This is a genomic window from Kitasatospora sp. NPDC003701, from assembly GCF_053587085.1.
This window is the reverse complement of the sequence record NZ_JBSFNM010000012.1, coordinates 1-55,772: the sequence shown is the minus strand read 5'-3', so window position 1 is coordinate 55,772 and position 55,772 is coordinate 1. Positions and strand designations below refer to the sequence as shown.

The following is a 55,772-nucleotide window of genomic DNA, read 5'->3' as shown; positions in this document are numbered from 1 at the left end:
TGGCCGGACGGCGGCCCGGGGTGCTCACCGGCCGTCAGGCGGCGGCCGGCGGGTTGGCCGGGGAGTACTCGGGGTCGCTCCAGGTGAGCGGGGTGGCGTCGGCCAGTTCGAGGACGCCGGTGACGGTGAGTTCGACCACCCGCTCGGCCCCCGGCAGGCCGGCCGCCGACCGTTCGGACCAGTCGGTCCGGGCCTCGCCGGTGATCAGCAGCGCCCCGCCGGTCTCGTAGTCCGGCAGCAGCAGACCGGCGCGCGGGTCGAGCTCCAGGTTGCCCAGCGTCATGAACATGCTGTTGCCGGCGTACTCGGGCCAGCGCAGCCGGTCCGGGCCGACGGCCCGCAGGAAGCCGGGGTTGCCGCCCCGGTGCGAGGCGTCCACCCGGCCGTCCGGGCCGGCGGTGGCGATGAAGAAGGTGTCGGCGGTGGCCGCGGCCAGCTGCTGGGCGGTGGAGAGGACCGGGCCGGCGGCCACCAGGCGCGGGGCGCCGGCGGCCGGCCGCTCCAGCGGGCTGCGGCGCTGGATGTACTTCGGGCAGTTGGCGTAGACCTGGTCGGCGGTGATCACCAGGCCGCCCCGGCCGTCCGGCGCGCAGCGGCCGTTGAGCCGCATCCGGCGCCGGCCGGCCGGGTCCAGGGCGATGGTGCCGACCTCGGCCGGACCGGCCAGGGCGGCGGCCAGCGGGTCCTCGGCGGCGGGCCGGGCCGCCACCGTGAGGGTCCTCTCGTCGGGTGCCCGCAGGAAGCCGGGCCCGCCGGTGAGCTGGGTCGCCCAGAGCCGGCCGTCGGCGTCGGCGGCGCCGAGCACCAGCACCCGTCGCTCGGCCAGGAAGCGGGCGGCCACGGCCGGGATGGTGCGGCCGATCGCGCGGCCGGAGTGGTCGGCCCGCTCGACCCGGCCGGCCCGGGCCTGCACCGCGCGCTCGCCCGGGTGGTACGGCGTGCTGCTGTTGTCCGTCATGGCGGCCACCTCGGCCGGGCCTAGAAGAACCCGCAGGTGGGGGCCGCCCCGCTGGGGGCGGTGGCGCCGGTCGCGTCCACGCCCTGCGGGGTGTAGATCTCCAGCCGGATGCCGTCGGGGTCGGTGAAGAAGATCCCGCCGGAGGCCGCGCCCTCGCGGTGCGGGACGACGCCGTCGTGGGCGAAGTCCGCGCCCAGCTCGCGCAGCAGCCGCTCGGCGGCGTGGACCTCGTCGAGGCTGTCGACCTGGAAGGAGAGGTGGTGCAGGCCGGGCGCGGCGGTGGCGAAGGTGCCCGCGCTCTGCTGCCAGAGGGTGATCACCAGCCGGCCGTCGCGGCCCAGGAAGGCGAAGCGGTGCTCGGGGTCGGTGCCCTCGGTCACCACCTCCAGGCCGAGGACGCTGCGGTAGAAGGCGGTCGAGCGGTCGAGGTCGGTGACGTTCAGGCCGACGTGGCCGGTCTGCAGGGTGCTGGTGGCGGTGCTGGACATGGCTGATCACTCCCGTGGCCCGGGGCGCCCGGAGGCGCCCGCTCCCTAACCTGTACAAGGGACGGTAGTGGTTAGCCTGATGTCCCGTCAACCAATACCGGCCTCCGTAGCGGTTAGGTAGGTCTCGGTGAGCCGGTCCTGGAACGCCTCGGCGGTGAACAGGTAGTCCTGGCTGCCGGCCGACTCCAGCGCGTACGCCGCCAGCACGCAGCCCAGCCGGGCCGAGGCGTCGTCCGGCAGGCCGTCGGCCCGGCCCGCCAGGAAGCCCGCCCGGAACGCGCCGCCCGCACCCGCGCCGTCCGGCAGCCGGGAGATCGGGGCGGCCGGGACGGCGAGCGAGGGCTCGTCCGGGTAGTCGATCCAGACGCCCTCCGGGCCGAGGGTGGTGACCCAGCTGCCGACCCGGTGCAGCACCTCCTCGGCGGTCCACCCGGTGTGCTCCAGCAGCAGGCCGCGCTCCCGGCGGTTGGTGACGAGGCAGTCCGCCCCGGTCAGCACGGCCTCGGCGCCGGCCGCGCCGAGCTCCGCCGTCCGGCCGGCCACGTCCACCAGGTAGGGCAGGCCCAGCCGCCGGCACTCGGCGGCGCGGGCGGCCATCACCTCCGCCCCGGCGGGGCCGAGGAAGACCAGCCCGACGCCCGCGGCCCAGCCCGGCGGGCCCGGGCTGACGTCCTCGGCCAGCGCCCCGGGGTGGAAGGAGGTGATCCGGTTGCGGTCGGCGTCGGTGGTGCTGGTGTAGCGGGCGGTGGCCAGCTCGGCCGAGACCCGCACCAGGGAGGTGTCCACCCCGGCCTCCTCCAGCCGTTCCCGGTAGTCGCCGAAGTCCCGGCCGGCCGCGCCCAGCAGCAACGGCCGGCGGCCGAGGCGGCCGAGCCCGTACGCGACGTTGGCGGCCACGCCGCCGTAGCGCACCTCCAGGTCGTCGACCAGGAAGGAGAGCGAGAGGTGCTTGAGCTGGGCGGGCAGCAACTGGTGGGTGAAGCGGCCGGGGAAGGTCATCAGATTGTCGATGACGATCGGGCCGGTGACCGCGATTCGCATGGGATACCTGCCTCACCGTGGAGGGTCTGGGGTGCGTTCGGAGTGGAGGGGGCCGCGGACGGCGGGACCTACAGGGCCCAGAGGACCCAGCCGAGGAGCAGGAGGTTGGCGGTGCCCTGGGCGACGGCGCTGGCCAGGGCCGAGCCCGTCCAGGCGCGGCAGATGCCGAGGGCGAGGCCCATGGTGAAGACGGACGGCAGCACCCCGCAGATCACCCGGGTGTCGAACGGGTTGAGGCCGTAGTCGCCGAGGTGGACCAGGGCCCAGGCGGCCGAGGTGGCGGCGATCGCCGCCACCGGGCCCCGGACGCGCTCCACCGCGTGGTACAGGACGCCCCGGTAGCAGACCTCCTCGACCAGCGGCACCAGGACGCCCATGCAGAGCACCATGGCCAGGCCCGCCACCACCGGGGCGCCCGGCGCCAGCTGCCGGAACAGCTCCGGGATCAGCGACGTCCAGTTGCCCTCGCCCCGGCCGAAGGCGGCCCGGGTGGCGAAGACGGTGTCGGCGTAGGCGAGCACCACCAGGGCGGTGCCGGCCGCGGCGGGCCCGAACCGGAAGCGGCGCAGCCCGGCGGCGGCGCGGTCCGGGCGGTCCAGCACGGCCAGGACCAGCGCGCTCAGGCCGACCGACAGGACCATCAGCGGGATCGCGAACGCCCCGGCGATCCGGACCGAGGCCAGGACCGCGAACAGCAGGGCGGCCGAGGCGAGCGGTGCGGCGCGGTGGCGGTCGCGCAGGCGGTGGACGGTGCGAGCCCGTCCGGTGGTGGCGGGCTCGGGGGACGCGGGCGCCACCACCGGACGGTTCGCGGTCATCGGGGGCCCACCTCCGCCGCCGCGGGGGCGCGGCGCAGCGAGGGCAGCCACCAGTTGTAGCGGCGGAACAGCAGCAGGGTGGCCGGGACGAAGAGCATCCGGATCAGGGTGGCGTCCAGCAGGACGGCGAGGCCGAGGCCGGCGCCGTACTCCTGGAGCATCACCGTGGAGGAGAGCACCATCGTGCCGAGGCTGCCCGCCATCACCAGACCGGCCGCGTTGATCACCCGGCCGGTGTCGACCACCGCGCCGATGGTGGCGCTCTCCTGGTCGGCCCCGCCGCGCACCAGGTCGCGGACCCGGGTGACCAGGAAGATCTCGTAGTCCATGCCGAGCCCCATCATCAGGACGGTGAGGAAGATCGGCAGGTCGTCGATGATCGCCCGGTCGAGCCAGAAGTGGAAGATCAGCACGGTGATGCCGATCGCCCAGACGTTGCTCATCATGATCGTGAGGATCAGCCGGACCGGGATCAGCAGCGAGCGCAGGGCCACCACCAGCATCACGAAGACGCCGATCGAGACGAGCCCGATCATCTGCCAGAAACTGGAGTTGAGCGCGTTGCCGTACTGGCGGTCGACCTGGGTGGCGCCGCCGACCTGGAGCGCTCCGACGTCCTTCGCTGCCCCGGTGACGTCCTGGATGCGGTCGACGGTCCCGACCGCGGCCTCGGAGTAGGGCGGGTCGGCGAGCTCGACCACGATCCGCAGGGCGCCGTCGTCGGCCAGGTAGTCCCGTCGCACGTCGGAGGTCAGGGCGTCGACCTGGTCGGCGGGCAGCGGGGTGCCGAACGGCCTGGTCACCGCGGAGACCCGGGCGACGCCGGGGACGGCGGCCAGCCGGTCGGTGAGCGCCGTCACCGCGCTGCGGCCGGGGTCGGTGAGCCGGTGGGTGGCCGGGTCGACCACGCCGGCGGCCGGCCGGGCGACCACCAGGGTGGGCAGCACCGTCGCGTCGCCCCACTTCTCGGCGACCAGCTCGAAGCCCGCCCGGGAGTCGGTGGCCGGGCTGAGCGCCACCGGGTCGGCGGTCGAGCGGTGCTGTGCGGTGATCACCGCGAACGGCACCGTGATCACGGCGAACACCAGCACGATCGCCACCTTGCGGCGCCGGGCCAGGTCGGCGGCCCTGGCCAGGTGCCGGCCCAGGGCGCTCTCGTGCTCCAGGTCGCTCAGCGGGCGCCAGCCGAGGGCGAAGAAGCGGTCGCCGAGCAGCACCAGCAGCGCGGGCGTCAGGGTGAGCGCGGCGAGGAGCACGATCGGGATGCCGATCAGCCCGCCGTAGCCGAGCGGCGGGATCCAGTCCACCGGGGAGAGCAGGGTGGCCCCGAAGGCGAGCACCACGGCGATCGCGGCGAGCAGCATGGACTCGCCCGCGTGCGCGGTGGCGTGCACCGCCGCCTCCTTGGGCGGACGGCCGGCCAGCCGCTCCTGCCGGTAGCGGGAGGAGAGCAGCATGCTGTAGTCGACGCCCGCGCCCAGCATCACGAAGTTCATGATCGTGATGGTGAACTGGGTGAGCGTCACGCCGTGGCCGAGCGCGAACAGCGCGGCCTGGCTGACCGTCATGGCCAGCCCGATCGCGGCCACCGTCAGCACGGCGGGCACCACGGCGCGGAAGAACAGCAGCAGCACCACGAAGATGATCGCGTAGGCGACCGTCTCCATCAGCGCGTTGTCGTCCTCGGCCTTCTTGTAGGTGTCCTTGATCAGGGCGAGCTCGCCGGTGACGTGGGCGTCGACGTCCGGGCCGGCGCCCACGGTGCGCAGCGAGCCCTCGATCGCGGACCGCAGCCAGTCCACGTCCGGGTCGTGCCCGGCCTGCTTGGCGAAGCTGACCGTGACCAGGGCGGCCCGGCCGTCCTTGGCGAGCAGGCGGTCCACGGCGTCGGCGGGCACCGGCACCGGGAAGGAGCGCCAGTCGGTGGCGGCCGCGAAGCCCGCGGCGAGACCGGGCAGCGCCGCGTCGTCGGCGGCCACCGCCCGGTGCGCCAGGTCGGCGAGCCCGGCCGGGACCTGGCCGGCCGCCACCGCCGCGTCCACCGCCTGCCCGCGTGCCTGCGGGGAGGTGCCGGCCTGTGCGGCGGTGAGATCGCGGTCCACCTGGGCGCGCAGCTGCCGCAGGTACTCGGCGGTGGAGTCCCGGTACAGGGTGTACGCCGAGACGGACTGCCGGACTTCTCCGGTGCGCTCCTTCTCGGCGATGCGGCCGTCCAACTCGGCCAGCAGTTTGCGCAGTTGCTCGCCCCGGACGTCCGGGGCGCCGATCGCGACGATCGACTCGCGCTGCGAGCGGTCGGGGAAGGACTGCTCGACGAGCTGGTCGGCCCGGGCACTGCTGGTGCCCGGGACGACCTTGGACGCGCCCTGTTTGGTCAGGACGTCGTTCAACTGCGAGGCGAACGGGAAGCAGACCGCGATGATCACGGCCCAGACCGCGAGCACGGTCTTCGGCCGGGCGGTGAGCACCCCGGCGAGGCGCAGCAGGCGGCCCTGCACCGCGCCGTGGGTGGTCTCCGGTGCCGCGGGTGTGACGGTCGCGGTCATGCGGTGCCGACTCCCTCGCGGTGGCGCCCGCCCGGGCCGGTGCCGGCGGAGGGGGTGCTGGGGCTGGTGCCGGTGACCACGGCGAAGGTGTGCCGCAGCTCCAACGTGCCGTTGCGGGCGACGTGTTCGGCCAGCCCGGCGCGGATCAGCTCCAGCGCGTGGTCCTCCCGGCGGTGGTCGACGGCGTCCTTGAAGCCGGCCGCCGCGCCGGAGCGCTGCACCCACTCCAGGGCGGCCTCCGGGGTGTCGGCGGGCAGCACCTGGTGGCCGTCGCGCTGGACGTCGACGGTCAGGCCGGCCTTGGCGAACCAACGGGCCACCGTGGCGGCGTCCTTCGGCAGGTTCACCCGGATCATGCCGGTGAGCAGCGACGGATCCGCGGCGAAGACCTTCTCCAGCTGGGTGATCAGGGTCTTGAGCGCGTCGCCGCGGGTCTCGATCACCACCACCCGGCCGCCGGGCCGCAGCACCCGCTTGACCTGCTCCAGCAGCTTGACCGGCTTGCTGTAGCAGATCGCCCAGCCGACCACGACGAGGTCCGCGGAGGCGGTCGGCCGGCTGCGCAGGAAGTCCTCCATGTCCCCCTCCTGGAGGGAGACTTCGAGCTCCGGCGCGCGCAGGGTGTCGGGCAGGATCTTGGCCTGGGCCACCGCCAGCATGCCGGGGGACTTGTCCACCGCGTGCACCGAACCGCGGCCCTCCAGGCGGCGGACGATCTCGTGGGTCAGGTGCCCGGTGCCGCAGGCGAGTTCGAGGACGTCGTCGCCCGGGCGGATCTCCACCTCGTTGAGTGCGGCGAGCGAGTGCACGCCCATCACCGGGCTGAAGTAGCTGTCGTAGCTGGAACTCGCGGCGTCGTAGTCGGGTGTGGTGTCGGCGTGGGTGCGGCTCAGGGTGAGACGCAGGGCACGCGCGGCGAGTCCGAGGCGACTCATGGCTGGCTCCTTCTGATGAGGTCGGATTCCGGGGGCTGCGCGGCCGGTGCCGCGCAGGCGACGAGCAGGAGGCCGGCCAGGCCGGCCAGGGTGCCGAGGACGGCCGCGGCCACCGAGGGGGCGGTCGCCCCGGCCGCGGTGCCCGCGACCAGGGCGAACACCGCCGCGGCCAGGACCGGCGCCCGGGGGGCGGTGGTGCGGGCCGGGGCGACGGCCACCGCGGCGGTGAGCGCCGCGAGGGCGGTGACCACGGCCGCGAGGACGGGGTTCGCGGCGGTGGCCGAGGCGGGCAGGGCGGCGCCGAGCAGCAGCAGCCCGGCGGCCGGGGCCCGGTGGGGCGGGCCCGGCAGCAGGGCGGTGGCGGTGCGGCGGTGCGTCAGGGCGGCCGCCAGCGTGAGGACGGCTCCGGCCGCGGCGGCCGCGCACCAGGGCCAGTCGGGCGCGCCGCCGCCGGCGGGGGGCAGGCCCGCGCCGAGGACGGCGCCGGCCGCGCCGCCGGCCAGTGCGGCGACCGTCGCGGGGCCCGGTGGGACGGGCGGTGCGGGGTCGGTCGCCGGGCCGGCCGGTGCGCCCGTCGTGGGGTCCGGCGTCCGGTTCACGGCCGGGCGGCGGACGAGTCGGCGAGCTCGGCGAGCTCGGCCATCTCGTCGGTGGCGTCCGGCTCGTCGTCGCGCAGGAACATCTCCGTCTCGCTGCTCAGCGCGTCCAGGACCCGGTTCAGGTGCTCGGTGGTGTGGGTGGCCATCAGGCTGAGCCGCAGCCGGGGCGAGGCGGCCGGCGGCACCACCGGGTTGGTGTAGACGCCGTTGTCGATGAGCCGGCGCCAGAGCAGCAGGGTGTCGATGACGCCCCGGGTGCGCAGCGGGATCACCGGGGTGCTGCTCTCGCCCGGGCTGATGCCGAGGGAGACCAGGCCGGCCCGCAGGTAGTCGGCGTTCTGCTGGGCCCGCTCGGGGCGCCAGGGCTCCTCGCGCAGGATGCGCAGCGCGGTCAGGGCGGCGGCCATGCTGGCCGGGGTCGCGGAGGCGCTGAAGATCAGGCTGCGGGCGTGGTGCTTGATGTAGTGGATGACGTCGTCGTCGCCGAGGACGGCTCCGCCCAGCGAGGCCAGGGACTTGCTGAAGGTGACCGTGATGAGGTCGACCCGGTCGGTGAGGCCGAAGTAGGAGCAGGTGCCCCGGCCCTGGTCGAGGACGCCGAGGCCGTGCGCGTCGTCGACGATCAGGCGGGCCCCGTGGCGCTCGCAGACCTCGACGATCTCCGGCAGCGCGCAGAGGTCGCCCTCCATCGAGTAGACGCCGTCGACCACGACCAGCTTGCCGGCCTGGGCCGGGACGGCGGCCAGGCTGCGGTCCAGCGCACGGGCGTCGTTGTGCCGGAAGCGGCGGTGCTTGGCGCCGCTCAGCACGCAGCCGTCGACGATGGAGGCGTGGGCGTCGCGGTCGGCGAAGACGACGTCGCCGCGGCCGGCCAGGGCGCTGATCGTGCCGAGGTTGGCCTGGTAGCCGGTGGAGATCACGGCCGCCGCGGGTTTGCCGTAGAAGTCGGCGAGTTCGCCCTCCAACTGATCGTGCAGGTCCAGGTTCCCGTTGAGGAAACGGGAGCCGGTGCAGGACGGGCCGTACCGGTCGAGCGCGTCGGCGGCGGCCTTTCTGACCCGAGGGTCGGAGGTCAGGCCCAGATAGTTGTTGGAGCCGCACATCACCAGCTCACGGTCACCCAGGGTGACCGTGGTGCCTTCGTGACCGGTGAGCGGGAGGAAGTAGGGATAGATCCCCGCCGCCATGGCATCCCGGGCAGCGCGATAGTCGGATACTTTGGAGAAAATGTCCACCAGATTCCCTCGAATTCGATGATCGGCGTATTCGACGCATCGGTTCACGCGAATTTTGACCCTGGTTTGAACGGAATAACCGCCGCTGTTGTCATGGCCGGGGCGGCCGAATCGGCCGGGGCCGTGCGGAAGCCCGCCCCGGAGCGGTGCGCGTCGTTGCGCGGGGTGCCCCAGGAACGGTCGGAGCGGCGACCGGGCATGGCGGATGGGCCGACGTTGTGGTTGACGTGGGCGCAACCACCCGACACCGAAGTCTTGTTGACCAGCTGTCAGCTAGCGCCTCTGGGCTGCCGGCCTGCGCGGACATCGTCGAATCCGTATGTCTCGCATGATCCCCCGTTGATGTCGAACAGCGTTCCCCCTGGCGCGGTGAAAACCCCGGCGCCGCTTCTTCGATCATCGTGCACATGAATCTTGAGGTGGCCGGTCGGCGAGCCCTGGGATCTCGCCGGTTTTCGGCCGAGGAAACGTAAGCACGCCTCATTCGAAACTGTCAACACCCTTCCCTTTCGGGTATCTCGGATTTACCGGCGGAGCGCTCCGGTTCTGCTAGGGTGGGCGCCGACCGTCTGGACGGTCTGTAACACGGAGAGAGGTACGACCGGTGCGTGATCACCTGCTCGACGCTGTCGAGCGGCTGCTGGTGCGGGGAGGTCTGGACGCCGTGCGTCTGGACGCGGTGGCCGTGGAGGCCGGGGTCAGCAAGGGAGGGCTGCTGCACCACTTCCCCAGCAAGCGGGCGCTCGTCCAGGGAGTCGTCGAGCGGCTGGCGGACCGGTTCGAGGCCGTACTGCCCGGGCCCGGGGCGCCTCCCGGGGCCTTCGCGCTCGCCTGGTTGGAGGCGAGCATCCCCGAGGAGTCACCGGCCGGGGACACCAGCGGAGCCGACCAGGTGCCGGTCGCCCTGCTCGCCGCGGCCGGCGGCCCGGAACTGCTCGACGTGCTGCGGGCCCGCTACGAGCGCTGGCAGCAGCGTCTCACCGAGGACGGTCTGGACCCGGCCGTGGCCACGCTCGTGCGGATGGCCGTGGACGGCTGGTGGTCGGCCCGACTGCTCGACCTCAGCCCGCCGCACGACGGGCTGCACCGTGAGTTGCGCAATCTGCTGGTCGAACTCGTCGGCGGCAGAAGCTAGGTCATCCGAAACGAGACGGGGGACGGACATGACGGCGTACCTGCTGGTGGGAGCGGCCATCGCGGCCGAGGTGACGGCGACGCTGGCCCTGCGGGCCTCGCACGGGCTGACCAGGCTGGCGCCCAGCGCGGTGGTCGCGGTGGGGTACGTCGCCGCGTTCGTGCTGCTGGCCCAGGCGCTGAAGTCGCTGAACGTGGGCCCGGTCTACGCGGTCTGGTCGGGGCTCGGCACGGTCGGGGCGCTGGTCGGCGGCGCGGTCGTGTTCGGCGAACCGGTCAAACCGGCCTCGCTGATCGGGGCCGCGCTGGTGGTCGGCGGGGTCGCGGTGATGTACCTCGGCGGGGGGCTCAGCCACGAGTGACGGTATGACCGAGGAGAGAGCATGAGCGACACCGCCGCCGCGCCCAGCAGGGTCCTGCGCTTCACCAAGGCGTCCATGGTGGTCACCGACGTCGGCTTCCTGGCCTACTGGGCGGTCACCCTGCTGGCGCTGATCCCGGCCGAGTACGCGTACAAGGACTACCGGAACCCGGTGCTCAGCGACTGGAACTACTCGTTCGTCCTGCTGGACGTGCTGGCCAGCGTCACCGGGCTCGCGGCGCTGCGGCTCGGCCGGTGCGGGGCGGCCGGGGCGCAGGCGCTGATGCTGGTCTCGCTCGTGCTGACCAGTACGGCGGGGCTCCAGGCGGTGGCGTTCTGGACGCTGCGCGGCGACTTCTCCCCGGGCTGGTGGCTGCCGAACCTGTTCCTGCTGCTGTTCCCGATCCCGGGGATGGTCGCCCTGGTGCGGGCGTCGCCGGCGCGGGCCTGAGCCGCCGCCCCGGCATCGCCGGGCGGCGCCGCCGGTGACCGTCGGCCGGGCGGTGCTCCCGACCCGCTACTCCCACTCCCAGCGGATGCCGACGTGGCCCGGCTGCTGGTCGGGGGCGAGCACGTGGGCGCTGGCGGAGGCGCCGATCCACAGCTGCTCGCGGCGGCGGTCGACGTCCTCGCCCGGGGCGCGGTCGTAGCGCTCGCAGTGGACGGGCACGGTCGCCGGGTCGAAGTGCACCTGGAGCACGTACTCGCGCACCGGGATGGCGAAGCGGCGGCTGTACTCCATGGTCGGGCCGCCGGGCGGGATCTCCACCTCGTACTCGAAGACCGTGCTGTCCCCCTGCCCGAGCGGGCGGTCCAGCATCAGCTCGCCGACCACCAGGCCGGCCTTCGGCCTGCGGCGGACCCGGCCGAGCCGGCCGTGCCGGACCGAGGTGATCTCGGGGCAGCCGGTGGCCTCCTCGTCGGCCTTGTGCACCACCAGGCAGCGGCCGACGCCGCCGACGGTGGCGCGGACCACCTGGCGCATCCGCAGCAGGTTGCCGCGGCGCTCGGCGTCGACGTAGTAGGAGTCGTGGATGCTCAGCCGCTCCAGCTCGCCGACCGGCGGCGCGTCCAGCTCGGCGAAGACGTCGGCGATCTCCTGCTCCCCCGGCCAGACGTCCTCCAGCCGCAGGTGCGCGGTGTTGGCGGCGGCGGCCCAGCGGCCCCGCGGGCGCGGCGGGCCGAGCAGTGCGGAGAGCGTGGAGTGCGGCAGGCCGAGCAGTTCCTCCAGCAGGTGGACGGCGCGCAGCGAGCTGGCCCGTTCGGGCTGGCTGCGGCCGCGCCGCCAGTAACTCAGCGTCGTCACGCTGACCCTGACGCCGCGTTGGGCGAGTGCGGCGCGGATCCGGTCGAGGCTCAGGCCGCTGGCCTCGATCGCCAGGTGCAGGGTGTCGGCGAAGCCCCCGGCGGGGGCGGGCCGGCCGGTGCCGGAGGTGGCGGTCGCGGTGGTGGCGGCAGTGGCGGTGGTGGCGGTGGTGGCGGTGGTGGCGGTCGTGGTGGTGACGGGGGGCACGGGGGCGGGTGCGGGCGCGCCGGGGCGCGGTCCGACCAGCCGGAGCCGGGCGTCCTGGGGGTGTTGTGAGCCCATGCGGTTACCTTCCCCAGCAAGCGGGTTCGGCGCGGCAGGTCCGGCGCCGAGGCGCGCCGTGAACGGCTTCACCGAGCTGTGGGGAACCCTATGCACGGTCGAGAGGCTACGTCATCAGTCGTGCGTATGACAGTGGTCACGAGCGGTCGACCACAGGGTTATCGATCTTGAAACAGAACGGAAACACACCGTCGGAGCGGTCCTTGTGCGGACCGCCCCGGCGGTGTGGGGCCGCAGCGGTGATCAGGAGACGCTGAGCGCGGCGTCGTCGATCACGAAGCTGGTCTTGAGCGAGGCGTCCTCGGTGCCGGTGAACTTCACCGTGACCGTCTGGCCGGCGAAGGCCGAGAGGTCGTAGGACTTCTGGACGTAGCCGGTGGCCGCGTTGGCGTTGGACAGGGTGGCCAGCGTGGTCGAGCCGGCCTGGACGGTCAGCTTGTCGTACGCGGTGCTGCCGGACTCGGCGGTGTCGATGTGCACCCAGAAGGAGAGCGTGGCCTTGCAGCCGGCCGGGATCGAGACGGTCTGCGCCAGGCTGTCGCTGTGGGCGCTGCCGTAGCCGTCCAGCCAGGCCTTCCAGGAGCCGGCGTGGGCGGCCTCGCCGGAGGTGTTGTCGACGACGCCGGTGGACGCCGTCCACGGGGCGGCGGTGCCGGTCTCGAAGCCGCCGTTGCCGATGAGCTGGGCCGCGGTGCAGCCGCCGGTGGGCGGCGTGGTGGTGCCGCCGAGCAGCGCCGCGTTCAGGGTGTCGGCGATCGGGCTGCCCCAGCCGGTGACCTGGTCGTAGCCGGCCTTGGTGGAGAAGTCCTGGTTCTTGCCGGTGGTCACGTCGTGGAACGTGGTGCCGTAGCTGCTGCTGTTGGCCACGGCGTACAGCCGCGGGGAGGCCTCGCCGAGGACGGGCTGCCCGGCCGCCTTGGCCTTCTGGTTGAACTGGGCCGCGTAGCCGGACCAGAGCGGGGCGGCCGCGCTGGTGCCGCCGTAGACCTGCCAGCCGCCGGCGGTGTAGATGGCGAAGCCGCTGGCCGGGTCGGCGTTGGAGGAGACGTCCGGGACGGTGCGCATGGTGCCGCTCACACCGGTGCCGGTCTGCCAGCTCGGCTTGGCGAAGACGGTGGAGACGCCGCCGCCGGCGGTGCTCCAGGCGCTCTCGGAGGAGTAGGCGCTGCCGGAGACCTTGAGGTTGGTGCCGCCGACGCCGGTCTGGTGCGGGCTGGACGCGGGGAAGTCGACCGCCTTGACGCCGGAGCCGCTGGTGGAGCGGGTGCAGTCGCGCGAGCCGTCGTCGCCGGAGGCCGAGAAGATCGAGATGCCCTGCGCGGCGGCCTGCTTGAACGAGTTGTCGACCGCCGTCATGGAGGAGGCGGTGGTGTCCGGCTCGCAGGAGCCCCAGGAGATGGAGATGACCGAGACCCGGTTGTCCGCGACGATCTTGGCGGCCATGTCGATCTCGCCCTGGTCGCTGTTGGGGGCCTCGTAGACCAGCTGGGTCGCCTTGGGGGCGACGCCGCGCACGATCTCGCTGTCCAGCTCGACCTCGCCCTGGCCCTCGCCGGGGGAGGAGTCGTAGTTCGCGCCGTCCACCGACACGGTGGAGACGGCCGGGCCGGTGAGCCCGTACTGGGTGTCGTAGGTCTTCAGGTTGTTGGCGCTGTAGCCGTCGAACTCCCAGAGCGCGACGCTGACCCCGGTGCCGTCGGCGCCGGTCTTGTTCAGGTTGTACGCGCCGTCGTACTGGCTCGGGCCGAAGCCGCTGGGGGCGGCCAGGGTCCCGGCGGGGGCGGCGGGCGTGGACGGCTTGACGTTGCGGGTGGTCCGGACGGTGTGGTTGTTCAGACCGGATATGCCCTGCACCACGTCGGCGAGAGCGGCCGGGACGGAGGCGGCCGCGTCGTTCGCGAAGAAGGTGCGCTGCTGCTGCGGGTCCAGGTAGGCGCTCTCGTGGGTGCCGAAGGCCTTGGCGATCTGCTCGGCGGTGCCGTGGGCGTCGACCACCTGGCGGTTGTCGCTGACCCCGGAGACGGTCAGGCCCTGGGCGGTCAGGAAGGCGCGGACCTGGTCGACGGCGGCCTGGGTCGGGCCGAACCGCTCGGTGAACTGCTGCGGCGTCAGGTGCGTGCCGAACTCCGGGGTGCCGGGGGTGGCGATCGCGGTGAGGAAGCGGTCCAACTCGGCGGTGTCGCGCAGCTTCAGGCTGACCGCGACGGAGAGCTGCTGGTCGGCGGGGACGTCGCCCTTCTTCTCGGAGCGGGCCACCGCGGGGGTCACGGTGTTCGGCAGCGAGACGCGGGCCGCGGCGGCGTTGGGGGCCGGGGCGGCCTGCGCGGCGGTCACGCCGAGCGAGACCGCGGACAGCGGCAGGACGGCAAGGGCCGCGGCAAGGGCAAGGGAGCGAGGGCGCACGGAATCCTCCTCTGGCCGGCATGTGGGGGCCGGCAGGGGCCAGGGCGTCTCTGGGGTGAAACGCTGGCTAGAACATGTCAGAGGGGTTCCGGGAATTGGCTTATGGTCAAGCAATTCGTTGCTAAAAAACAGTCAACTGTGGAGAACGGAATGGAGACGCCTCCATACAGTTAACGGGCGGAATTCATACTCCGGTCCGCACCGATTCGGCGGCGGCGGGGCGACGTAGAATCGGGTACCGGGCGAGACCGAGGGAGTATCCGATGACGGACCGGACGGCAGACCCGCGGGACCCGCGCCCGCTGATCGGCGAGCCGCTCGCGCTCGACCTGCTGAACACGCGGTGGGCGGGCACCCCGGTCAACGACCTGCTGGACGAGCCGGACGGCTTTCGGACCTGGCTCTCCTCCGCCGGGCTGGCGGACCGCTGCCGGGCCGGTGAGGCGGGCCTGGTGGCGCTGCGGCAGGCCCGGGAGGCGCTCGCCGAGGCCGTCCGCGGCCTGGACGAGCGGGGCGAGGTGGGGGCGTCGGCGGCGGCCGGGCTGAACGAGGTGCTGCGGCACGGGCGGCTGCGGCGCGAACTCGGCGCGGCGGGGCCGGCCGAGCACGTCGAGGTGGACGGGCCGCAGTGGCTGGCCGCCTGGCTGGCGGTGGACGATTTCCTCGACCTGCTCGGCCGGGGCGCGCACCGGATCAAGAAGTGTGCCCACGAGGCCTGCATTCTGCACTTCTTCGACACATCGCAGAACGGGCGTCGGCGGTGGTGCTCGATGGCGGTCTGCGGGAACCGCGCGAAAGCGGCGCGGCACTACGAGAAGGCACGCGCCTAGGGAATTGTGCGGGGCGGACGCGGGGGCGCGGGGCGGTGGTCCGCCGCCCCGCGCCCCCGCCGGACGCTCAGCCCTCGGCGGGGGCGCCGAGCCACTGGGCCAGCGCGGCGCGGATCTCGCCCTGGCCCGGGTCGACGGCCGCCCACGCGGCGTAGCCGTCGGGGCGCACCAGCAGGACGGTGTCGCGCAGCTTGCCGTGCGGGTCGGCCGGGGCGACGGTCAGCAGCCGGTCCGCCCACGGCTCGGCGGCGGGCAGCTGGTCATTGCTGACCAGCACGAACGTGCCCGCGCGCAGTGCCTCGTAGAGCCGCTCGGGGGCGGCCGGCTCGCCCTCCCGGACCTGCTCCAGGCCGGTCAGCCGCAGGTCGGGCACCCGCCGGCCGGCCAGCGGGTGGGCGTCCCTGGGCGCGGCGTACCGGATGCCGATGCCGGAGACCGTCCGGGCGCCGCGCTCGGCGACCACGTCGAGGTGGTCGGCCAGGGTGGTGAGGGCGCCGCGCAGGGCCCGGGTGGGCGCGGACTGGGCCAGGGCGAGGCGGATCAGCGCGCCGGAGGTGCGCAGCACCGCCTTGCCGACGGGGTGCCGCTCGGTCTGGTAGGTGTCCAGCAGGGCGTCGGTGGCCCGGCCGCGGACGGCGGCGGCGAGCTTCCAGGAGAGGTTGGCGGCGTCCTGGAGGCCGGTGTTCATGCCCTGGCCGCCGGCCGGGGAGTGGCAGTGGGCCGCGTCGCCGGCCAGGAAGACCCGGCCGGAGCGGTAGTTGGGCACCTGCCGCTCGTCGCTGTGGAAGGTGGAGCTCCACCGGGCGTCGTGCAGGCCGTAGTCCTCGCCGAGCGCGTTGCGGGTCATCTCGGCGATCCGGTCGAGCGGGGGCGGGGTGCCGTCCGCGTGCTGTTCGGCGCCGTCCCAGGCGATGACCCGGTACCAGCCGTCGCCGAACGGCGCGAGGAAGGCGAAGCCGCCCTCGGCGGCGCCGACGGCGATCACCTCGTCGGGGGCGCGGTCCAGCCGGACGTCGGCCAGCACGACGGAGTTGACCACCGACTCGCCGGGGAAGGGGATGCCGAGCAGGTCGCGGACGGTGGAGTGGACGCCGTCGGTGCCGACCACGTAGCCGGCCCGGTGGGTCTCGGTGGCGCCGTCCGCGGGGGCCTCGCCACCGCGGTCGCGGGGGAGGGTCTCGACGGTGACGCCCTCGGCGTCCTGCCGCAGCCCGACGACCTCGGTGCCGCGCAGGATGGTCGCGCCGGCCTTCAGCGCGCGCTCCTGGAGCAGGCGTTCGGTGTGGTACTGCGGGGTGATCAGGACGAACGGGAAGCGGCTCGGGAGGCTGCCGAGGTCGACCCGGAGCCGGTCGAAGAGCCGCAGCGAGGTGAGCGGGCGGCCGGTGGCGATCAGGTCGTCGGCCAGGCCCCGGGCGTCCAGCAGCTCCAGGCTGCGGGCGTGCACGGCGAAGGCCCGGGTGAGGTTGGACTCGGTCCCGCGCTTCTCCAGGACGGTGACCCGGACCCCGGCGGTGGCCAGGTCCCCGGCCAGCAGCAGGCCGGTCGGTCCGGCCCCGACGATCAGGACGTCGGTGACGGTCTGCTTCGCGGTCATGTGTCAGCTCCCGGTGGTCGGACGGAGGTTGGACGCCGATCTGGGCGTTCTCCCGGTCTCCATCATCGCTGGCGCGGGGCGGGGCTGTGAATCTCCGCGGAACGGTACCGGGCCCCGGCGCGGCGGCGCCGGGGCCCGGTACCCGATCGGCTCAGCTGTGGCGGCGGATCTCCACGGTGCGGAACCGGTTGGCGACGAAGGCGCCGTCGCAGTAGGCGGCGTTGGCGGCCGGGTTGGCGCCGGTGCCGTGCAGGTCGGAGAAGGCGGCCGTCTGGTTGGCGTACACCCCGCCGGTGAGGTTGAGCGAGAGCGAGACGCCGGAGTCGAGCGAGGCCTCGACCAGGGCGGCCTCGACCTCGGGCGAGGTGGTGTAGCCGGCGGCGGTCATCGCGCCCTGGGTCCGGACGGTGTCGCGCAGCAGCTCCACCGCGGCGGCGGTGTTCTCCACCGCGACGGCGAAGGAGACCGGGCCGAAGCACTCGCTGCGGAAGACCGCCCGGTCGTCCGGCTTGTCGGCGTCCAGCTTGACCAGCGCGGGGGTGCGGACGGTGGCGGCGGGGAACTCGGGCGAGGTCACCACGCGCGGGGCGAGGGCGAGTTCGCCGTACTCGCCGCCGGCCGCGGCGACCGTGCGCTGGAGCACGCCGGGGTTGACCACGGCGCCGAGCACGGCCGCGGCGCGGGCGTCGTCGGAGAGCAGGCCGTCGATGGCGCCGGCGAGGTCGGTCACCACCTCGTCGTAGGACTTGGCGCCCTGGTCGGTGTCGATGCCGGTGCGCGGGATCAGCAGGTTCTGCGGGGTGGTGCACATCTGGCCGCTGTAGAGGGAGAGCGAGAAGGCCAGGTTGTTCAGCATGCCCCGGTAGTCGTCGGTGGAGTCGACGACCACGGTGTTCACACCGGCCTTCTCGGTGTAGACCTCGGCCTGCCGCGCGTGCTCCTCCAGCCAGTCGCCGAAGGCGGTGGAGCCGGTGTAGTCGATCAGCTTCACCTCGGGGCGGACGGCGAGCGTCTGGGCGACGGTGCCGCCCTCGTGCTCGGCGGCCAGGCAGACCAGGTTGGGGTCGAAGCCGGCCTCGGTCAGCACTTCGCGGGCGATCCGCACGGTCAGCGCGAGCGGCAGGACGGCGCGCGGGTGCGGCTTGACCAGGACGGGGTTGCCGGTGGCCAGCGAGGCGAACAGGCCGGGGTAGCCGTTCCAGGTGGGGAAGGTGTTGCAGCCGATCAGCAGCGCGAGGCCGCGCGGGACGACGGTGAACTCCTTGGTCATCACCAGCGGGTCGCGCTTGCCCTGCGGCTTGCTCCAGCCGGCGCTGCTGGGCAGCCGGGTCTGCTCGGCGTAGGCGTAGGTGACCGCCTCCAGGCCGCGGTCCTGGGCGTGCGGGCCGCCGGCCTGGAAGGCCATGCCGTAGGCCTGGCCGGTGGTGTGCATCACCGCGTTCGCGAACTCGTGCGAGCGGGCGTTGATCCGGGCCAGGATCTCCAGGCAGACGGCGGCCCGGGTGAGCGGGGCGGCGGCGGCCCAGCCGGGCCGGGCCGCGGTCAGCGCGGCGATCAGCGCGTCCGGCTCGGCGTGCGGGTAGCCGATGCCCAGCTCGACGCCGTAGGGGGAGGCCTCGCCGCCGATCAGGTCGCCGTCGGCCGGGTGGCCGTCGAGGGCGAACGGCCGGTTCAGCAGCGCCTCGAAGGCGGCCTTGCCGTCAGCGGCGCCGCTCTCGCCGTAGGCCTTCGGGAACTCGGGGTAGGGCGACCAGTAGTCGCGCGACGCGGCGGCGGCGAGCGCGGCGTCCAGGGTGGCCTGGTGGCGTGCGACCAGCTCGGCGACGAGGGGGTGGGTGACCGCTGCGGACATGGTGTGCGCTCCTCAGAGGGGAGGACGGGACACGTCACAGAGTAACCGAACGATCGGTCGGCTCAAGAGGGTGTGCGGGTCCGATCCGGTAAACGCGCGGGGGCGCGTCCGAAACGGACGCGCCCCCGGGGTCGGGCAGGGTGCCGGTGGCCGGTACCGGCCTACGGGATGCCGAGCTCGAATATCACGTACCCGCCGTACCAGCCGGAGGCGACGGCGCCGGTGCCGAGCACCGCCGCCAGCACCGGCCAGCTCAGCTTGCGCATCGCCACCGCGAGGGCGATCAGCAGCGGGAAGGCCGGGAGCAGGTAGCGCGAGGTGTTGCCGAAGATGCCCAGGCTGCCGAGCACCGAGACGATGGTGGCCAGCGTGTAGGCGGTCAGCACCAGCGGCGGGCGCAGCCGGATCAGCAGCACGATCAGCACCGGCAGCGTCAGCACGATCAGGGTGGCCAGCAGGTCGGTCACCGGCCAGGCGAACGGGTAGTCCGAGCGGCCCAGCAGCACGCCGCGGATCGCCTTGAAGGTGCCCTGGCCGAAGTCGAAGTAGTGCAGCCAGGCGTCGTGCTGGAGCTTGAAGTAGCCGCCCCAGTCGTCCACCCGCCAGCCCACCCAGCCGACGTAGCCGAGCAGGCCGAGCGGGGCCAGCAGCATCGCGGCCACCGGGCGGAGGACGCCGCTCTCGCGCCGGTACAGCTCGACCAGTGCGGCCAGGCCGACGGCGCCGATCAGCGCCGCGGAGGTCGGCCGGTTGAGGCCGGCGACCAGCGTGATCACGCCGGCGGCGATCCACTGCTTGGTCATCACGCAGTAGCAGGCCCAGGCGGCGAGCGCGACGAAGAGCGAGTCGGAGTAGAGCGCCCACTCGGCGCCGGAGCCCGGGGCGATCGCCCAGAGGCCGGCCGCGATCACGCCCGCGCGCGGGCCGGCCAGCCGGTCCACCACCGCGTGGATCCCGGCGGCGGCGAACAGCGAGGCGACCACCGAGACCAGCATCCCGGCGCCGTACAGGCCGAGCCCGGTGCCGTCCGAGACCAGCCGCATCAGACCCGGGTAGAGCGGGAAGAAGGCCGCCGAGTTCTGCTCGATGGTGAAGCCGGGGGTGCCGCCGGGGATCGGGACCAGCGCCGGGTGGTAGCCGAACTGCGCGATCTGCTGGTACCACCAGCCGTCCCAGCTGGCCAGCACGTCCCAGGGGTTCGCGCCGCCGCCGAACCGGGGGTGCTTCTTGACGTAGTCGCCCGAGTAGGCGAGCAGCTTCATGAAGACGGTGAAGCCGAGCAGCTTGAGCACCGCGTAGCACCAGACGGCCGGCCCGAACCGGAGGACCAGGGCGCGGGCGCGCTCGCGGGGGCCGGTCTCCGCCGAGGCTCCCGGCTCCTCGCTGCGCTGCTCGGGCACATCGGAGGCGACTGCCGGTATTGCGCTCATCAGACTGGACCCCACCCTGCTGGCCTTGGACGCTGGTCCGCAGATTCTAGGCCGTCGGCCGCGCTGTTGGTGCGGACCAACGGACCCGGGCGCATCCGGCGGAGCGGGTGCGGGGATACTCGGAGGATGGCCGATCACACCACGCGTACCGCGTACACCGTGGAGTCGCTGCTCGCGGTGACCGTCGACGTCTTCAACGAGCGCGGCTACGACGGCACGTCGATGGAGGACCTGTCCCGGGCGGCCGGGATCTCCAAGTCCTCGATCTACCACCACGTGCGCGGCAAGGAGGAGCTGCTCCGGCTGGCCGTCGGGCGGGCCCTGGACGGGCTGTTCGGCATCCTCGCCGAACCGGCCGCGGTGGAGGGCCCGGCGGTGGAGCGGCTGGAGCACGTGGTGCGGCGCACCGCCGAGGTGCTGCTGGCCGAGCTGCCGTACGTCACCCTGCTGCTGCGGGTGCGCGGCAACACGGCCACCGAGCAGTGGGCGCTGGAGCGCCGCCGGGACTTCGACCACCAGGTGGCCGAGCTGCTGCGGGCGGCCGTCGCGGACGGCTCGCTGCGGGCGGACGTCGAGCCCCGGCTGGCCACCCGGCTGCTCTTCGGCATGATCAACTCGATCGTGGAGTGGTACCGGCCGGGCCTCAAGGCGGCCGACGGCGTCGCGGACGCGGTGGTCCACCTGGCCTTCGACGGCCTCCGGGCGCGGTAGGCGCCGGAGCGGCGGGGGCGCGGGACACCGCGCCAAAGGGACGCGGACCCGTCCCGAAAGGGCACCCCGGACGGGTGCGCCCCGCCGACCCGGCGGGCGGGATCACAGCGGCGGCACCTGGTCGGTCTCCTCGAAGACCAGCATGGTGCGGGTGCCGAGCACCTGCGGGATGGACTGGATGCTGCCCAGCACCAGCTCGCGCAGGGCGTGGTTGTCGGCGGTGTGCACCAGCAGCAGGACGTCGAAGTCTCCGCCCACCAGAGCGATGTGCGCGACCCCGGGCAGCTCCAGCAGTTGCTCGCGCACCGTCCGCCAGGAGTTCTGCACGATTTTCAGGGTGACATAGGCGGATGCGCCCTGACCTGCTCTTTCGTGGTCGACCCGGGCGGTGAAGCCGCGAATGACGCCGTCCTCGACCATCCTGGAGATCCGGGCGTACGCATTCGCCCTGGACACGTGGACCCGCTCGGCCACCGAGCGGATCGAGGCGCGACCGTCCTGCTGCAGCAGCCGCAGGATCGCCCGGTCGACACGGTCGAGTCTGGACGTCTGTTCAGTCGACATGACCCCCCACCCCCAAGGATTGGACGCACTGCCATCAGTCGACCGCCACCCGGGCCGATTGTCCAGCACCTTGTCACGCTTCTGGTCAAGATGAACAGACGACCGAACAATCGGTAGGGAGCCCCCGCCACCCCTGGAGGTGCCCGAGATGACCGTTCTCGACCACAGACACCACACGGCGGTGCCCGGCTGGCTGCCCGGGGCGACCGCCCCGCGCAGTGACCCGGCCCCGCTGCTTCCGGACGCCTCACCGGTCCGCGTGCTCGGCACTCCCGAGCTGGAGAAGTACGACCCCGCGCTGCTGCGCGAGCTGTACCGCCGCCTGGTGGTCGGCCGCCGCTACAACCAGCAGGCCACCACCCTGACCAAGCAGGGCCGGCTGGCCGTCTACCCGGCGTCCACCGGCCAGGAGGCCTGCCAGGTCGCCGCCGCGCTGGCGCTCGGCGAGCGGGACTGGCTCTTCCCGAGCTACCGCGACACCCTCGCGGTGGTCTCCCGCGGCGTCGACCCGCTGGAGGCGCTGACCCTGCTGCGCGGCAACGCCCACACCGGCTACGACCCGGTGGCCGCCCGGACGGCGCCGCTGTGCACCCCGCTGGCCACCCAGGCCCCGCACGCCGTCGGACTGGCGCACGCCGCCCGGCTCGGCGGCGATCCGGTGGTCGCGCTGGCGCTGCTCGGCGACGGCGGCACCAGCGAGGGCGACTTCCACGAGGCACTGAACTTCGCCGCCGTGCTGAACGCCCCGGTGGTCTTCCTGGTGCAGAACAACGGGTACGCGATCTCCGTCCCGCTCACCGCGCAGTCCGCCGCGCCGACGCTCGCCCACAAGGCGGTCGGCTACGGGATACCGGGCCGGCTGGTGGACGGCAACGACGCGCCCGCCGTGCACAGCGTGCTGGCCGAGGCGGTCGAGCGGGCCCGGGCCGGCGGCGGCCCGACCCTGGTCGAGGCGCTCACCTACCGCGTCGAGGCGCACACCAACGCCGACGACGCCACCCGCTACCGGGACGACGCCGAGGTGACCGCCTGGCGCGAGCACGACCCGATCCTGCTGATGGAGCGCGAGCTGCGCCGGCTCGGCCTGCTGGACGACGCCCTGGTGCAGGAGTCGGCCGACGAGGCGGAGGCGCTGGCGGCTCGGATGCGGGCCGAGTTCCACGCCGACGCCGCGCTCGACCCGATGGCCCTGTTCGCCCATGTGTACGCCGAGCCCACTCCGCAACTGCGGGAGCAGGCCGCCCAGTTGTCCGCCGAGCTGGCCGCCGAGGCCGAGGTGCAGCACCCATGAGCAACACCGCCCGTCCCGCGCCCGCCCCCACCCCCGGCCGGACCGCCGTGCGGCCCTCCCCGGCCGGCCCGCGCACCGCGACCTTGGCGCAGGCGCTCAACTCCGCGCTGCGGGACACCCTGCGCGAGGACCCGTCCGTGCACGTGCTCGGCGAGGACGTCGGCGCGCTCGGCGGCGTCTTCCGGATCACCGACGGCCTGACCGCCGAGTTCGGCGCCGACCGCTGCCTGGACACCCCGCTGGCCGAGGCCGGCATCCTCGGCACCGCGATCGGCATGGCGATGTACGGGCTGCGCCCGGTGGTCGAGATGCAGTTCGACGCCTTCGCCTACCCGGCGCTGGAGCAGCTCTTCTCGCACGTCGCCAAGATGCGCAACCGCACGGCCGGCCGGCTGCCGCTGCCGATCACCGTCCGCATCCCGTACGGCGGCGGCATCGGCGGGGTGGAGCACCACAGCGACGCCTCCGAGGCCTACTACGCCAGTACCCCCGGCCTGCACGTGGTCACCCCGGCCACGGTGGCCGACGCCTACGGGCTGCTGCGGGCCTCGATCGCCTCGGACGACCCGGTGGTCTTCCTGGAGCCCAAGCGGCTCTACTGGGGCAAGGCGGAGTTCGACCCGGCGGCGCCGGTCGAGCCGATCGGGCGGGCCGTCCTGCGGCGGACCGGGACGTCGGCGGTGCTGATCACCTACGGTCCCTCGCTGCCGGTCTGCCTGGAGGCGGCCGAGGCGGCCAAGGCCGAGGGCTGGGACCTCGCGGTGCTGGACCTGCGCACCCTGGTGCCGTTCGACGACGAGACGGTCTGCCGGGTGGTGCGCTCGCTCGGCCGGGCCGTGGTGGTGCACGAGGCGACCGGCTTCGGCGGCACCGGCGCGGAGATCGCCGCCCGGGTGACCGAGCGGTGCTTCCACCACCTGGCCGCACCGGTGCTGCGGGTCACCGGCTTCGACATCCCGTACCCGCCGCCGATGCTGGAGCACCACCACCTCCCCGGGGTGGACCGGATCCTGGACGCGGTCGCCCGGCTGCAGTGGGAGGCCTGAGGATGATGCCCGTCGTACGCGAGTTCACCCTGCCCGACCTCGGTGAGGGGCTCACCGGGGCGGAGGTGGTGCGCTGGATGGTCGAGGTCGGCGAGGTGATCGCCGTCGACCAGCCGGTGGTGGAGGTGGAGACCGCCAAGGCCGTGGTGGAGGTGCCCTGCCCGTACGGCGGGGTGGTCACCGCCCGGTACGGCGAGCCGGGTGAGGAGGTGGCGGTCGGCGCGGCGCTGGTGACGGTCGCGGTGTCGCCGGTCGAGGGGGCGCCGTCCCCGGTCGCCGAGGTGGAGCGCCCGCTGGTCGGGTACGGGGTCGCGGAGCCGGACCGGGGCGGCCGGCGCCGCCGGGTCGGGGCTCCGGCCGGCGCGGCGGCTGCTCCGGCGGTGGCCGCTCCGGTCGCGGTGGCCGCTCCGGTGGCGCCCGTTGCAGTGGTGGCCGCGGTCGCTCCGGTGGTGGTGCCGGTGATCTCGCCGCTGGTCCGTCGGTCGGCCCGGGAGCACGGGATCGATCTGGCGACACTGACCGGCAGCGGGCCGGACGGCCTGATCATGCGTGCGGACGTCGAACGGGCGGTCGCGGCGCTGGCCTCGGGCCGGGCCCCGGCCCAGGCGCCGGTGCACAACGGGACGCGGGTGCCGGCGGGGGTGTCGCTCGGGGCGTCGGCCGGGGCGTCGGCCGGGGCCGAGCTGGTTCCGCTGCGCGGCCTGCGCAAGGCGGTGGCCGAGAAGCTCACCCGCAGCCACCGCGAGATCCCGGCGGCGACCTGCTGGGTCGACGCCGATGCCACCGAACTGATGGCACTGCGGCGTCAGTTGAACGCCACACCCGGTCCGAAGGTGAGCGTGCTGGCACTGCTCGCCCGGATCTGCACGGTGGCGCTGGCCCGCTACCCCGAGCTCAACTCCAGTGTCACCGAGGACGGTTCGGGGATCCTGCGGCACTCCGCGGTGCACCTGGGCTTCGCCGCCCAGGGCGAGCGCGGCCTGGTCGTCCCGGTGGTGCGCGACGCCCAGCGGCTGAGTACCGAGCAACTCGGCGCCGAGCTGGGGCGGTTGACCGAGTCGGCCCGGACGGGTGCGCTCACTCCGGCCGAACTCACGGGTGGGACGTTCACCCTGAACAACTACGGGGTGTTCGGCGTGGACGGCTCCACCCCGATCCTCAACCACCCCGAGGCGGCGATGCTCGGCGTGGGCCGGATCGTCGCCAAACCCTGGGTTCACCAGGGCGAGTTGGCGGTGCGCGAGGTGACCCAGCTGTCGTTCACCTTCGACCACCGGGTCTGCGACGGCGGTACGGCGGGCGGGTTCCTGCGGTTCGTCGCGGACTGCGTCGAGCAACCGGGCATGCTGCTGCGGCAGTTGTGACCGGCCTGTCCGGGCGGTCGCCTTGGGTGGCTGCCCGGACACCCAGGGCGACCGCAGATCGAGCGAGAGTAGCGCGTACCGGGGGCGGGTGTCCGGGCTTCGCGCGATTTGTCGGATGAGCACTTCGGGCGTGCCACGCTGCCTAGGCGTCAGCAGGAACAAGCCAGGTGGTGGCACAGGCCGGCCGGAGGCGAAACGATTCTCTTGGGTACTCGAAACGTTGCGGTGAAGTCCCGCAGAACTCTCCTGGTCCGCACCGGACACGGCTCGGCGCGGGCCGCGGCCGTTCCGGGCATGCCGGACGGCTTGTCGGACACCGGCCCGGACGCCGGTCCGGACGCCGCGCCGGCCGTGGGGGCGGACACCCCGGTGGCCCTCCCCCCGATGCCGCTGGACCCGCCGGACCTCCCGCCGGCGTCCGCCGCGCCGCCGCGGCCGGCGATCCCGGACCGGCCGGCCGAGCCGCCCGCGATCCCGGCGCCGTCGACGCCCACCGGACAGCCCGTGCCCGCGATCGAGCCGCTGTTCACCCGGGCCCCCGGCCTCAACTGGACCGGCTCGGGCGACCTCGCCCGGCCACCGGCCCTCGCCGGGCCCGGCCCGGCCCCCGTACCGGTGTCCGCACCGCCGTCCCGGCCGCTGACCGGCCCGCTGCCCGAATCGCCGACCGGCCCGCTGCCCGCCTCCGCTTCCGCGCCTGCCGCGCCTGCCGCGCCCGTCGAGGTCACCGCGCCCGTCGAGGTCACCGCGCCCGTCGCGGTCGCCGAGGCCGAACAGCCGCCCACCGCCCGGGACATCGAGCTGATCCGGGCCAGCCTGGCCGTGGTCGAGCCGGTCGCCGACCGGGCCACCGCGCACTTCTACGCACTGATCTTCCTGCACCACCCCGAGGTCCGCGCCCTCTTCCCGGCCGCCATGGACGTCCAGCGCGACCGGCTCTTCCGCGCCCTGCTGATGGCCGCCCGCAACGCCGGCGACCCGGACGGCCTGCGCACCTACCTGAGCGCGCTCGGCTGCGGCCACCGCCGGTACGGCACCCTGACCGGCCACTACGGCCCGGTGGGGGAATGCCTGGTGGCGGCGCTGGCCCGGTACGCGGGCAACCGCTGGGACGCCGAGACCGAGCTCGCCTGGCGCCGCGTCTACCGGCTGGTCTCCACGATCATGATCGAGGCCGCCGAGGGGGACGCCCGCACCTCGCCGCCCTGGTGGCAGGCCGAGGTGGTCGGCCACGAGCTGCGCACCCCCGACGTCGCGGTGCTCACCCTCCGCCCCGACCAGGCCTACCCGTTCCGCGCGGGGCAGTACACCAGCCTGGAGACGCCCTGGTGGCCGCGGGTCTGGCGGTACTTCTCGTTCGCCTCCGCGCCCCGGCCGGACGGCCTGCTGACCCTCCACGTCAAGGCCGTCCAGGCGGGCTGGGTGAGCAATGCGCTGGTGCACCGGGCCGCGCCGGGGGACGTGCTGCGGCTGGGCCCGGCCGCGGGCACGATGACCGTCGACCACGCGGCCGGCGCGGACCTGCTCTGCCTCGGCGGCGGCACCGGGATCGCCCCGATCAAGGCGCTGGTCGAGGAGGTGGCCGACCACGGTGCGGCGGGCCGTTCGGTCGAGGTCTTCTACGGTGCCCGGCAGGCCGCCGAGCTGTACGAGCTGGAGGCGCTGCGCGCGCTCGCGGAGCGCCACCGCTGGCTCTCGGTGCGCCCGGTGCTCTCCGGGCCGGGGCCGCACGCCGGTGGTCCGGCCGCCGCCGGCGGTCTGCTCACCGGCGGTCTTCTCACCGGTGACCTGCTCACCGGTGAACTGCCGGAGGTGGTCGGCCGGTTCGGGCCGTGGGCGGGCCGGGAGGCGTATCTCGGCGGGCCGGCCGCGATGGTGCGGCGCGGGGTCGGCGTCCTGCTGCGGGCCGGGGTCGCGCCGGAGCGGATCCGGCACGACCTGGTCGGCGATCTGGCGGCGGGCTGAGGGGCCGGATCCTCGGCCCGCCCGGGCCGACCGGGGCTCCGTCAGCCGAGGTCGGGCGCGAGCAGTGCGCGGACGCCCTCGATGTTGGCCGCCAGGTACGCCCGCAGGCTTGGCGGGACGACGTTCACCGAGGTGACGCCCTCGCGGGTGAAGGGCACCCGGACCACCTCGTACTCGCCGTTCGGCTCGTCCACCTCGGGCCCGTGCCGGCGGTCGAGGTCCATCGAGGCGAGCCGGCAGACGAAGAAGTGCTGCACCTTGACCCCGTGCGGGTGGAGCAGCGTGCCGTCGTCGTGGTGGGTGTGGCTGAGGGTGTCGACGAAGGCGGGGACGACGTCCACCACCTTGCCGCCCAGCTCCTCGTCGACCTCGCGGTGCAGGGCGTCCGTGACGGTGCGGTCGTTGCTCTCGACCCCGCCGCCCGGGGTGATCCAGTACGGGTGCGGGGAGCCGGGCCGGGTGCGTTTGATCAGCACGATCGAGGCCGGTCCGTGTGGATCGGCCGGGTCGAGCTCCAGCAGGATCGCCCGTGCGGTCCGTTTGACGACGGGTCGGGGCGGGGTGCGCATGACCACCTCCGGGGCTGGAGCGTTGTGCGGGAGTCTCCCGCAGGCCGGCGGGGCCGAAACTCGTGCCCGCTCGGGTGCGTCCGTTCGGGGAGTGCTCACAGTGCCGATAGATCTTGGATCATAAAGATGAACCTTGAACGGATCTTGAAAGTATCGATCAGAATTCTATTCTTACCTTCGATTCGAAGGAATTTATCGATCGAACCGTATGAGAGTGATTGCAGCGGCGCTGTGCCTGTGCTGCAATGAGCGACTATCGGGCAAATCGGAGTACTTCACTCCGCATGCCCTCCTGTGCAACGACTCGGGCTGGGGGCTGGGTGTGGTCATGGATCAGATCGCAGGGCGCACGACACCGGCGCGCAAGGACCGGCAGCCCACCCTGATCGCCTCCGTCCAGCGGGCGCTGCGGCTGCTGGAGGCCGTCGGTGGTCATCTGCAGGGGGCGACCGCCAAGCAGCTCGCCCGCACCGCCGGCCTGCCGCTCGGCACCACGTACCACCTGCTGCGCACCCTGACCCACGAGGGCTACCTGCGGCGGGCCGACGGCAGGTTCTTCTACGGGGAGTCGGTGGACGGCATAGGCCGGGCCGACGACCGGCAGTCCGAACGGCACGGCCTGCGGGCCCGGATGGAACAGTTGAGGGACGAACTCGGCGCCGCGGTCTACTTCGCGCGCTACCAGGACGGCGAGGTGACGGTGGTGGACACCGCCGCCGGGGCCGGGCAGCCGGCCGTCGAGCCGTGGGCCGACTTCCGCGTCACCGCGCACGCCCATGCCATCGGCCAGTGCCTGCTGGCCCAACTGCCCGACGAGGCCCGGCGCGACCACCTCGCCCGCCACCCGCCGGTCGGGCTCACCCCGTCCACCCTCACCGAGGGGTCGACCGTGCTGCGCCGGCTCGCCGCGCTGCGGCCGACCATGCCCGTGCTGGAGCACCAGGAGTACGCGCTCGGCACCGTCTGCGCCGCCGTCCCCATCACCGTCGGCTCGGTGGTCGCGACGATGGCCATCTCCCTCCCGGTCGAGCAGGCCGGGCGGCTGGCCGCCGCCGCCGGGCAACTGCGCCGCAGCGTCGGCGCGATGACCGCCTCGTTCGTCCGCTGACACTCCTTGTGCCCCAGGGGCAACAGCTCATTCCCCTCGTTCACCATTTGAAAAAGCACACCTTGTCCACTACGTCCCCAAACATGGACGATGAGGATCGAACAGGGATTGGTTGCGCAAAACCGCCTCAATCGGTCGCACAACCGACACAGCCGCACTCCCTCCCATGTCAGCGAACTGCATTGTCCGGCCACCTGCGGACCCACAGCACGCACGGCCGGGCATAACGAGAGGTACTGGCGCCATGCAGCACAGCACAGTCCAGGGTCACCTGGTGATGAACCTCGTGGTCTCCACCGAGCTCTCCTTCCGCATCGTGGTCGACCTGGAGTACGACCCCGCCGACCCGTACGCGATCCGCTTCACCTTCCACCTGCCCGGGGACGCCCCGGTCACCTGGGTCTTCGCCCGGGAACTGCTGCTCGACGGGATCAGCCGGCCGGCGGGCGAGGGCGACGTGCACGTCCACCCGGTCGGCGGGGAGCTCTCGGAGGTCTGCATCGTGCTGCACTCCCCCGACGGGGACGCCCTGTTGCGCGCCTCCGCGCCGCCGCTGATCGCCTTCCTGGCCCGCACCGACCGGCTGGTGCCGATGGGCCAGGAGCTCACCGGCGGGGAGATCGACGCCCAGCTCGCCGACATCCTCAGAGGCTGTGAGAGGTGACCGGTCGCCCGGCCGCCACGGCAGAAGGGGCCCGCCCCCGGTGCGGAAACCGGGCGCGGGCCCCTTTCGCGTCGTGCTGCGCGTCGGGCCGCGGGGAGCGGGCCTGCTCAGTCGTCGTCGCCGAGCGCCAGGTTGAGCCCCCAGGAGACCAGGCTGATGATCAGTGCGCCGAACAGCGCCGCCCAGAAGCCGTCGACGGTGAAGCTCAGGTCGAGCTTGTCCGAGGCCCAGGAGGTCAGCCAGAGCATCAGGGCGTTGATGACGAAGGTGATCAGCCCCAGGGTGAGGATGAACAGCGGCAGCGAGAACAGCTTGACCACGGGCTTGATCAGCCAGTTCACCACCCCGAAGATCAGCGCCACGGCGATCACCGTCAGGGTCTTGTGCTGCCAGTCGTCACCGGTCAGCGTGATGCCGGTGACGATCCAGGCGGCCACCCAGATGGCGGCCGCGTTGATAAGTGTCTTGATGACGAAACCCTTCATGGGGCCAGCGTCGCAGGCCGGACGGGGTGGGGGAAGCTCCGTCCGACATGTTTGGTGTTGAATGCCCCTGGGCCCGGACCAGGACGAGGAGGGGTGCCCCGGTGAAGCTGTTCCGGCTGGACGAACTGGACGCCGAACGTGCCGCCAACGACGGCGCCTATCTGCGCTTCCTGCGCGAGCCGCGGATGTCCGCCGGGCTCTACGCGCTCTCCCCCGGCGACACCGACCCGCAGACCGCGCACGCCCAGGACGAGATCTACCAGGTGGTCAGCGGCCGGGCCGAGTTGACCGTCGGCGACGAGACCACGACGGTGGCCCGCGGCACCGTCGTCTACGTCCCGGCCGGGGTGCCGCACCGGTTCCACCACATCACCGAGGAGCTGCGGGTCCTGGTGGTGTTCTCCCCGCCGGAGGACTGACGGCGGGGGCCCGGGCCGGTCCGGTTAGGGTCGGGGCATGAGCCTGAGCCTGACGGAAGAACTCTGGGCGGCGATCGAGCCGATCTACGCCGAGATCCTCGACCACCCCTTCATCGGCGGCCTCACCGACGGCACCCTGCCGCGCGAGGCGTTCCGCCACTTCGTCGTCCAGGACTCGCACTACCTGCGCGACTACGCCCGCGCGCTCGCCGTCTGCGCCGCCAAGGCGCCCGGCGAGGAGGACGTGCGGGCCTTCGCGGACGACGCGGTCGGTGCGCTGGCGGCCGAGCAGGGCATGCACGCGGAGTTCATGACGGCCTTCGGCGCCAGCGCCGAACAGGCCGCCGCCGAGCCGGTCCTGCCGACCACCCGGGCCTACACCAGCTACCTGCTGGCCACGGTGTACGGCGGCTCCTTCGCGGAGGCGGTCGGCGCGGTGCTGCCCTGCTACTGGATCTACGCCCGGGTCGGCGACCAGCTGCTCGCCAAGGGCTCCCCCGACCCGCTGTACGCCAAGTGGATCGCCACCTACGGCGACGAGGCGTTCCAGTCCGTGGTGCGTCGCGTCCTCGCACTGGCCGACCGGCTCGGCGAGGAGATCTCCCCGGCCGAACGCCGCCGGGTGGTGGAGCACTTCACCACCACCTCGCGGTACGAGTGGATGTTCTGGGACGCCGCCTGGCGCGGCGAGACCTGGCCGGTCTGACGCCGGTCCCGGGCCCGGTCCCGCGCCCGGCCGGGCGATTTCCCGCACGTCGCCGGGGCCGTTTCGAGCCGCTCCCCCCGGGGATGTCCCCGGGCCCGGGGTAGGGGTGATCTCCGGGTTCTCTCCGGGCCGTTGGCTCTCGTTCCGGCCCGTGAGTCACCGTACGATCGAAGTATCGAAAGCAAGCGGGATGCGGCACCGGACGGCAGCCGGCCCGAGGGGAGAGAAGGAACGGACATGGCTGAGTTCTGGAAGTCGCTGCCCTCGTGGGTGCGCAACATCGTCGTTCCGGTGCTGGTGCTGATCCTGGCCTGGAACATCATCGGATTCGTCTTCGGCGTGGTGGGCGCGCTGCTGAGCCTGGTCATCAAGCTGCTGGTGGTGGTCGGCATCGCCGCGGCCGTGGTGATCCTGGTGAAGAAGGCCGCCAAGAGCTGAGCCGCCGGCCGGCCCCGGACGCCCGTACCCCCTCGGGGGGTGCGGGCGTCAGTCGTTCGCGGGCGCGGCGGCGGGCCGGTCGGGCACCAGGACGGTGTCGAGGTCCCAGCGCGGCCGCCAGTGCCGGGCACGGGCGCGGCCGAGGTCGAGGGTGATGCCGGTGGCGAGCTGGTCGACCGCGTACGGGGTCAGACCGGGGACGCGGCCGGTGCGGGCGGCCAGCCGGGCGAGCGGCACGGGCACGTGGTGGATCCGGGCCCGCACCCCGTGGGCGGCGAGGACCCGGCGGACGGCGTCGTCGCGCCGGTAGGGCCGGTCGTCGGCGATGTTGTACGCGCCGGGCGGCCAGGCGCGGCCGCTCAGGCCCAGGGCGGCCAGGCAGGCGTCGGCGAGGTTCTGGACGGCGGTCAGGCTGATCCGGACGTCACCGCCGGGGAGCAGCAGCAGGCCGTGCCGCACCCGGGCCAGCAGCTGCGGGGCGAGGTGCGGGTCGCCCGGCCCGTAGACGGCGCGCGGGCGCAGCACCACGGCGCCCGCCTCCAGCGCGAGCCGTTCGCCGGCGGCTTTGGTGCGCCCGTAGGCGTTGAGGTGGCCGCCCTCGGTGGGGTGCTGTTCCGGGACGGCGGAGCGGTCGAGCCGGGGGTCGTAGACGCTGGCGCTGCTCACCTGGACCACCGGGCGCCCGGCGGCGGCGCGCAGCAGCCGTTCGGTGCCGGTGACGTTGACGGCGTACTGCTGGGCCTCGCCGGCGGAGCCCCGGGGGAGGTCGGCGACGGCGGCGGCGCAGTGCACCACCAGGTCGACGCCGGTCAGGTCGGGGTCGCCGGTGGTGGCGTCCCAGGGGACGTGGCGGCCGACCGGGCCCGGGGAGCGGCCGAGGCAGAGCACGTCGAGGCCCAGCGCGGCGGCGGCGCGGGCGACGTGCGAGCCGCAGAAGCCGCCCGCGCCGGTGACGGCTATCCGCATCGGGACTCCCTGACGTGCCGGTCGGCCCCGGCGGGCCGCAGGGTGAGTTCCGCGTAGCCGGGGAGCGCGGAGCGGCGGTCGACCCGGGCCCGGGCGACCACCGGGCGGTACGGGGCCAGCGCGAGCAGCACGTCCGTGAGCAGCGCCCTGGCCAGCCCGGCGCCCGGGCAGGCGTGCGGGCCGGCGCCGAAGACGGCCTGGGCGGCGGCCGGGCCGGGGGCGGGGCCGCTGTGGTGGGCCCGGGCGGCGTGCCGGGCGACCAGCACCAGGCGGTCGCCGGTCCGGACCGGGCAGCCGGCCAGGGTGGCGTCGGCGGCGGCGACCCGGGGGAGCAGCGGCGAGGGGGCGGTCAGCCGGAGGAGTTCGACGGCGAGCCCGGGCGCGGTGGAGGCGTCGACGCCGGGCCAGAGGCCGGCGTCGGAGCACCAGGCGGCGGCCCGGGGCAGGGCGGCGACGGTGGTGGTGACGGCGGCGACGGTGAGCATGGCGTCGAGCGGGTCCGGCAGCAGCGCGGTGAGGCCGGCCGTGGCGGCCACGGCGTCGGCCCGCCGGCGGCCGGGGAGGCGCGGGCCGGGCAGGTGGTCCCGGGCGGCGGCCGCGGCGGCGTCGGTACAGGCCCGGGCGAGGGCGTGCGGGCAGGCGGCGGAGCCGGTCAGCGCGGCGGCCGTCACGCCGGCCAACTCCTGCGCGAGGCCGACGAGTTCGAGCGAGCCGGTGGCCAGGGCCGGGACGCGCTCGGCGAGCACGGCCCGCCAGTGCGGGCGGATCCGGTCGAGCGTGGCGGTGCTCAGGTCGGCCGCCACCGCGCGGCGGGCCGCCCGGTGTTCGGCGCCCTCCTGGTCGAACAGCAGCCCCCGGCCGGTGAGCCGGGCGGCGGCGCCGCCGGTGGTGCCGGGCGCGGTGCGGTCGAGCGGGACGCGGGTGAGCGCCTCGCGGTAGGCCTCGGTGCCGTGGACGAGGACGGTGCGGCCGAGCCGGACGACCGGGCGGCGGCGGGTGGCGCAGAGCAGGGCGAACAGGACGGGGTGGCTGCGCAGATAGACCCGGCGGTCCCGGCGGCGCGCGGCCCGGTCGGTCGCGGCCAGGGCGGTCGCGGGCAGGGCGGTCGCGGGCAGGGCGTCCGCGGCGGGCGCCGGGCGGGTCGGCTCGCCGGTCATGCGGACAGCTCCCGGGCGCAGTGGGCGGCGGCCGCCGCCCGGTCGGGCTTGCGGGAGCGCCCGGCCAGCGGGACCTCACCGAACAGCACGGCGTCCGGGCGGGCGCCGCCCATCCGGTCGAGCGGGGCCCGCAGGGCGGCGCGCAGCCGCCGCGGATCGGCGCCGGGACGCGGCTGGACGAGGGCGACCAGCCGTTCGTCGCCCGGCGCGTCGGGGGCCGGAACGCCGACCAGGACGGCGAGTTCGACGTCCGGCAGGTGCAGGGCGGGCTCGTACAGGCCGGGGTAGATGTTCTCGGCGCGGCGCAGCACCATGTCCTTGAGCCGCCCGGCGAGCACGATCCGGCCGTCCGGGGCGAGGACGGCCCGGTCGCCGGTGCGGACCCAGGGGTCGGGCTCCTCGCCGAGGTAGCGGTGCCGGGCGCCCGGGCCGGTGAGCAGCAGTTCGCCCTCCGGGGTGAGGCCGGCGCGCACCCCGGGCAGCGGTGCGCCGACCAGGTCGCCGGGGCCGGTGTGGGCGCTCTTCGCGGCCTCCTCGACGGCGGCGGCCGGGAACAGCTCGGTGAGCGCGTAGACGCCCCAGGCCTGGTCGGCGCCGGCCTGCTTGACCCGCCGCAGCAGGCCGGCGTCGGCGGGGGCGGAGCCGGTCCAGACCCGGCCGTGGAAGCGGGCCCCGGCACCGAGCGCGGCACGCAGCGCCGGCGGGGTGAGGTAGGTCTGGGCCGGTGCCAGCCGGGCGAGTTGGCCCGCCAGCGCGCGTGGGCCGCGGGCCGGCAGGGCGACGGCGGCGCCGGCCGCGAGGGCGGGGACCAGGACGAAGAAGGTGCCGCCGAGCACGGTGCTGCCGGGGCGGGGGTCGACCAGTTCGGTGACGGTGCGCAGGCCGGCCGCCAGGCCCTCGCGGGTGTGCACGACGGCGCGCGGGCGGGCGGTGGTGCCGGAGGTGAAGACGATCACGGCATCGCCGTCGGGGCCGCCGCCGCGCGGCGCGGGCACCGCGGCACCGGCGGCCGCGAGCCGCGGGGCGCAGCCGGGCAGCCGGCGGCCGAGGGTGGCGACCGGGCCGAGCGCGTCCAGTCGGGGCAGGGCGAGGTCGGCGCGGCGGGCCAGCGGGCCCGCCCAGCCGGCCACCGCCTGGGCGGCGGCGTCGGCGAGGACGAGGTCCGGCCGGGCCAGTGCGAGGCGGGCGGCGAGGACGTCGGGCCCTGCGGTCGGGTCGAGGACGGCGGCCCGCAGGCCGAGCCGGTGGGCGGCGAGCAGTACGGCGAGCGCCCGGGGCCCGGGGCGGACGGCGACACCGAGGGTGGCGCCGGCGCCGAGGCCGCGGGCGTGCAGGGCGGCGGCGTAGCGGTCGGCGAGGTCGGCGAGTTCGCCGCGGCGGATCCGGACCCGGGTGGCGCCGGTGCGGCCCCGGCCGAGGACGGCGGGCCGGTCGGGGTGGACGGTGCGCAGGGCGTGGGCGAGCCGGTCGAGCACGGGGCCCTCCTCAACGGGGCGTCGGTCGGTGGGGTCGGATCGGCGGGAGCGGTCGTCGGTGGGGTCGGATCGGCGGGAGTGGTCGTCGGTGGGGTCGGACCGGCGGGAGCGCCGTCGAAAGGGTCGGACCGGTGGCCGGGGCCGGCTCAGCGGACGTCGACCGAGCGCCGGCCCGCGCCGCGCTCCAGGTACCAGCGGGCGGTGCCGACCACGCCGTAGGCGCGGATCCGCCGGGTGGAGTTCTGGACCACCATGTCGCGGCGGTGGACGATCGCGGTGCTGTGGCGGCGCACCCGGTTGATGAACATCCGGTCGGTGGGCGAGGGCCTGCGCGGCATGCCGCCGACGGCCCGGTACAGCTCGGCGGTGATCGCCATGTTGTTGCCGGCGTGCATCCGGTAGGGCGTGCGGTAGCCGTGCCGGCGGTGGTGCGCGGGCCGGATCCGTCCGAAGAACGCGCCGAGCGCGACCAGCACCAGGAACACCGCGCGCCCGGCCGGCCCGTGCTCGTCCCGGCGGGCGGTGACCCGGCCGCAGACCAGTCCGCCGGAGGCGAGCATCCCGGCCCGGGCGGCGGCCGTCCAGCCGGGTTCGGGCAGGCAGTCGGCGTCGGTGCGGGCGAGCAGGGTGGCGCCCCGCGCGATGGCGTGGCGGAAGCCGGTGTCGATCGCCGAGCCGACGCCCTTCTCCGGTTCGACCAGCACCTCGACCGGGAACGGCGCCCGGGCGGCGAAGGCCCGGACCTTCGCCACGGTGGCGTCGGTGGAGCCGTTGTCGGCGACCAGCAGCGTGAACGCGCGGTCCCGTTGGGCGGCCAGGGCGGTCAGGGTGTCCTCGATCCGGGCCTCCTCCTGGTAGGCCGGGACGACCACCCACAGGTCCGTACCGGGGCTCACGACGCCTCCCACACCATCGTCATCAGGCTCACGCCGCCGCCGAGGCCGATCAGCAGCACCTTGTCGCCCGGGGACAACTCGGGCTTTATTCGGTCGAGTTGGATGCCCAGTGTGGCACTGGCGACATTGCCGAGCTCCGGCACGGTGAGCACCAGCTTGTCCGCGGGCACACCGGTGAGCTCCACGAAGCGCTCCAGGTAGGGGACGGTCACCTGGTGCACCAGCACCCGGGCGTAGTCGTCCCAGCCGAGGCCGGTGCGGGCCGCGACCCTGGTCAGGATGGAGCCGCCGATCTTCTCGAAGACGCCGCGCAACTCCTTCCCGCCGCCCCGGAAGTAGCTGTACTCGTCGCCGCGCGGGTGGCGCGAGCCGCCGCCGGGGATGCCGCCGGCCGCCCAGTGCTCGGAGGCGGTCTCGGTCTCGATGTCGAGGATGCCGCCGCGCTCGACCGCCTCGACCACCACGGCCGCGCCGGCGTCGCCGAAGGTGTACCCGGCGAAGCCGTCCCGGAAGTCGGCCGGACCGGCCGGGTCGCGGCGCATCGCCCGGCTGGGCGTCTCGCCGGTGACCACCAGGGCGCGCCGGGCGCGGCCGGCCAGGATCATCGCGCGGGCCAGGTCGATCCCGTTGAGGAAGCTGTTGCAGGCGTTGCCGACGTCCAGGGCGTGGGCGCGCGAACCGAGTTCGGCCTGGACGAGGTGGGCGGTGGCGGGTTCGCAGACGTCCCGGGTGGCGGAGGCGTACAGCAGCAGGTCGAGGTCGAGCGGGTCCAGGCCGCGGGCCGCCAGGGCGCGCCGGGCGGCGCCGACGGCCAGGGTGGAGGCGTACTCGCCCTCGGCCGCGAAGTGCCGGGTGACGATGCCGGTCGCCTTCTCGAACATCCGCTCCGGAAGCCGGAGTCGACCGCCGGCGGTGACCTCGTCCTGGAGCTGCTGGGAGGTCAGTCGGTGGGCGGGGAGGTGGGCTCCGACGGCGGTGATGCCGATCCGCGCGGTGGCTGCAGGGTGCATGCCCCCATGCTCCGGCGGGCGTGGCCGCGCCCACCTGAGTACGGGTACTCAGGTGGGCGCGGCGCGGTACCCAACGTGGGGTCAGTCCTTGATCGGGATCGACTGGACGGGCACCGGGGCGGCGGGAGCGGCGGGGCCGGCCGGGGCCGCGGACGGCTCCGGGGCGTTCATGGTGGTGAGCAGCTGGCGGGCCAGGCCGAGGCCGGTGCCGCCCATGGCGAGCGCCTTGGCGAACATCTCGCCCATGCCCTCGGCGCCGTTCAGCAGCACCATGTGCTCGACGTTGCCGAAGGCCTCCGCGCCGGCCCGGACGATCTCGGGCCAGTTCTCGGCGAGCTGCTGCGCGACCACGGCCTCCTGGTTCTCGGCCAGGGCGGCGGCGCGCGCCTTGATCGCCTCCGCCTCGGCCAGACCGAGCGCGCGGGCCGCCTCGGCGGTGGCCAGACCCTTGGCCTCGGCGGCCGCGGCCTCGGCCTGGCCGGTCGCCTTGGTCGCCTCGGCGGCGGCCAGACCGCGCGCCCGGGTGGCCTCGGCCTCGGCGATGGCGGCGATCTTGACCCGGTTGGCCTCGGCGGCCGCCTTGAGCTCGGTCTCCTGGGCCTGCGCCTGGGCCGCCGAGATGCGGGCGTCGCGGTCGGCCTCGGCCCTGGTCCTGGTCTCGTACGCCCGGGCGTCGGCGGGCTTGCGGACGTCGGCCTGGAGCTGCTGCTCCTTGCGGTGTGCCTCCAGCTCGGCGACCTTGGTCTCCTGGACCACGACCTCCTGCCGGGAGGCGGCCTGGGCCAGCGGTCCGGCCTGCATCGCCCGGGCGGTCGCCGTCTCCAGCTCGGCCTGGTAACCGGCTTGCTGGATGCCGGAGTTGCGGGTCGCCTCGGCCTTGCGCGCGAAGGCCTCCTGCTCGGCCTCGGTGGCCCGGCGGTCGGCCTCGGCCTGGGCGATGCGGGCGTCCCGCATGACGGCGGCCGCGTGCGGAGCGGCGAGGTTCTGGATGTAGCCGGTCGGGTCGATGATCTCCTGGATCTGCAGCGAGTCGATGATCAGACCCAGCTTCTCCATCTCGGAGCCCGAGGCGGCGCGGGTCTCCCCGGTCAGCCGCTCGCGGTCGCGGATCATGTCCTCGACCGTCAAGCTGCCGACGATGGACCGCAGATGACCGGCGAAGACGTTGTGGACCCGGTGGCCCATCATCTGCTGCTGGTCGAGGAAGCGCCGGGCGGCGTTGGCGATCGACACCGTGTCGTCGCCCACCTTGAAGATCACAACTCCCTTGACGTGCACCGGAATGCCCTGGGACGTCACGCATTCGACGTCCAGGTCGGCCTCGTTGAGGTCGAGGGAGAGCTTGCGCACCACCTGGACACCGGGCGTCACCAGCGTCCCCCGCCCGGTGACGATGCGGAATCCCATGCTCTCGCCGACGCCCTCGGAGCGGTGCTTGGAACCCGAGATGATCAGTGCCTCGTTCGGCTCGGCGACCCGCCACATGAGCTTGAACAGCACGATCAGAATGATGATGAAGGCCACTGCGGCCCCCGCTACGCCGATCAGCATCGGCTGATTCCCCCTTCAGCGCACACCGGCGTTCCGTGGCTGCGCTCTGGTGTGCAGGAAGGCGCGGAACACGGTGGCAGCGGAGATTCTCCGCTCACCGTGATCTCTTGGAAAGGGGAATTCGTTCTGAATCCGTCCCAGGGGCGTCAGGATTCGGTCAGAGCAGCGCCACGTAGACGGTGCGCGGAGGCTGGTACTCGACCACGACCACCTGGGTGCCGACCGCCATGCTCTCGCCCGGCACGGCCGGGTGGGCGAGGAAGGCCTCGGTGGTGTGGCGTTCGCGGACGTGCACGAGCACCTCACCGACCAGTCCGGTGCCGATCTTTCCGGTGACGCGCCCTGTGCTTCCGACCATCGGTCCAGTCTGTCACCGTTCCCCGCGGGTGGACCCCCTCTGGACCAGCGGCGATCCGCTCGCTACGGTGTTGGACGTCATGCGCAGGCAACACCGCCTGCGGACACGGGAGCTCGGAGCACCGGGCTGAGAGGGCGCTGACCGGAACGTCGCTGGACGTGCCGACCGCTGCGTCGACCGCAGGAACCTGACCGGGTAATGCCGGCGTAGGGAGTAGAGGGTCTGATGACCACGTTCGATGCACAGCCGCAGTCTGCCCGGAACCATGACACCGGAAGCACGGGCACCGGCTACCCGACCCCGGCCTGGCGCAAGGCCTACCACGAGGGGTCCCGCCCCGACCTGCGCGTCCCGTACCGCGAGGTCGTCCTCACCAACGGCCGGACCGTCCCGCTCTACGACACCTCCGGCCCGTACACCGACCCCGCCTACGAGGCCGACGTGCGGCGCGGCCTGCCGCCGCTGCGCGACGCGTGGATCCGCCAGCGCGGCGACGTCGAGGAGTACGACGGCCGCGAGGCCCGCCCGGAGGACGACGGGATCAAGCACACCTCGCCGCGCGGCGGGAACCTGCGCAACCTCGACGCCGTCTTCCCCGGTCGCCCGCGCCGCCCGCTGCGCGGCCGGTCCGGCGCCTCCGTCACCCAACTCGCCTACGCCAGGCGCGGTGTGGTGACCCCGGAGATGGAGTTCGTGGCCCTGCGCGAGGGCCTGGAGCCGGAGTACGTCCGCGCCGAGGTGGCGCGCGGCCGCGCCGTCATCCCGGTCAACGTGAACCACCCCGAGGTGGAGCCGTCGATCATCGGCACCAACTTCCTGGTGAAGATCAACGCCAACATCGGCAACTCCGCCGTCACCTCCTCGATCGAGGAGGAGGTGGAGAAGATGACCTGGGCCACCCGCTGGGGCGCCGACACCGTCATGGACCTCTCCACCGGCCGCAACATCCACACCACCCGCGAGTGGATCCTGCGCAACTCCCCGGTGCCGATCGGGACGGTGCCGCTCTACCAGGCACTGGAGAAGGTCGACGGCCGGGCCGAGGAACTCAGCTGGGACGTCTACCGCGACACCATCATCGAGCAGTGCGAGCAGGGCGTCGACTACATGACCGTGCACGCCGGCGTGCTGCTGCGGTACGTGCCGCTGACGGCCCGGCGCAAGACCGGCATCGTCTCGCGCGGCGGCTCGATCATGGCCGCCTGGTGCCTGGCGCACCACCGGGAGAACTTCCTCTACACCAACTTCGAGGAGCTCTGCGAGATCCTCGCGAGCTACGACGTCACCTTCTCGCTCGGCGACGGCCTGCGCCCGGGCTCGATCGCCGACGCCAACGACGAGGCGCAGTTCGCCGAGCTGCAGACGCTCGGTGAACTCGGCCGGATCGCGCGCGAGCGCGACGTCCAGGTGATGATCGAGGGCCCGGGCCACGTCCCGATGAACAAGATCCGGGAGAACATGGATCTCCAGAAGGAGATCTGCGACGAGGCGCCGTTCTACACCCTCGGCCCGCTCACCACGGACGTCGCCCCCGGCTACGACCACATCACCTCGGGCATCGGCGCCGCGATGATCGCCTGGTGGGGGACGGCGATGCTCTGCTACGTCACCCCCAAGGAGCACCTGGGCCTGCCCAACCGGGACGACGTGAAGACCGGCGTCATCACCTACAAGATCGCCGCCCATGCCGCGGACCTCGCCAAGGGCCACCCCGGCGCCCAGGCCTGGGACGACGCGCTCTCCGACGCCCGCTTCGAGTTCCGCTGGGAGGACCAGTTCAACCTGGCCCTCGACCCGGAGACGGCCCGTGAGTTCCACGACGAGACGCTGCCCGCCGAGCCCGCCAAGACGGCCCACTTCTGCTCGATGTGCGGCCCGAAGTTCTGCTCGATGAAGATCTCCCAGCAGATCCGCGCCGAGCACGGCGGGGGCTCCTCCGCCGTGGCCTCCGACTACGACGCCGAGGCCCTGGCCGGCATGCGGGCCAAGTCCGAGGAGTTCGCGGAGCAGGGCAACCGGGTCTACCTGCCGCTGGCTGACTGACCCTCCACCGACTGCACCGGCCCGCGTCCCGTGGGGGGAGTCGCGGGCCGGTGCGTTCTCGACGTCGTCGGACGTCGTCGGACGTCCCTGGATCATGATCGGCGCCGGTCGGTCGGCGGCCGTCGCCGAGAGATCCGCCCGGGCCGTCCGGGGGTTGTCGGGGTCAGTGCCGTCGGCGGGCTGCGGCTCGTCCGCTTCGCCTCACCAGGACGACGAGTGCACCGCCCAGGGTGAGGGCGGCCGTCGAGCCGACCAGGAGGCCGATCGATCCGCCCGAGCCGGTGGCGGCGAGTGCCGGCCCCGACTCGTTCGGGTGCTGCACGGGAGCGCCCTGGCCGGGAGCGCCCGGGGCGTTGCCGCCCTGGGCATGGCCACCCGGTGCGTTGCCGACCTGACCGTTGCCGACCTGTACGGGGCCGCCCGGCACGTTGCCGTGATGGCCATGGTCGTTCCCGTGATCACCTTGCTCATGACCGCCGTGACCCTGGCCACCGTGCCCCGGGCCGCCGTGGCCGCCCGGAGACTGGGACGGCCCTGCGGGGCCCGCGGGTCCAGCCGGCCCTGCGGGTCCTGCCGGTCCTGCGGGACCTGCGGGTCCGGGTGTGCCGTTCGCTCCGGGTGAGCCGTTCGCACCGGGCGAACCATTGGCACCGGGTGAGCCGTTGGCGCCGGGTGTGCCGTTCGCTCCGGGTGTGCCGTTCGCTCCGGGTGAGCCGTTCGCACCGGGCGAACCATTGGCACCGGGTGAGCCGTTGGCGCCGGGTGTGCCGTTGGCGCCGGGTGTGCCGTTCGCTCCGGGTGAGCCGTTCGCACCGGGCGAACCATTGGCACCGGGTGAGCCGTTGGCGCCGGGTGTGCCGTTCGCACCGGGCGAACCATTGGCACCGGGGGCACCCGGAGCGCCGGGCGCGCCGGGTACGCCGGGAGCGCCGTTGGGGCCGGGCGCACCCGGAGCACCGGGGGTCCCGGGAGCGCCGTCGGGGCCGGGGGCACCCGGAGCGCCGGGAGCACCGGGGGCACCCGGAGCGCCGGGGGCTCCAGGGGCGCCGTTGGGGCCGGCGGCACCCGGGGAGCCGGGCGCGCCGGGTACGCCGGGAGCGCCGTTGGGGCCGGGCGCACCCGGAGCACCGGGGGCTCCAGGGGCGCCGTCGGGGCCGGGGGCACCCGGAGCACCCGGGGAGCCGGCCACGCCGGAAGCACCGTTGGGCCCGGGCACACCCGGGGCACCCGGGGAGCCGGCCGGGCCGGGGGCACCGTTGGGGCCGGGCGCACCGGGGGAGCCGGCCGGACCGGCGGGACCGCTCGGACCCGCGGGCCCGCTCGGACCGGCCGGACCGCTCGGTCCGGGCGGGCCGACGGTGCAGGCCGCCCTGGTGATGGTGTTCTGGTCCAGCGTGACCGCGCCCGTGCGCGCCAGGGCCCGGCCTTCGATGACCGCGGCGTGGTTCACGGTGATGGACGCCAGGGCGAGGATGTTGCCCTTGAAGAAGGAGCTGACGTCGATGGTGGCGGAGCTGCCCACCTGCCAGAACACGTTGCAGGGCTGCGCCCCGTTGACCAGGCTGACGACGCTCGACGGGGCCGTGATCAGGGTCGAGGCGATCTGGAAGATGAAGACGGCGCTGGGGTCGCCCAGGGCGTCGAGGGTGACGGTCCCGGTGAGGTTGAGCGAGGACGTGGCCTTGTAGACGCCGGGTGTCAGCGTCAGTCCGCCGAGGTCGCCCGGCGAGGTGAGGCTGGCCGTGGGGGCCCGGCCCGCGGCGTCGTTGTAGGCGATGACCAGGTCGGACTGGGCCTGTGCGGCCTGGGCGTCGTTGACGTGCTGGACGCCGTTCACGATGCCGGGCGGAAAGCCCGTCACGCTGGTGCCCGGGCTGAGGCCCAGGTCTCCGTTGATCACGCTGGGATTGGTGTTGGTGACGGTCGTGGCGCCCAGGACCGCGTAGCTGGTGTCGGTCCCCAGCGTCACCGGTGCGGTGGCGGCGTGCGCGGGGCTCGCGACCAGACCGGCTGTCGCCAGCAACGTGAGTCCGGAGAGCAGGACGAGCGCGCCCGTGAGGCGGGAGCGTCTGCGCCCGCTGTCGGGTGGGGCGGGCGGAATGGCATCGACTGCCATGGGTCAGGACCCTTCTTGTCGTCGTTGAGCTCCGTCACTCGGAAAGAGGAATTCCGGAGCACCGATGGTGAGTTCTGGTCGGCCCACAAGCCCTCGTACGTGCGCCGGGGCGCCACGGGCGTCACCCCGGGAGGGCCGCAGAGCGACAGTTCGCCAGGGATGGTGATGCACCGTCACCAACTCAGTACACCGTGCAACAACAACATAAGAAGGAAAGAATAATAAAGATGCAAAAGGGTGACGCGCTGGCGCCGTCGGAGTATCTCTTCCGCTGCTCCGGCGCGTCGTTTGTCTACGTACTCAACGCCGCGTACAGAGCATCCGGCTTGATCTCCGGTCGGCTCCTCCGGATCCGGCTACGCTCACGGAGTCCGACGTCGTTCCCGGTGGGGCCGGTGGACCCGAACGCCGTTGTAATCCTCCCCGGAGTGCCTTCCACGCCTTAGCAGTACCGTTTTTCCTCTTGGCTGCGTCCAGGGTGGTGAAATGACGTATCGCTCGGAGGATGGAGTCGTTGGCCCGCGTATGAACGACCCAATGAATCGGCAGGGTGGGCTGCTCGCGGCGACCGAGGGCGACGCCGGCACCGTGGCCGACCGGTGCCGTCTCTCCGGCGGCCTGCTCCGAGTCACGCTCGGGGAACTGCGCGAGGAACTCGGATACCGCAGGCTCGGCAAGTACGTGCTCGACGAAGTGGCCGAGAGCCTGGCGGCGGAGGGGCTCGGCTGGTTCCCGGCCTCACGGCTGTCGCCGAGGGAGAACGGTGAACCGCGCAAGGAGCACGAGGTGTGGGTGTTCCTCAGGGACGGCGGTCTGCGGTGCCAGGTCATCGACGCCATCCAGGCTCCCGACGGTTTCGACGTCCCCACCGTGCTGAACGGCCTGCTCGCCGACCGCCCCCAGGACCTCTCCGCGGAGCGCAAGCTCGGCCTCATCCGCGAGATCCTCGGGCTCTGAGCCGCAGCGGCCCGGGCGAGCAGCCCCCGGGCGCCGCGGCCACCGGTCCGGCCGGTCAGACGAGGAGGAGGGGGCCCGTCAGGCCGGCCACGCGGTCGGCGGTGAGGATGCCGAGCAGGTAGCCGTCGTCGTCGACGACCGGCCAGATCGCGAGGGACTTGATCTGCATCGCGAGCGCCGCGAGGCCGAGGGCCATCCCGGGCCAGGCGAACGGGCCCTGCTGGTGGGCGGTGTCGCGGAGCGGGGTCCGCTCGGCGTACCAGGAGCGGGTCAGGAACGGGTCGAGGCCGGTCCGGGTCACCAGTCCCTCGCAGCGGCCGTTGTGATCGCGGACCAGCAGGTAGGCGACGTGGGCGCCGCGGAAGATCTCATTGGCCCGGTCGACGGTGATGTCGTCGGCGATCTGGTACTCGTAGGGCTCCATCGCGTCCGCGACCGTGAGGCCGCGGTCCGCCGACTGCGCGTAGTGGGTGGTCATGATGTCGACCCGACCCGCCTCCGGACGGGCTTGCGGCCGTCCGGCGCTGTCCTGCACCCAGAACGAAGCCGGAACGGGGACCGGGATGCGGGATGCCCTGGATGCGGCCCAGGCTACTCCGGTCGGGCCCGGGGCGTCGGGGCCCGGAGTAGCCTTGGGAGGCAGCCGAGGACACGTCGTACACCGGTAGTCGCACTGGTGTCGCCCGAGGTCATGAGCGGTCCTCCCCGAGGGCCGGACGGGCGGCTCCTGATGATGCCGATCCCCCTTCCCATCTCCTCCTCCCCCGGGCCGTGGTCGGTTCCGGGCGTTCCGCTGCTCCCCCGCCTGGTGCTGGAGCCGACGCTGGCCCGCGACGGCGTGTTCGACGGTGCGTGGTGGCCGCGGAGCAACGACGTCCGGGCCGAGCTGCCGGACCTGCTGACCGCGCTCGGCGTCCATCTGGGCCGGATCGTCCGGGTCGGTCTGGACAGCGGCGGCTGGGGCGACATCCCCGATTCGGTCACCGTGGACGGTCTGGTGGTGCGGATCGGCTGGTTCGCCGCCGACGGCGGGACCATCAGCCTGACCCGGGGCTTCCAGGACCACTTCCTCCTCCTCGTCGTGCCGCCCGGTACGGACCCGCGCACGGCGGCCGCCGCGATGCGCGGCGCGGCCGCGGCGGGGAACCACACGCCGGCGGGCGAACTGCTCACGGCCGCGGGCGGGTCCGGCGCGGCGCTGCGGGGCTGATCGCCTCGCTCCGGGGCTGACGCTGCGGCGCGACGGCCGCTGCCGGAGGACCCCAAAACGAACTTGACAGCGATGTGTTGATCACACGAATGTTTGCTCCGCCGATCCGGCACGTCCGTGTGAATCCTGGGGGGAACCGTCGTGCGCAGAGCACGCATTCCGGCTGCTGTCGTCCTCGTCCTGTCGATCACCGGGGCCATCACCTCGGTCACCACCGTCCACGCCGACGCCACCGACCTGTACGTCGACAGGAATTCCGCCCTCTGCTCGGACACCGGCACGGGTGCCGGCGCTCAGGGCACGCCCTTCTGCACGATCGCCGCCGCGGCCGGGGTCGTGCAGCCCGGACAGACCGTGCACATCTCGGGCGGCAACTACAACGAGGAGCTCCACCCCACCCGCTCCGGGACCCCGGCGGCGCCGATCACCTTCCTCGGCACCCCCTACACCGAGGACCCGCAGGGCCGCGGGACGCAGCTCGGCGTCGCGGGGACGCTCCCCGACCACGCCGTCTCCCTCGCCGGGGTCCACGACGTGACGGTCCGGCACCTCTTCGGATGGTCGGGGAAGGAAGCCGTCCTGGTGACCGACTCCAGCCGGGTCACCCTCGACGACCTGGTGATCGCCAGCTCCGGCTGGTCGAGCACCGCCACCACCGCCTACCCGAGCGTCCGGATCACCGGCGCGAGCAGCGACGTCACCCTGAGCCGCAGCGACATCAGCGCCTCGCGCGGGGGCGCCGTCGAGGTCGGGGCCGGGGTGGACCACGCGGTGCTGACGACCAACTTCCTCAACGAGAACGCCGGCGCCGGGGTGCTGATCACCGACGCGCAGCACGCGGTGGTCACCAGCAACACCGTCCGGGGCACCTGCGGGCCCCTGGTCGTGCTGACCGGTGCCTCCACCGGTGCCACGATCGAGAACAACGTCCTGGACAGCGACGAGAACGGCTATCCCACCTGGGGCGGCTGCACCTCCGCCGGACACGAGGACCTCTCCGTCTCCGCGGGCTCGACCACCGGGACCAGGGCGGACTACAACCTCGTCACCACGACGACGCGGACGCCGTACAGCTGGGCCGGCCAGGGGTACGGCACGGTCGCGCAGTTCCAGCAGGGCGCCGGCCAGGGCGCGCACGACCTCGCGGCCACCCGCGACGACCTGAAGAAGCCGAACTCCCCCGCCGTCGACTCGGCCGACGCCGGTGCGCCCGGCGAGCTCGCCACCGACGTGCGCGGCCGGTCGCGGGCCGACAACCCGGCGGTCGCCAACACCGGGACGGGCGTCGGCTACTACGACCGCGGCGCGGTCGAGGCGCAGGACGCGCTGGCCGTGTCGCTGAGCGCGTCGCCGACCCCGCCGGCGGGGCAGCCGCTGACCGTCGTCCTCAACGGAGCCGTCGACTCCCCGTGGTCCCCCGCGACCGGCACGCTGGACTTCGGCGACGGCACCGCGCCGGTCAGCCCGGTCGCCTTCCCGGCCCGGCACGACTACGCCCCGGGCACCTACACCGCCACCCTGACGGCGACCGACGGCCTGGGCCTCACCAGGAGCACCTCGACCGAGGTCACGGTCGCCGCCCCCGGTCCGGTCCGGCCCTCCTTCACGCTGTCGCCCTACAACACGGGTGGCCTGGAGGTGCTGGCCGACGCCTCCGCGACGATCAGCCCGTGGCCGGTGGCCACCCACCGCTTCGACTTCGGGGACGGCACCGCGCCGGTGGTGGGGAACGCCGCCACCGCACGCCACTTCTACGCCGGGCCCGGGACGTACACCGTCACCCAGACGGTGACGGACGACCACGGCCGCTCGGCGTCGACCACGCACCCGGTCTCGGTGAGTCTCCCGATCGCTGGCCGCTGGTCGGGCGGTCAGCCCGCCACGGTGGCGTTCTACCGCGCCGGTGCGCTGACCCGGCTGTCCGCCAACGCGGCGTCCGCCCAGGGCAGCAAGGTGTACCTCGGTCAGTCCGGTGACACCCCGCTGGCGGGCGACTGGGACGGCGTCGGCCACGACCAGGCCGGCATCCACCGACCCGGTTCGAGCACCTTCGGCCTGCGGCACGAGGACGGCAGCGTGACGTCCGTGCCGATGGGCGACCCGGGGGACATCCCGGTGCCCGGACAGTGGGACGGCAACGGGCACGCGCAGCTGGCGGTCTACCGCCCGAGCACGGGGGCGTTCGTGGTCCGGCACGACGACGGCAGCTACAGCAGCGCCGTCTTCGGTGATGTCGGCGACCTCCCCGTGGTGGGCGACTGGGACGGCGTCGGCCACACCCAGCTGGGCATCTTCCGCCCGGCGGCGAGCGGCGGCGCCAATGTCTTCGCGCTGCGCCACGACGACGGCTCCGTCTCCACCGCCACCCACGGCGCGGCCGGCGACCTGCCGATCGTCGGCGACTGGAGCGCCACGGGCCGCACCACGTACGGCGTCTACCGGCCCTCCGAGGCCCGCTTCCTGCTCAGCCGCGCGTACGCCGGGCAGTCCGACCTCGACTTCGTCTACCCGACCGTCTAGGGGCGGACGCGGCACCCGGGCCACCGCCGGGCCCCGGTGCCGCGCCGTTCGCCTTCTCGCCGTTCGCCTTCTCGCCGTTCGCCATCCGAGTCTCATTGGGGGATCACCCGTGCGCAGAGCACACCTTCCGGCCGCCGTTCTGCTGGCCCTGTCGATGGTCGGTGCGGTACCGGTCGTCGCAGCCGCCGAGGACGTGGCCGCGGCCGCTCCGGCCGACACCGCCACGCCGAGCGCCACCCCGACCGCCGCCGGGAGTGTCACCGGCACCACCGCCGAGGCCCCGAGCCCCGCCCCGGCCGCCCCTGCGGCGCCGAGTGCGACCCCGGCCGCCCCTGCGGCGCCGAGTGCGACCCCGGCCGCACCCGCCGCCGCGGACCCGCAGGAGCCCCTGTGGCTCAACCCGCTCATCGAGCCCTCGACGCCGATGCTGGTCTACGTCCAGTTCCGCGTGCCGCTGCCCTTCGACGTGTCGCGGGGAACGGTGGACTTCGGCGACGGCAGCGGGCCGCAGTCGTTCTACGGGAACGGGGGCGGGCTGCTCCAGCACACCTACACCACGCCGGGCGTCTACACGGTCACCCTGACCGCGACCGACGGTGCCGCCTGGACGGCGACGGCGACCGGGTCGGTGCGGCCCGGGCTGCTCACGGCCGATGTGATGGCGCTCAACAAGTTCGGCCTGTACGTCGAGGCGTGGGAGGGCAGGACCGTCGCCCCCGACCGGGCGACGACCTACGTCATCGACTTCGGCGACGGCACGCCGCCGGTGGACTACCTGCCCAGCCCGCTCTTCGAGCCGGTCGGTCACCACTACGCGAAGCCCGGGACCTACACCCTCACGCTGACCGCGACGGACGGAGCGGGCCGCACGTCGACGGCCCGGCGGGACATCAGCGTTCCCGCCGCGCTGCGCAACGTCCCCGTGGCCGGGCGGTGGACGAGCGGGAGCTCCACGCACATCGGGAGGTTCTACCAGGGCGGGTGGGCGCTGTACACGGCCAACTACTCGGCCCCGAGGAACCCGACGCCGCAGATCGCCGCGGCCTTCGGCGACGCCGGCGACATACCGGTCACGGGCGACTGGGACGGTGTGCGGTACGACCAGCTGGGCATCTTCCGGCCGGCTTCGAGCACCTTCGCGCTGCGGCACGAGGACGGCAGTGTGACGGCCGTGCCGATGGGTGACCCGGGTGACCTCCCGGTGCCCGGGCTCTGGGACGGCAACGGGCACGCGCAGCTGGCGGTCTACCGTCCGAGCACGGGCACGTTCGTGGTCCGGCACGACGACGGCAGCTACTCCAGCGCCGTCTTCGGCAGCCCCGGTGACCTCCCCGTGGTGGGCGACTGGGACGGCGTCGGGCACGCCCAGCTGGGGATCTTCCGGCCGTCCGACGAACCGAAGCTCGCCAACGTCTTCGCGCTGCGCCACGACGACGGCACCGTCTCCACCGCCACCTACGGTGCGGCCGGCGACCTGCCGGTGGTCGGTGACTGGGCCGGGGCGGGCCGGACCACCTTCGGCGTCTACCGGCCGGGCAACGGTCAGTTCGCGCTGAGCCGGGCGTACGTGGGGGACGTGGACCTCGCCTTCGGTCCGCTGTGACCGTCTGAGCGGTGAGCGCCGCTCCGGGAGGCTCCGGCCCTCCCGGAGCGGCGCTCCGGCTTCCGGGGCCGGGCCCGCGTGAACGGCGTGCCGCCCCTCCGGGCCGGGCGTCACTCGTCGTGCTGGTCGGCGTCCTCGGGGTACCAGCGCAGCTCGACGGTGTTGCCGTCCGGGTCCTGCACGTAGACGGAGGTGGCGCTGCCGCGGGCGCCGTAGCGGGGCACCGGGCCTTCGAGGACGGTGAACACGCCGGAGTCGATGACCTCCTGCCAGTCCAGCGGGTCGACGGTCAGGCAGATGTGGTCGACGTTGGACTCGCCGCGGTCGCGGCCGACCAGGTCGATGATGGTCTCCGGGGTGACCCGCACCGAGGGGAACGAGACCCGGCCCGCGCGCCACTCGTCGACGCGGACCGGCGCCAGGCCGAGCAGGCCGGCGTAGAAGTCCAGCGAGCGCTCGACGTCCCGGACGTTGAGGACGAGGTGGTCGAAGGCCTTCACGCGGACGGCGCTCATGGCGGGCTCCCGGAGGTGGACGGTGGGTCGGGGTGACGTGTTCCATGATCCGACCGGGCGGGTGTGGGTATCAACGCCCGTTTGATCCAGGATCGTTTAGCCAGTCTCAACAATGGGGGTCGGTGATGTGGGAGCGCCACGAGATCGAGGCCGTTCTGGCGCTCGCGGAGGAGCTGCACTTCGGCCGCACCGCCGAGCGCCTGGGCGTCACCACCGGGCGGATCAGCCAGGTGATCGGGAAGCTGGAACGGCGCATCGGCGCCCGGCTGTTCGAGCGCACCAGCCGGACCGTCCGGCTCACCGCGATCGGGCAGCGGCTGGTCGAGGACCTGGTGCCGCTGGTCGCCGGGATCGAGGAGTCCGTGCGCCGGGCCGTCGACGCCGGGCGCGGTGTGACCGGGGAGCTGCGGGTCGCCTTCCTCGGTGAGTGGACGGCGACGGTGCTGCTCAAGGCGGTGAACCTGTTCGCCGGGCGCCACCCCGGCTGCCGGGTCGACGTCCGTGAGGTGCAGCTGTTCAACTCCCGGGCGAGCCTGCTGGACGGTTCCGTCGACCTCCTCATCGCCGCCTTCCCGTTCGACGGGATGGCCCGCGGGCCGGCCCTGATCTCGGAGCGGCGGGTCCTGGCGGTGGCCGCCGGGCATCCGCTGGCCGGGGCCGCGTCGGTCTCGCTCGAAGTCCTCGCCGAGCACCCGGTGGTGCAGTACCCGGCGGTCACCTCGGTGGAGTTCAAGCGCGACCGGACCCCGGACCGCACCCCGGCCGGCCTGCCGGTGCCCAGGGGGCCGGTCGGCAACACCTTCTCCGAGATGCTCTCGCTGGTCGCGATGGGCCGGGGCGTCCTTCCGGTGGGCGAGCACTCGCGGCAGTACTACCCGCGCCCGGACGTCGCCTATGTGCCGATCCGCGACGCGCCGCCGATCGAACGCGGGCTGGTCTGGTTGGAGAGCAACACCACCGAGCGGGTCCGGGAGTTCGTCCGCGCCGCGACAGAGGCCGCGACGGAGGCCGCGACGGAGGCCGCGACGGGGGCGGTGGCGGGGACGCCGGGCTGACGGACGGTCACGGTGTGCCGATCGCCGGAGCCCCGGGGTACCGCCCGTGCCGCGCGCCCCCGTCAGACGTCGTCGGGGCTGGTGAAGCCCGGCCCGGTGTAGCCGGGGCCGGTGAAGTCCGGGGTGCTGAAGGAGGCCGTGCGCGGCTCCCGCCCCTGCGGGTCGGTGAGGCCCTCGGCGCCGGGGCTGGTGAAGCCCGGCCCGCTGTAGCCGGGGCTGCTGAAGTCCGGGCTGCTGAAGTCGGGGTGGGCGGCCTCCGGGCGGACGGGCTCGCCGGCCGGCTCCGGTACGCCCGGCGGCGCCGTCGTGGGATCGGCGCGCAGGGTGGCGTGCAGATAGGGCAGCAGCGCCCGCTCGCGCAACGCGCGCTGCCATTCGCGCCGGGCGTCGGCGATCCCGGCCGCGAGGTCCGGGTCGGTGCCGGGCGGGGTCGGCGTGCTGGATCCGTCCCGCAGGGCGGTGAGGATCAACCCGACGATGCCCACCACCATCGCGACCACGCCGGCCGCCAGCGCCAGCCAGCCGGCCGTCAGCAGCGAACGGGCCAGTGCCAGCTCGGGGTCGGCGGCCCGCAGGGTGTAGCCGATCAGCAGCAGGACCAGTGCGGCGGCCCAGGCCAGGATCGGGGTGAGCACGGTCAGCACCGGGAACAGTCCGGCACCGCCGTTGGCGGAGCGCAGCTGGGAGAGCAGGCCGGGCGCGGTGGGCTCGCCGCCCAGGGTGGGCGGTGGGGTGTCGCGCAGGCTCTCGCGGAGCCGGAGGTAGTGCGTGTACTCGGTGGCCGCCGCGGCCGCGACGCCGTCGGCGGCGCGCAGGGCCTTGATGCGCAGCTGGTCGGCGGTGAGGGCGCCGGGCGTGCGCAGGGCGGTGAGGACGGTGCCGTCACGCAGTGCTTCGTCGAGGAGGCGCTCGTAGTCCGGGCGGTCCTCGGCGAGCAGGTGCGGGGCGTTGTTCATGGGGACCCCGTTCATGCCAACCCCGTTCGCTCCGCCGCGGTGCACGGAGACGGGTACGGAGACGGGCCGCCACACGGGCGGCCGGGTGTGGTGTGCCCTCGATGGTAGGGGTGCTCGCGGCCGTGCAGACAGTAAGTTTCCGGAATTTCGCGCCCCGGGCCGCGCGTGCGCTACGGCCCGGGCGCCGGGAACGGGTGTTCGCCCTGGGGTCGGTGGTGCGAACGGACGCTCAGATCGGCAGCCGCGCGACGAGCAGCCGCCCCTCCATCGTGACGCCGCCGTCCATGGCGACGGCGAGCTCGTCGGCGTAGACGTACGGCCCGGGGATGTGCGGCGGGGCGCCGTCGTCGGCGTGGACCGCGCCGGTGAGGTACGGGATGGGGCTGTGGCCGTGCACGATCCGCATGCCGCCGTAGGTGTCGAGCAGCTCGTGGGCGGCCGTCGGGCCGGCGTCGCCGCGGAAGGCGAAGCGCTTGGTGAACCGGCGGAAGCAGTCCCACCACTCGTCCACGCCCTCGTCGGCGAGCAGGTCGTGGACGGCGTCGTTGACCGCGGCGATGGAGTCGCCGTACTCCAGGTACGCGGTGGTGTCGGAGTGCAGCAGCAGGTGCCCCTCCTCCAGCGCCATCGCGGGCAGCCGGGAGAGCCAGCTGATGTGGTGCGCCTCCAGGCGGTCCAGGTCGTGCTGCTGGCCGCCGTTGAGCCGCCAGGCGGCCAGGAAGGAGGCGGTCCCCGCGGTGGACTGGACGGGCTCGTCGCCGTAGCGGGCGGCGCCGAGGAAGAGCAGTTCGTGATTGCCCATCAGGGCCCGGCAGTAGCCGCCGGCGGCGGCCGCCTCGGCGGCGAGCTGCATGACCAGGTCGATGACGCCGATGCCGTCGGGGCCGCGGTCGGTGAAGTCGCCGAGGAACCAGATCCGGGAGCGGCCGGCGGCCCAGTGGCCGTCGGCGTCGATCAGGCCCTGGTGGCGCAGCTCGGCGAGCAGCTCGTCGAGGTAGCCGTGCACGTCGCCGACCACGTAGAGCGGGCCGGGCGGCTCGTTGGGGGCGGGCGCCGGGTACGGGTGGTAGGGCAGCTCGGGGAGCGGGGGGCCGAGCTCGATGGTCGGCGGGTCGTCGCTCTGGTGCACCGGCGAGGGCCGGTCGGTCAGGGTCGGCTCGTACCCGCCGTGCTCGGGCTGCGCGGCCTGCGGGTGCCCGGTGGCCTGCGGGTGTCCGGCGGCCGGCCAGTGCTGTTCGAGGTACCGCGCGCCGCCGTAGCCGCTGTACGTCTCCGACTCGTACGCCGCCTCGGTGTACCCGGTGGGCTCGGGTTCGTAGTAGGTGCCGAAGGGCAGCACGTCGAGGTCCGGCTGGTGGCGGGGGCCTGAGTCGGGGTGTTCAGGCCCGGGGAAGCGGTCCTCGGGTGTCATTCGCCCATCATAGGAAGACCACTCTCCCGGCGTCGTCACCTGGTGGGTATCCAATCCTCCGGAGCGTCAGCCGGGCGGTCCCTCAGGTCCGTTTTGTCCCGGCTAGGTATGGTCTAGACCGCAAAGGAGAGCCCGCGACGGGGCCGCCGCGAGCCCGCGCCGGACCCGGCCGGCGCCCGGCGCGGCACCGGCCGACGCACCGGCCCGGCGCGCCGGGGCCGTCGCAGCGGCCCGACGGCCCGACGGCCGGGTGGGCCCTACACCTCGCCCGGCGGGCGCGGCGGGCTGACGGTGGTGCGCGGGCTCCGCCGCTGGGAGGAGGCGCGGACGATCAGCTCGGTGGGCATCAGGGTGCCCGGCGGCGGCCCCGTCCCGGCGGTGCGGAAGCGGGGCGGGAAGAGCCGGGCGATGTCGACGCCCGTCCCGGAGTCCACCCCCTCGATGGCGTCGATGAGCAGGTTGACCACCGTCGTCCCGATCCGCCGGGGCTTGAGCGAGAGCGTGGTGATCGGCGGCTCGGTGGTCGCGTACACGTCGCTCTCGCTGCAGCACACCAGCAGCAGGTCGTCCGGCACCCGCAGGCCGTACCGGCGGGCGGCGGCGAGCAGGTCGGTGCCGTTCGGGTCGAAGAGGCCGTAGACGGCGTCGGGCCGGTCGGGGCGGGCCAGCAGCCGGTCGGCGGCCACGGCCCCGGCGGCCGGGTCGTGCGCCGGGTAGGTCTCGTACACCGGCTCCTGGCCGACCTTGGCGCACCAGCCGAGGTAGGCCTCGGTGGAGAGCCGGGTGTAGGTGTCGGTGCTGGTGCCGGTGAGCAGGCCGATCCGGCGGGCGCCGGCCTCGGAGAGGTGGTCGAGGATGCCGAGCACGGCGGCCTCGTGGTCGTTGTCGACCCAGGCGGTGACCGGGCAGTTGCCCGGCTTGCCGTCGCTGACCACCGGCACGCCGGACCGGTACAGCTCGCTGACCAGCGGGTCCTGGTCGGGCGGGTCGATCACCACGGTGCCGTCCAGGGCGATGTTGCCCCAGACGTCGTGCCGCGAGGAGGCGGGCAGCACCACCAGGGCGTAGCCGCGGCCGAGGGCGGCGCTGGTGGCGGCGCGGGCCATCTCGGCGAAGTAGGCGAACTCGGTGAAGGTGAACGGTTCTTCGCCGTAGGTGGTGACGGTCAGTCCGATCAGGCCGGAGCGCCCGGTGCGCAGGGTTCGGGCGGCGGCCGAGGGGCGGTAGCCGAGGCGCTCGGCGACCTCGCGCACCCGGCTTCTGGTCTCGTCGGGCAGGCGGCCCTTACCGTTGAGCGCGTCGGAAACGGTGGTGATCGACACTCCTGCGGCTGCTGCCACATCCCGGATGCCGGCCCGCTCCAGACGCCGCGAGGTGGTGGGTCGCCGACCGCTCTGGTTGGCTGCTGCTGTCATGGCGGACCGATCGTATGGCTCCTGACAAGGGTCTGTGACCGGCGCATCGGGGGCCCTTGGAGATACGTTTCTCCAAGAGTGAGCCCGTGTGCGCCCCTTCGATACCCGCACGAAACCAGCCGTCTTACCTCTGACATGTGCCAAAGGAACCCTGCAGAATGGCTGATCTGCACCAGTAACCCGACCGGGCATCTCACTCCTACGGGTGAGCCCCGGTCGGTATCGTTCAGGGCACCCGACCGGGGTGGTCCGGTGTGTCGCGAGGTCCCGGGCTCGGCGGTGATCCCGTCCGACGCGGGAGCGGACGCACCAGCGGGCCCGACGCAGTGGGCCCGACGGAGAGAGAAGGAGAAGGACCGTGAGCGGAACGGCAGCGCAGGGGCCTCGGCTGAGGCCGAGCCTGGACGGCATCCCCACCTACAAGCCCGGCAAGCCGGCCGGCGCCGACGCCTACAAGCTGTCCTCCAACGAGAACCCGTACGATCCGCTGCCCGGCGTGCTGGAGGCGGCGGTCGCGGCGGCCGGCTCGCTCAACCGGTACCCGGACATGGCGGTCACCGAGCTGACCGCCGAGCTGGCCCGGCGCTTCGACGTCCCGGCCGAGCACATCGCCACCGGCACCGGCTCGGTCGGCGTCGCCCAGTCGCTGATCCTCGCCACGGCCGGCCCGGGCGACGAGGTGATCTTCGCCTGGCGCTCCTTCGAGGCCTACCCGATCATCACCCAGGTCGCCGGCGCGACGCCGGTCCCGGTGCCGCTCACCGCGGGCGGGGACCACGACCTGGACGCCATGCTGGCCGCGATCACCGCGCAGACCCGGCTGATCTTCGTCTGCAACCCCAACAACCCCACCGGCAACGTGATCCACCGCGCCGAGCTGGAGCGCTTCCTGGACGCGGTCCCGGCCGACGTCCTGGTGGTCGTCGACGAGGCGTACATCGAGTTCATCCGCGACGCCGAGGTCCCCAACGGCATCGACCTCTACCGCGACCGCCCGAACGTCTGCGTGCTGCGGACCTTCTCCAAGGCGTACGGCCTGGCGGGCCTGCGGGTCGGCTTCGCGATCGCGCACGAGCCGGTGGCGAACGCGCTGCGCAAGACCGCGGTGCCGTTCGGCGTCACCCAGGTCGCCCAGAACGCGGCCGTCGCCTCGCTGCGCGCCGAGGAGGCCCTGATGGTCCGGGTCGACGCGCTGGTCGAGGAGCGCACCCGGGTGGTCGCCGGGCTGCGCGCCCAGGGCTGGGAGATCCCGGACTCGCAGGCCAACTTCGTCTGGCTGGCGCTCGGCGAGCGCTCCCAGGAGTTCGCGGCGGCCTGCGCCGCGGCCGGCGTGATAGTCCGCCCCTTCCCGGAGGGCGTCCGGATCTCGATCGGCGAGGTCGAGGGCAACTCGATCTTCCTCTCGGTGGCCGA

Annotated in this window: 50 protein-coding genes; 21 read left to right on the top strand and 29 right to left on the bottom strand. The window is 73.8% G+C overall.

Annotated elements, in window-relative coordinates; translation table 11 throughout:
* Nucleotides 1-34: 34 nt before the first annotated feature.
* The 8 genes from ACWDRR_RS14135 to ACWDRR_RS14100 all read right to left on the bottom strand — a co-directional run bounded on the left by ACWDRR_RS14135 (nt 35) and on the right by ACWDRR_RS14100 (nt 8,572).
* Nucleotides 35-958 carry a pyridoxamine 5'-phosphate oxidase family protein gene (locus ACWDRR_RS14135; RefSeq protein ID WP_449772435.1) on the bottom strand — a complete coding sequence of 308 codons (924 nt, stop codon included), beginning with the start codon at nt 956-958 and terminating at the stop codon, nt 35-37.
* Between the two features lie 20 nt (nt 959-978).
* Complete coding sequence (locus ACWDRR_RS14130) at nt 979-1,446, bottom strand: VOC family protein (RefSeq protein WP_449772434.1); 468 nt, start codon at nt 1,444-1,446, stop codon at nt 979-981.
* 87 nt (nt 1,447-1,533) lie between these two features.
* Nucleotides 1,534-2,487 (bottom strand): PfkB family carbohydrate kinase, encoded by a 954-nt coding sequence (locus tag ACWDRR_RS14125; protein ID WP_449772433.1) that lies wholly within the window; start codon nt 2,485-2,487, stop codon nt 1,534-1,536.
* Nucleotides 2,488-2,555: 68 nt separating this feature from the next.
* Nucleotides 2,556-3,305, bottom strand: a complete 750-nt coding sequence (locus ACWDRR_RS14120) for a CPBP family intramembrane glutamic endopeptidase (RefSeq protein ID WP_449772432.1) — start codon at nt 3,303-3,305, stop codon at nt 2,556-2,558.
* The gene (locus ACWDRR_RS14115) at nt 3,302-5,851 is read right to left on the bottom strand and encodes an MMPL family transporter (protein WP_449772431.1); all 2,550 of its coding nucleotides are present in this window, start codon (nt 5,849-5,851) and stop codon (nt 3,302-3,304) included. The genes ACWDRR_RS14120 and ACWDRR_RS14115 overlap by 4 nt, the downstream gene beginning before the upstream one ends.
* A complete protein-coding gene (locus ACWDRR_RS14110; protein WP_449772430.1) occupies nt 5,848-6,786 on the bottom strand; it encodes a class I SAM-dependent methyltransferase in 939 nt (312 codons plus the stop codon). Before ACWDRR_RS14110 ends, ACWDRR_RS14115 begins: the two co-directional genes overlap by 4 nt.
* A complete protein-coding gene (locus ACWDRR_RS14105) occupies nt 6,783-7,385 on the bottom strand; it encodes a hypothetical protein (RefSeq protein WP_449772429.1) in 603 nt (200 codons plus the stop codon). The genes ACWDRR_RS14110 and ACWDRR_RS14105 overlap by 4 nt, the downstream gene beginning before the upstream one ends.
* A complete protein-coding gene (locus ACWDRR_RS14100; RefSeq protein ID WP_449772428.1) occupies nt 7,382-8,572 on the bottom strand; it encodes an aminotransferase class I/II-fold pyridoxal phosphate-dependent enzyme in 1,191 nt (396 codons plus the stop codon). Before ACWDRR_RS14100 ends, ACWDRR_RS14105 begins: the two co-directional genes overlap by 4 nt.
* A 652-nt stretch (nt 8,573-9,224) precedes the next feature.
* Here ACWDRR_RS14100 and ACWDRR_RS14095 point away from each other — a divergent pair.
* Genes ACWDRR_RS14095 through ACWDRR_RS14085 form a run of 3 tightly spaced genes read left to right on the top strand, consistent with a single transcriptional unit; the run spans nt 9,225 to nt 10,566 of the window.
* A complete protein-coding gene (locus tag ACWDRR_RS14095) occupies nt 9,225-9,755 on the top strand; it encodes a TetR/AcrR family transcriptional regulator (protein ID WP_449772427.1) in 531 nt (176 codons plus the stop codon).
* Between the two features lie 28 nt (nt 9,756-9,783).
* The gene (locus ACWDRR_RS14090; RefSeq protein ID WP_387885876.1) at nt 9,784-10,116 is read left to right on the top strand and encodes a DMT family transporter; all 333 of its coding nucleotides are present in this window, start codon (nt 9,784-9,786) and stop codon (nt 10,114-10,116) included.
* Between the two features lie 21 nt (nt 10,117-10,137).
* On the top strand, nt 10,138-10,566 hold the full coding sequence (locus ACWDRR_RS14085) for a DUF5360 family protein (protein ID WP_449772426.1): 429 nt from the start codon (nt 10,138-10,140) through the stop codon (nt 10,564-10,566).
* Nucleotides 10,567-10,632: 66 nt separating this feature from the next.
* Here the strand turns inward: ACWDRR_RS14085 and ACWDRR_RS14080 are convergent, their stop codons facing one another.
* Both ACWDRR_RS14080 and ACWDRR_RS14075 read right to left on the bottom strand, forming a co-directional pair.
* Nucleotides 10,633-11,703 (bottom strand): hypothetical protein, encoded by a 1,071-nt coding sequence (locus tag ACWDRR_RS14080; RefSeq protein ID WP_449772425.1) that lies wholly within the window; start codon nt 11,701-11,703, stop codon nt 10,633-10,635.
* A gap of 243 nt (nt 11,704-11,946) precedes the next feature.
* The gene (locus ACWDRR_RS14075; RefSeq protein WP_449772424.1) at nt 11,947-14,106 is read right to left on the bottom strand and encodes a protease pro-enzyme activation domain-containing protein; all 2,160 of its coding nucleotides are present in this window, start codon (nt 14,104-14,106) and stop codon (nt 11,947-11,949) included.
* 263 nt (nt 14,107-14,369) lie between these two features.
* Here ACWDRR_RS14075 and ACWDRR_RS14070 point away from each other — a divergent pair, with 263 nt between their 5' ends.
* Nucleotides 14,370-14,936, top strand: a complete 567-nt coding sequence (locus ACWDRR_RS14070; RefSeq protein ID WP_449772423.1) for a CGNR zinc finger domain-containing protein — start codon at nt 14,370-14,372, stop codon at nt 14,934-14,936.
* Between the two features lie 67 nt (nt 14,937-15,003).
* Here the strand turns inward: ACWDRR_RS14070 and ACWDRR_RS14065 are convergent, their stop codons facing one another.
* The 3 genes from ACWDRR_RS14065 to ACWDRR_RS14055 form a co-directional block, all read right to left on the bottom strand.
* Nucleotides 15,004-16,533, bottom strand: a complete 1,530-nt coding sequence (locus tag ACWDRR_RS14065) for an FAD-dependent monooxygenase (RefSeq protein WP_449772422.1) — start codon at nt 16,531-16,533, stop codon at nt 15,004-15,006.
* Between the two features lie 151 nt (nt 16,534-16,684).
* Nucleotides 16,685-18,385 carry a phenylacetic acid degradation protein PaaN gene (gene paaN, locus ACWDRR_RS14060; protein ID WP_449772421.1) on the bottom strand — a complete coding sequence of 567 codons (1,701 nt, stop codon included), beginning with the start codon at nt 18,383-18,385 and terminating at the stop codon, nt 16,685-16,687.
* Nucleotides 18,386-18,546: 161 nt separating this feature from the next.
* Nucleotides 18,547-19,815 carry a hypothetical protein gene (locus ACWDRR_RS14055; protein ID WP_449772420.1) on the bottom strand — a complete coding sequence of 423 codons (1,269 nt, stop codon included), beginning with the start codon at nt 19,813-19,815 and terminating at the stop codon, nt 18,547-18,549.
* 126 nt (nt 19,816-19,941) lie between these two features.
* Between ACWDRR_RS14055 and ACWDRR_RS14050 the strand changes: the two genes are divergently transcribed.
* Complete coding sequence (locus ACWDRR_RS14050; protein WP_449772419.1) at nt 19,942-20,526, top strand: TetR/AcrR family transcriptional regulator; 585 nt, start codon at nt 19,942-19,944, stop codon at nt 20,524-20,526.
* 102 nt (nt 20,527-20,628) lie between these two features.
* Here ACWDRR_RS14050 and ACWDRR_RS14045 read toward each other — a convergent pair whose 3' ends face one another.
* Entirely contained in the window at nt 20,629-21,090 is a 462-nt protein-coding gene (locus ACWDRR_RS14045) for an Lrp/AsnC family transcriptional regulator (RefSeq protein ID WP_449772418.1), read from the bottom strand.
* 148 nt (nt 21,091-21,238) lie between these two features.
* On the opposite strand from ACWDRR_RS14045, the gene pdhA reads away from it, so the two are divergent.
* The 4 genes from pdhA to ACWDRR_RS14025 all read left to right on the top strand — a co-directional run bounded on the left by pdhA (nt 21,239) and on the right by ACWDRR_RS14025 (nt 26,756).
* The gene (gene pdhA / locus ACWDRR_RS14040) at nt 21,239-22,381 is read left to right on the top strand and encodes a pyruvate dehydrogenase (acetyl-transferring) E1 component subunit alpha (protein ID WP_449772417.1); all 1,143 of its coding nucleotides are present in this window, start codon (nt 21,239-21,241) and stop codon (nt 22,379-22,381) included.
* The gene (locus ACWDRR_RS14035) at nt 22,378-23,427 is read left to right on the top strand and encodes an alpha-ketoacid dehydrogenase subunit beta (protein ID WP_449772416.1); all 1,050 of its coding nucleotides are present in this window, start codon (nt 22,378-22,380) and stop codon (nt 23,425-23,427) included. Before pdhA ends, ACWDRR_RS14035 begins: the two co-directional genes overlap by 4 nt.
* Nucleotides 23,428-23,432: 5 nt before the next feature.
* A complete protein-coding gene (locus tag ACWDRR_RS14030; protein WP_449772537.1) occupies nt 23,433-24,791 on the top strand; it encodes a dihydrolipoamide acetyltransferase family protein in 1,359 nt (452 codons plus the stop codon).
* Nucleotides 24,792-25,016: 225 nt separating this feature from the next.
* A complete protein-coding gene (locus ACWDRR_RS14025; protein ID WP_449772415.1) occupies nt 25,017-26,756 on the top strand; it encodes a globin domain-containing protein in 1,740 nt (579 codons plus the stop codon).
* A gap of 41 nt (nt 26,757-26,797) precedes the next feature.
* Here the strand turns inward: ACWDRR_RS14025 and ACWDRR_RS14020 are convergent, their stop codons facing one another.
* Nucleotides 26,798-27,325, bottom strand: coding sequence for an NUDIX domain-containing protein (locus ACWDRR_RS14020; protein ID WP_449772414.1), 528 nt, complete (start codon nt 27,323-27,325; stop codon nt 26,798-26,800).
* 328 nt (nt 27,326-27,653) lie between these two features.
* On the opposite strand from ACWDRR_RS14020, the gene ACWDRR_RS14015 reads away from it, so the two are divergent.
* Nucleotides 27,654-28,433, top strand: a complete 780-nt coding sequence (locus ACWDRR_RS14015; protein ID WP_449772413.1) for an IclR family transcriptional regulator — start codon at nt 27,654-27,656, stop codon at nt 28,431-28,433.
* A gap of 244 nt (nt 28,434-28,677) precedes the next feature.
* Nucleotides 28,678-29,097, top strand: coding sequence for an SsgA family sporulation/cell division regulator (locus tag ACWDRR_RS14010; protein WP_449772412.1), 420 nt, complete (start codon nt 28,678-28,680; stop codon nt 29,095-29,097).
* Between the two features lie 107 nt (nt 29,098-29,204).
* Here the strand turns inward: ACWDRR_RS14010 and ACWDRR_RS14005 are convergent, their stop codons facing one another.
* Nucleotides 29,205-29,582, bottom strand: coding sequence for a phage holin family protein (locus ACWDRR_RS14005; protein WP_449772411.1), 378 nt, complete (start codon nt 29,580-29,582; stop codon nt 29,205-29,207).
* A gap of 101 nt (nt 29,583-29,683) precedes the next feature.
* Between ACWDRR_RS14005 and ACWDRR_RS14000 the strand changes: the two genes are divergently transcribed.
* The 3 genes from ACWDRR_RS14000 to ACWDRR_RS13990 all read left to right on the top strand — a co-directional run bounded on the left by ACWDRR_RS14000 (nt 29,684) and on the right by ACWDRR_RS13990 (nt 31,145).
* Nucleotides 29,684-30,001, top strand: a complete 318-nt coding sequence (locus ACWDRR_RS14000; protein ID WP_400822906.1) for a cupin domain-containing protein — start codon at nt 29,684-29,686, stop codon at nt 29,999-30,001.
* A gap of 37 nt (nt 30,002-30,038) precedes the next feature.
* A complete protein-coding gene (gene tenA / locus ACWDRR_RS13995) occupies nt 30,039-30,707 on the top strand; it encodes a thiaminase II (protein WP_387885918.1) in 669 nt (222 codons plus the stop codon).
* 237 nt (nt 30,708-30,944) lie between these two features.
* Complete coding sequence (locus ACWDRR_RS13990) at nt 30,945-31,145, top strand: DUF5326 family protein (RefSeq protein WP_387885920.1); 201 nt, start codon at nt 30,945-30,947, stop codon at nt 31,143-31,145.
* Nucleotides 31,146-31,193: 48 nt separating this feature from the next.
* On the opposite strand, the gene ACWDRR_RS13985 is transcribed toward ACWDRR_RS13990, so the two are convergent.
* The 7 genes from ACWDRR_RS13985 to ACWDRR_RS13955 all read right to left on the bottom strand — a co-directional run bounded on the left by ACWDRR_RS13985 (nt 31,194) and on the right by ACWDRR_RS13955 (nt 38,558).
* Complete coding sequence (locus ACWDRR_RS13985) at nt 31,194-32,111, bottom strand: NAD-dependent epimerase/dehydratase family protein (RefSeq protein WP_449772410.1); 918 nt, start codon at nt 32,109-32,111, stop codon at nt 31,194-31,196.
* Nucleotides 32,102-33,268: a cytochrome P450 gene (locus ACWDRR_RS13980; RefSeq protein ID WP_449772409.1), complete on the bottom strand. Its 1,167-nt coding sequence runs from the start codon at nt 33,266-33,268 to the stop codon at nt 32,102-32,104. The genes ACWDRR_RS13985 and ACWDRR_RS13980 overlap by 10 nt, the downstream gene beginning before the upstream one ends.
* Nucleotides 33,265-34,743 carry an AMP-binding protein gene (locus ACWDRR_RS13975; RefSeq protein ID WP_449772408.1) on the bottom strand — a complete coding sequence of 493 codons (1,479 nt, stop codon included), beginning with the start codon at nt 34,741-34,743 and terminating at the stop codon, nt 33,265-33,267. The genes ACWDRR_RS13980 and ACWDRR_RS13975 overlap by 4 nt, the downstream gene beginning before the upstream one ends.
* A 146-nt stretch (nt 34,744-34,889) precedes the next feature.
* On the bottom strand, nt 34,890-35,639 hold the full coding sequence (locus ACWDRR_RS13970; RefSeq protein ID WP_449772407.1) for a glycosyltransferase: 750 nt from the start codon (nt 35,637-35,639) through the stop codon (nt 34,890-34,892).
* Nucleotides 35,636-36,649 (bottom strand): 3-oxoacyl-ACP synthase III family protein, encoded by a 1,014-nt coding sequence (locus ACWDRR_RS13965; protein ID WP_449772406.1) that lies wholly within the window; start codon nt 36,647-36,649, stop codon nt 35,636-35,638. The genes ACWDRR_RS13970 and ACWDRR_RS13965 overlap by 4 nt, the downstream gene beginning before the upstream one ends.
* Before the next feature lie 81 nt (nt 36,650-36,730).
* Nucleotides 36,731-38,200 carry an SPFH domain-containing protein gene (locus ACWDRR_RS13960; RefSeq protein ID WP_449772405.1) on the bottom strand — a complete coding sequence of 490 codons (1,470 nt, stop codon included), beginning with the start codon at nt 38,198-38,200 and terminating at the stop codon, nt 36,731-36,733.
* A 157-nt stretch (nt 38,201-38,357) separates the two neighbouring features.
* Nucleotides 38,358-38,558: a hypothetical protein gene (locus ACWDRR_RS13955; RefSeq protein WP_449772404.1), complete on the bottom strand. Its 201-nt coding sequence runs from the start codon at nt 38,556-38,558 to the stop codon at nt 38,358-38,360.
* A 225-nt stretch (nt 38,559-38,783) separates the two neighbouring features.
* Between ACWDRR_RS13955 and thiC the strand changes: the two genes are divergently transcribed.
* The gene (gene thiC, locus ACWDRR_RS13950; protein WP_449772403.1) at nt 38,784-40,601 is read left to right on the top strand and encodes a phosphomethylpyrimidine synthase ThiC; all 1,818 of its coding nucleotides are present in this window, start codon (nt 38,784-38,786) and stop codon (nt 40,599-40,601) included.
* A gap of 163 nt (nt 40,602-40,764) precedes the next feature.
* Here the strand turns inward: thiC and ACWDRR_RS13945 are convergent, their stop codons facing one another.
* Complete coding sequence (locus ACWDRR_RS13945; RefSeq protein WP_449772402.1) at nt 40,765-42,717, bottom strand: ice-binding family protein; 1,953 nt, start codon at nt 42,715-42,717, stop codon at nt 40,765-40,767.
* Nucleotides 42,718-43,254: 537 nt separating this feature from the next.
* Here ACWDRR_RS13945 and ACWDRR_RS13940 point away from each other — a divergent pair.
* On the top strand, nt 43,255-43,674 hold the full coding sequence (locus ACWDRR_RS13940; protein WP_449772401.1) for a hypothetical protein: 420 nt from the start codon (nt 43,255-43,257) through the stop codon (nt 43,672-43,674).
* Nucleotides 43,675-43,729: 55 nt separating this feature from the next.
* Here ACWDRR_RS13940 and ACWDRR_RS13935 read toward each other — a convergent pair whose 3' ends face one another.
* Nucleotides 43,730-44,152 carry a CBS domain-containing protein gene (locus tag ACWDRR_RS13935; RefSeq protein WP_449772400.1) on the bottom strand — a complete coding sequence of 141 codons (423 nt, stop codon included), beginning with the start codon at nt 44,150-44,152 and terminating at the stop codon, nt 43,730-43,732.
* 252 nt (nt 44,153-44,404) lie between these two features.
* Here ACWDRR_RS13935 and ACWDRR_RS13930 point away from each other — a divergent pair, with 252 nt between their 5' ends.
* From ACWDRR_RS13930 to ACWDRR_RS13920, 3 genes are all read left to right on the top strand, one after another.
* Nucleotides 44,405-44,884, top strand: coding sequence for a DUF5994 family protein (locus tag ACWDRR_RS13930; protein WP_449772399.1), 480 nt, complete (start codon nt 44,405-44,407; stop codon nt 44,882-44,884).
* 141 nt (nt 44,885-45,025) lie between these two features.
* Nucleotides 45,026-47,404, top strand: a complete 2,379-nt coding sequence (locus tag ACWDRR_RS13925; RefSeq protein WP_449772398.1) for a PKD domain-containing protein — start codon at nt 45,026-45,028, stop codon at nt 47,402-47,404.
* Between the two features lie 109 nt (nt 47,405-47,513).
* On the top strand, nt 47,514-49,007 hold the full coding sequence (locus tag ACWDRR_RS13920; protein ID WP_449772397.1) for a PKD domain-containing protein: 1,494 nt from the start codon (nt 47,514-47,516) through the stop codon (nt 49,005-49,007).
* 110 nt (nt 49,008-49,117) lie between these two features.
* On the opposite strand, the gene ACWDRR_RS13915 is transcribed toward ACWDRR_RS13920, so the two are convergent.
* Nucleotides 49,118-49,522: a VOC family protein gene (locus ACWDRR_RS13915; RefSeq protein WP_449772396.1), complete on the bottom strand. Its 405-nt coding sequence runs from the start codon at nt 49,520-49,522 to the stop codon at nt 49,118-49,120.
* A 125-nt stretch (nt 49,523-49,647) separates the two neighbouring features.
* On the opposite strand from ACWDRR_RS13915, the gene ACWDRR_RS13910 reads away from it, so the two are divergent.
* Nucleotides 49,648-50,577, top strand: coding sequence for a LysR family transcriptional regulator (locus ACWDRR_RS13910; protein ID WP_449772536.1), 930 nt, complete (start codon nt 49,648-49,650; stop codon nt 50,575-50,577).
* 62 nt (nt 50,578-50,639) lie between these two features.
* On the opposite strand, the gene ACWDRR_RS13905 is transcribed toward ACWDRR_RS13910, so the two are convergent.
* From ACWDRR_RS13905 to ACWDRR_RS13895, 3 genes are all read right to left on the bottom strand, one after another.
* Nucleotides 50,640-51,548: a hypothetical protein gene (locus ACWDRR_RS13905; RefSeq protein ID WP_449772395.1), complete on the bottom strand. Its 909-nt coding sequence runs from the start codon at nt 51,546-51,548 to the stop codon at nt 50,640-50,642.
* Nucleotides 51,549-51,762: 214 nt separating this feature from the next.
* The gene (locus tag ACWDRR_RS13900) at nt 51,763-52,944 is read right to left on the bottom strand and encodes a metallophosphoesterase (protein WP_449772394.1); all 1,182 of its coding nucleotides are present in this window, start codon (nt 52,942-52,944) and stop codon (nt 51,763-51,765) included.
* Between the two features lie 257 nt (nt 52,945-53,201).
* A complete protein-coding gene (locus ACWDRR_RS13895; protein ID WP_078879728.1) occupies nt 53,202-54,359 on the bottom strand; it encodes a LacI family DNA-binding transcriptional regulator in 1,158 nt (385 codons plus the stop codon).
* A gap of 358 nt (nt 54,360-54,717) precedes the next feature.
* On the opposite strand from ACWDRR_RS13895, the gene hisC reads away from it, so the two are divergent.
* On the top strand, nt 54,718-55,772 hold a 1,055-nt coding region (hisC, locus tag ACWDRR_RS13890), incomplete at its 3' end, for a histidinol-phosphate transaminase (protein ID WP_449772393.1).

Coding starts and splice junctions, on each gene's coding strand:
- ACWDRR_RS14135 (WP_449772435.1), bottom strand. CDS start 958: ATGACGGACAACAGCAGCACGCCGTACCACCCGGGCGAGCGCGCGGTG.
- ACWDRR_RS14130 (WP_449772434.1), bottom strand. CDS start 1,446: ATGTCCAGCACCGCCACCAGCACCCTGCAGACCGGCCACGTCGGCCTG.
- ACWDRR_RS14125 (WP_449772433.1), bottom strand. CDS start 2,487: ATGCGAATCGCGGTCACCGGCCCGATCGTCATCGACAATCTGATGACC.
- ACWDRR_RS14120 (WP_449772432.1), bottom strand. CDS start 3,305: ATGACCGCGAACCGTCCGGTGGTGGCGCCCGCGTCCCCCGAGCCCGCC.
- ACWDRR_RS14115 (WP_449772431.1), bottom strand. CDS start 5,851: ATGACCGCGACCGTCACACCCGCGGCACCGGAGACCACCCACGGCGCG.
- ACWDRR_RS14110 (WP_449772430.1), bottom strand. CDS start 6,786: ATGAGTCGCCTCGGACTCGCCGCGCGTGCCCTGCGTCTCACCCTGAGC.
- ACWDRR_RS14100 (WP_449772428.1), bottom strand. CDS start 8,572: ATGGCGGCGGGGATCTATCCCTACTTCCTCCCGCTCACCGGTCACGAA.
- ACWDRR_RS14090 (WP_387885876.1), top strand. CDS start 9,784: ATGACGGCGTACCTGCTGGTGGGAGCGGCCATCGCGGCCGAGGTGACG.
- ACWDRR_RS14085 (WP_449772426.1), top strand. CDS start 10,138: ATGAGCGACACCGCCGCCGCGCCCAGCAGGGTCCTGCGCTTCACCAAG.
- ACWDRR_RS14080 (WP_449772425.1), bottom strand. CDS start 11,703: ATGGGCTCACAACACCCCCAGGACGCCCGGCTCCGGCTGGTCGGACCG.
- ACWDRR_RS14070 (WP_449772423.1), top strand. CDS start 14,370: ATGACGGACCGGACGGCAGACCCGCGGGACCCGCGCCCGCTGATCGGC.
- ACWDRR_RS14065 (WP_449772422.1), bottom strand. CDS start 16,533: ATGACCGCGAAGCAGACCGTCACCGACGTCCTGATCGTCGGGGCCGGA.
- paaN (WP_449772421.1), bottom strand. CDS start 18,385: ATGTCCGCAGCGGTCACCCACCCCCTCGTCGCCGAGCTGGTCGCACGC.
- ACWDRR_RS14055 (WP_449772420.1), bottom strand. CDS start 19,815: ATGAGCGCAATACCGGCAGTCGCCTCCGATGTGCCCGAGCAGCGCAGC.
- ACWDRR_RS14050 (WP_449772419.1), top strand. CDS start 19,942: ATGGCCGATCACACCACGCGTACCGCGTACACCGTGGAGTCGCTGCTC.
- ACWDRR_RS14045 (WP_449772418.1), bottom strand. CDS start 21,090: ATGTCGACTGAACAGACGTCCAGACTCGACCGTGTCGACCGGGCGATC.
- pdhA (WP_449772417.1), top strand. CDS start 21,239: ATGACCGTTCTCGACCACAGACACCACACGGCGGTGCCCGGCTGGCTG.
- ACWDRR_RS14035 (WP_449772416.1), top strand. CDS start 22,378: ATGAGCAACACCGCCCGTCCCGCGCCCGCCCCCACCCCCGGCCGGACC.
- ACWDRR_RS14030 (WP_449772537.1), top strand. CDS start 23,433: ATGCCCGTCGTACGCGAGTTCACCCTGCCCGACCTCGGTGAGGGGCTC.
- ACWDRR_RS14020 (WP_449772414.1), bottom strand. CDS start 27,325: ATGCGCACCCCGCCCCGACCCGTCGTCAAACGGACCGCACGGGCGATC.
- ACWDRR_RS14015 (WP_449772413.1), top strand. CDS start 27,654: ATGGATCAGATCGCAGGGCGCACGACACCGGCGCGCAAGGACCGGCAG.
- ACWDRR_RS14010 (WP_449772412.1), top strand. CDS start 28,678: ATGCAGCACAGCACAGTCCAGGGTCACCTGGTGATGAACCTCGTGGTC.
- ACWDRR_RS14005 (WP_449772411.1), bottom strand. CDS start 29,582: ATGAAGGGTTTCGTCATCAAGACACTTATCAACGCGGCCGCCATCTGG.
- tenA (WP_387885918.1), top strand. CDS start 30,039: ATGAGCCTGAGCCTGACGGAAGAACTCTGGGCGGCGATCGAGCCGATC.
- ACWDRR_RS13990 (WP_387885920.1), top strand. CDS start 30,945: ATGGCTGAGTTCTGGAAGTCGCTGCCCTCGTGGGTGCGCAACATCGTC.
- ACWDRR_RS13985 (WP_449772410.1), bottom strand. CDS start 32,111: ATGCGGATAGCCGTCACCGGCGCGGGCGGCTTCTGCGGCTCGCACGTC.
- ACWDRR_RS13980 (WP_449772409.1), bottom strand. CDS start 33,268: ATGACCGGCGAGCCGACCCGCCCGGCGCCCGCCGCGGACGCCCTGCCC.
- ACWDRR_RS13965 (WP_449772406.1), bottom strand. CDS start 36,649: ATGCACCCTGCAGCCACCGCGCGGATCGGCATCACCGCCGTCGGAGCC.
- ACWDRR_RS13960 (WP_449772405.1), bottom strand. CDS start 38,200: ATGCTGATCGGCGTAGCGGGGGCCGCAGTGGCCTTCATCATCATTCTG.
- ACWDRR_RS13955 (WP_449772404.1), bottom strand. CDS start 38,558: ATGGTCGGAAGCACAGGGCGCGTCACCGGAAAGATCGGCACCGGACTG.
- thiC (WP_449772403.1), top strand. CDS start 38,784: ATGACCACGTTCGATGCACAGCCGCAGTCTGCCCGGAACCATGACACC.
- ACWDRR_RS13945 (WP_449772402.1), bottom strand. CDS start 42,717: ATGGCAGTCGATGCCATTCCGCCCGCCCCACCCGACAGCGGGCGCAGA.
- ACWDRR_RS13940 (WP_449772401.1), top strand. CDS start 43,255: ATGAATCGGCAGGGTGGGCTGCTCGCGGCGACCGAGGGCGACGCCGGC.
- ACWDRR_RS13935 (WP_449772400.1), bottom strand. CDS start 44,152: ATGACCACCCACTACGCGCAGTCGGCGGACCGCGGCCTCACGGTCGCG.
- ACWDRR_RS13930 (WP_449772399.1), top strand. CDS start 44,405: ATGATGCCGATCCCCCTTCCCATCTCCTCCTCCCCCGGGCCGTGGTCG.
- ACWDRR_RS13915 (WP_449772396.1), bottom strand. CDS start 49,522: ATGAGCGCCGTCCGCGTGAAGGCCTTCGACCACCTCGTCCTCAACGTC.
- ACWDRR_RS13910 (WP_449772536.1), top strand. CDS start 49,648: ATGTGGGAGCGCCACGAGATCGAGGCCGTTCTGGCGCTCGCGGAGGAG.
- ACWDRR_RS13905 (WP_449772395.1), bottom strand. CDS start 51,548: ATGAACGGGGTCCCCATGAACAACGCCCCGCACCTGCTCGCCGAGGAC.
- ACWDRR_RS13900 (WP_449772394.1), bottom strand. CDS start 52,944: ATGACACCCGAGGACCGCTTCCCCGGGCCTGAACACCCCGACTCAGGC.
- ACWDRR_RS13895 (WP_078879728.1), bottom strand. CDS start 54,359: ATGACAGCAGCAGCCAACCAGAGCGGTCGGCGACCCACCACCTCGCGG.